This is a genomic window from Agromyces agglutinans, assembly GCF_009647605.1.
GTDB classification, from domain to species: Bacteria; Actinomycetota; Actinomycetes; order Actinomycetales; family Microbacteriaceae; genus Agromyces; species Agromyces agglutinans.
In genome coordinates, this window is the sequence record NZ_WJIF01000002.1 from 393,418 (window position 1) to 451,088 (window position 57,671).

A 57,671-nucleotide genomic window follows, 5' to 3' on the forward strand; every position below is an offset into this window, starting at 1 on the left:
GCCGGTCGGCCAGGTCGTGCCGCGGTGCTGCCTGCAGAGATCATCGCGTCCCCCGTCGGTCGGTCGAGCGACCCACCCGCTCGTCGATCGAGCGTAGGGCAGCGAGCGGGCCGAGCGGTACCGGCGCGCGTCGAACGGTGAAGGCGCGTCGAACCGGCGTTCGGTCAGACCCCCGTCGGCCGCGCGGCGCTCCGGTCGGCCGCGGTCCAGAACGATCGCAGTCGTTCGGCGAGCGGTTCGCGCACCTGCATCGGCAGCGAGTGCGTCGCCTCGGGCCAGATCTCCACCGTGGCATCCGGCAGGTGCGACCGGGCGCGGGCGGCTGCCCGAGGGCCGCCCGCGAGCGACCGCCGCCCGGCGATCGCGACATACGTCGTGACGCACAGCGATTCGAGTTGCGCCGTCGACAGCGGCCGCGGCGTGGGGAGCCGGCTCACGAACGTCTCGGATGCGACGGCGATGAGCCGCCCGATGGGGCCTGCGGTGCGCACCTCCTCCACGGGCACCCCGCCGATCGCCGCGAGGGCGCGTTCACGCCAGGACTGCGGTACCGGCAGGGTCGCGAGGGCGGCCCAACCGAACGTCGACGCGGGCGGCCACCCGAGCGTGAACGCCGGTTCGAGCAGTGCGAGCGAGGCGATGCGCCCCGGATGCCGCAGCGCGTGGTTCGCGGCGGTCGCCCCGCCGAAGGAGTGGCCGACCGAGTGCACGCGCTGGTGGCCGAGGGCGACGAGCGCCTCCTCGACCCAGCGCGCCTGGTCGTCGAGCGATCGCAGCGGCACGTGCTGCACCGACAGGCCCGCGTCGCCGAGCGCGTCGAAGGCGACGATCGTACGACCGGACGCGCGGAAGTCGGCCAGGTTCTCGGCCCACATCGGCGTGCCGGCGGTCTGGCCGGGCAGCAGCAGGATCGGCGGTGCGGTCGCCTGCTCGCCCTGCCAGCGGTACGCCCGGACGCTGCCGAACGAAGTGGCGACGTCGATCGCGGTGGTGGGCTGCTCGAGCTCGGCCATCGCCGCCTCGTAGGCGGCGAGGAACCTCGCTCGCCCATCCTCGCTGCGGAACCCTCCGATGCGCACGATCGCTCCTCCCGGTCATGGATACAATACAATCGTATTGCTTGCCGGCATGCCGAGAGTAGCAAGCCCGGCTTCGATCCGGAAGGGAAGTGCAGTGGACCGACGCGGTGACATCATCCGGGGCGTGTGGCGCACCATCCTCACGCGAGGCATCGCGGGCGTCTCCGTCCGTGCGGTCGCGGAGGCCGCCGGAGTCTCGGTCGGGCTCGTGCAGCACTATCACCGGAGCAAGGACGCGCTCATTCGGGCCAGCGCCGCCGCGATGATCGAGGGCTCCGCCGCCGCCTACCGGCTCGCCGGGTTCGCGCCGTCCGAGGCCGTCCGGCACCTCGTCACCCACGCCATCCCGACCTCCCCGGCCGCGCGCGACGGCGTGGTCATCTGGCACGCCTACCTCGCGGCATCCGTCGCCGACGAGGAGCTGGCCGCCCTGCTTCGAGCGGCGAAATCGGGCCAGGAGCGCGAACTCGCGACCCACCTCGCCGCCGTCGTGCCAGAGGACGAGGTCACCCACGTCGCTCGAAGCCTGATCGCGCTGGCCGACGGTCTGGCCGCCCGCGTCATCACCGGGGAGATCAGCGGCGCCGACGCCGTCCAGACCGCTGAGGCGGCGACGGACGCATTCGCCGGCATCGCGCGCGGACGCTCACAGGCCCCGTGAACCCGGCCCCCACAACTGGGGGTTCGCGAGCCCGTCGGCACCGCGTCGATCGGAGTTGGATGTGGCTATCGAACTGAGAGGAGTTCATCATGCCGGCACAACGACGCAGGATCACGGCGATCCTGGCCGCCGTCCCGTTCGTCGCGGTGAGCGTGCTCGGGGCCGCAGCGGCCGCGAACGCCACCCAGCCCGGGGCTGACGGCGAGCACAAGGTCGCGTTCTGCCACGCCACCCACAGCGAGACGAACCCGTACGTGTACATCGAGACCGACAACATCGCGGTCGTCCGGGCGCACTTCAAGCACCAGGACGAAGAGGACGTCTGGCCCGCGTTCAGCTACAGCTGGCACGGCGAGGTTCTCTCCTACGAGGGTTCCGGCAACGATGCGTTCATCGAGCGCGGTTGCCGGAGCGGGGGACTCGGCTGACGAAGGCGAAGCCCGAGGGCCTTCGACGCAGTGGGGCCCGTTCCGAACGGAACGGGCCCCACTCGCGTGTCGGGATCGGGATGCCGCGGCTCAGTCGGTGCCGAGGTCGAACGCCGCGGCCTCGAGCGCGGCATCCGTGGCCGCCTCGAGGTCGGTCTCGGCAGGGCCGGCGGTGATCTCGCCGGCCTCGCCCTCGGCGAGGTCGCCGACGAGGGCCGCCGTGGCGCCGCCGACGATGCCGAGGTGCGCGTACTGCTCGAGGCGGGCGCGCGAGTCGGCGATGTCGAGGTTGCGCATCGTGAGCTGGCCGATGCGGTCCTCGGGGCCGAAGGCCTGGTCGCCGACGCGCTCCATCGAGAGCTTGTCGGGGTGGTAGCTGAGCGCAGGGCCCGTGGTGTTCAGGATCGTGTAGTCGTCGCCGCGGCGCAGGCGCAGGGTGACCTCGCCGGTCACCGCCGAGCCGACCCAGCGCTGGATGGACTCGCGCAGCATGAGCGACTGCGGGTCGAGCCAGCGGCCCTCGTACATGAGGCGCCCGAGCCGGCGGCCCTCCTGGTGGTAGTTCGCGATCGTGTCCTCGTTGTGGATCGCGTTGAGCAGCCGCTCGTACGTGATGTGCAGCAGCGCCATGCCCGGGGCCTCGTAGATGCCGCGCGACTTCGCCTCGATGATGCGGTTCTCGATCTGGTCGCTCATGCCGAGCCCGTGACGGCCGCCGATGCGGTTCGCCTCGAGCACGAGTTCGACCGCGTCGGCGAACTCGACGCCGTTGATCGCGACCGGGCGACCCTGCTCGAACCGCACCGTCACGTCTTCGGCGGCGATCTCGACGTCGTCGCTCCAGAACGCGACGCCCATGATCGGCTCGACGGTCGTGATGCCGGCATCGAGCTCTTCGAGCTTCTTCGCCTCGTGCGTCGCGCCCCAGATGTTCGCGTCGGTCGAGTATGCCTTCTCGACGCTCGCGCGATAGGGCAGGTCGCGCGCCTGCAGCCACTCGCTCATCTCGGTGCGGCCGCCGAGCTCGGTGACGAAGTCCTGGTCGAGCCAGGGCTTGTAGATGCGCAGGCGCGGGTTGGCCATCAGGCCGTAGCGGTAGAACCGCTCGATGTCGTTGCCCTTGTAGGTCGAGCCGTCGCCCCAGATGTCGACGCCGTCCTGCATCATGGCCCGTACGAGCAGCGTGCCGGTCACCGCGCGGCCGAGCGGCGTCGTGTTGAAGTACGTCTTGCCGCCGGAGCGGATGTGGAACGCGCCGCACTGCAGGGCCACGAGGCCCTCCTCGACGAGCGCGGCGCGGCAGTCGACGAGCCGGGAGATCTCGGCGCCGTACTCGATCGCGCGGCCCGGAACCGCCTCGACGTCGGGCTCGTCGGGCTGGCCGAGGTCGGCCGTGTAGGTGCAGGGCACCGCGCCCTTCTCGCGCATCCAAGCGACGGCGACGGAGGTGTCGAGGCCCCCGGAGAACGCGATGCCGACGCGCTCGCCGATGGGCAGTGAGGTGAGGACCTTGGACATGGCCTCAAGCCTACTTGCGGGGCGGCCCGAGGGCTGACGAGGGTCCCCGCGCTAAGGTGGAGTGTGACTCCCGACGAAACAGCAGCCGAGAACGAGGCGTCACTCGCCGACGATCCCGCGGTGCGGCAGGCCATCGCCGAGTCCGTCCGAGGTGACGTCCGAGCCGTCGTGACCGCCCATCCCGCATCGCCCCTCGCATGGGCCGAGCTGGCCGACTCCGCGGACTCGTCCGGCCACGTGGTCGAGGCGTTCGCCTTCGCGACCGTCGCCGCCGACCTCGCGCGCGAGCAGCTCGCCGCGGCGGGCTGGCAGCCCGGCTCGCCCGTGCCCTGGTCCGACGAGCCCAACCGCGCGTATCTGCGCGCCCTCGACGCGCAGCGTCGCGCGGCCGAGGCGCTGGGCCTGCGCGACCGCGCGGCCGGCGCGGCCCGCGAGCTCGCCGACGCCGACGCCGAGGCGCCCGCCCGCATCGCGAGCGAGTACACGCCGACGCAGGTCATCTCCATCGTCGACCTCGAAGCGAGCGCAGGCCGCGGTACCGAGGCACCCGCCACCATCGGCGACCCGATCGCCGCACCCGAAGCGGCCGGCGCCGCCGGAGAGGACTGAAATGCCCGCTGTCGTACTCGTCGGAGCGCAATGGGGCGACGAGGGCAAGGGCAAGGCGACCGACCTGCTCGGCCCGCGCCTGGACTACGTCGTCAAGTTCAACGGCGGCAACAACGCCGGCCACACCGTCGTCATCGGCGACGAGAAGTACGCGCTGCACCTGCTGCCCTCCGGCATCCTGACGCCGGGCGTCACGCCCGTCATCGCGAACGGCGTCGTCGTCGACATCGAGGTGCTCTTCGAGGAGCTCGAGGCACTCGAGACCCGTGGCGTGGATGTCTCGAAGCTGCGGATCTCGGCGAACGCGCACGTGATCACCCAGTACCACCGCACGCTCGACAAGGTGACCGAGCGCTTCCTCGGCAAGCGGCAGATCGGCACCACGGGCCGGGGCATCGGCCCGACCTACGCCGACAAGATCAACCGCGTCGGCATCCGCATGCAGGACCTCTTCGACGAGAACATCCTGCGGCAGAAGGTCGAGGGCGCACTCGACCAGAAGAACCACCTCCTGGTGAAGGTGTACAACCGCCGCGCGATCGAGGCGGGCGAGATCGTCGACGAGCTGCTCGGCTTCGCCGACCGGCTGCGCCCGATGGTCGACGACACGTCGCTGCTGCTGCACCAGGCCCTCGAGCGCGGCGAGACCGTCCTCTTCGAAGGCGGCCAGGCGACCATGCTCGACGTCGACCACGGCACCTACCCCTTCGTGACGTCCTCGAACGCGACCTCGGGTGGTGCCGTGACCGGCTCGGGCATCGCGCCGAACCGCATCGACCGGGTCATCGCCGTCATCAAGGCGTACACGACCCGCGTCGGCGCGGGCCCGTTCCCGACCGAGCTGTTCGACGAGTGGGGCGACTTCCTCACCGAGCAGGGCCACGAGTTCGGCACGACGACCGGACGCAAGCGACGCACCGGCTGGTACGACGCGCCCATCGCCCGATATGCGAGCCGCATCAACGGCGTGACCGATTTCGTGCTCACGAAGCTCGACGTGCTGACCGGCATCGACCGCATCCCCGTCTGCGTCGCCTACGACGTCGACGGCACGATCGTCGACGAGGTGCCCGTGTCGCAGTCCGACTTCCACCACGCGAAGCCGGTCTACGAGGAGTTCCCCGGCTGGAAGGAAGACCTCTCGGGCGCGCGAGAGTTCTCCGACCTGCCCGCGAACGCGCAGAGCTACGTGCGCGAGCTCGAGGCGATGTCGGGGTCGCGGATCTCGGCAATCGGCGTCGGCCCCGAGCGCGACGCGATCGTGCAGCTGCACGACCTGATCGACTGACCGGTCGCCCCCGCGCCATTGTCGGCGCGCCGGACCCCCGATAGGGTGCCAAGCAGGTGCACCTGAGTCGCGTCGGTCCGTCATGGGCTGGCGCGGCCTGACCGGGGGGTTCAGTTTGCGCACGATCGGACGATGGACGGCGGCCGCACTCGCGGCGACACTGATCGGGGCGTCAGCCCTCGCTGGCTCGATGCCGGCGGCCGCGGCACCAGACGACGCGGAGTTCACGACCTTCACGAAGGTCGTCACACCGCCCGATACCTCTCCGTACGAAGCGGATGAGCAGTTCAGCTACACGATCACGATGACGTGCAACAGCCCGATCGTCGACATCTGCACCGATGCGATGGTCGACGACACGCTGCCCGCGCCGCTCGTGTTCGACCCATCGGTGCCGAATCCCGTCGTCGTGACGGGCGGCGGCACGGGTGCGACCGCGCCGACCGTTACGGTCGACCAGGGCGCGGGCTCGTTCAACGTCGCGTTCAACGAGGTGGGCACGGCCGGAACGGGCCTCGAGACCGGCCAGCAGGTGACGATCACCGTGTTCGTACAGGTGCCGGCCGACGCGAGCGCCGACTACGACGGCGAGATCACCAACACCGCGAACGCGTCCTCGACGAACGCGTTGCCGGTCGAGGCGCCCGCGACCGTGATCCTGGACATCCCCGAGCTGCTCGACTCCACCGTCGTGAAGTCCGTCGACGACCATGTCGCCGACGGCCAGACCGTGCCCGCCCTGCCCGACCAGCCCGTCGACTACGCGATCGGCGGCGGCAATGCCTCGAATCGGTCGGTCGACGCCATCGTCGTGCAGGACCCGGCCGACGGGGTCGCGAGTCCGTTCGACGGATACCTCGACTTCACCGGTATCACCTCGATCACCCCGCCGCCGGGTGCCGATCAGGTGCAGATCGAGTACCTCGACGACGACGGCAATTGGGTCGTCACCTACCCGACGGGCCCGATCCCGACCGACTTCACGAACATCCCCGATGTGCCGCCCGACGAGGTCCACGGCCTCCGCTTCACGTTCACGTCATCGACCGGGCAGATCCCGCCGACGCCGGCCGGCGAGGAGGGCACGATCGGCATCTCGTCGGTGACGAACGACACCGTGCTCGACATCCCGCTCGACGCGTCCGAGACCGTGCCCAACACGGCCTCCTCCAACGTCGTGGTCGAAGACCGGTCGAACATCCCCGAGACGGCCGACGGCGCCGTCGTCATCAGCAACACGGGCCCGACGGTCGACGTGGAGAAGACCTTCACCGACCCGGTGCTGCTCGCGGGCGAGTCGACGACGGCGACGATCGACTCGATGAACGGTCCCCGACCGGTCACCGAGATGGTCATCGAGGAGCCGACGCCCGGGTCGCCGGATCTCGCCGAGCAGGGCCTGACCTTCGACGGGTTCGGCCCGGTCGCGTGGCCGCAGAACGCGACGAGCGCGACCGTGACGTACACGTACGCCGACGGCGTTGGAGAGCCCGTCACGACGGGCGAGGAGAACACGATGCCCCCGCCGGAGGCAGACCGTGACGTCGTCGGCTTCACCGTGACCTTCACGGGCCCGATCCTGCCCAACTCCACGGCGGAGCTGCCGTTCGACGTGACCGCGGCCCCGGTCGAGGGCCAACTCGACATCGTCAGCACGAACTTCGTCACCTCGACGGTGACCGACGAGACCGACCAGACCGGTACCGATCAGGATGCCGCCGACCTGACGCGCCAGCCCGTTCGCGTGTCGACGCTCATCGAGAAGAACATCGTGCAGGACGAGGTCTGGGACATCCCGGGCAGCCCGACCGACGTGACGTTCCTCGCATCGGTCAATGACCAGGGCGAGAACGCGTCGACGGTCGGGGCCGACGAGCTCATCGTGAGCGACCCGGCCGATCCGCAGCCCGGCGACCCGCCGTCGGAGTTCTGGAACACGTTCGACGCCAACCAGCTCACGGCCGGGGTACCCGCCGATGCGAACCTCACCGTCGAGTACTGGAACGGCGAGGAGTGGGTGGTGCTGCCCGGCGCCGAACTCGTCGAAGGCCCGACGACCTTGAACTACACCGTGCCCGCCGACCTGCAGGACGACGTCCAGGGGATCCGCTTCGTCTACACGCCGAAGCCAGGCCAGACCCTTCCGCCCGGGTTCCAGGTCGCGCCGAGCGTCCAGGTCGTCACTCGCGACGAGTTCCGAGACGGCTCGGGCAGCGTCTCGGATGCCGCGGCCGCGGCCGATCCGCTCGTCGTCGCCAACGACGCGTCGTCGACGGTGACGAACCCCGACGACACGACGCCCGAGGACAACACGGCGACGGATGGCGACCAGATCGACGTGAACCCGTTCCCGGGCGGCGACGGTGTCGACCTCATCGAGAAGACATGGCTCGAAGAGAACGTGAACGCCTTCTCCGACGACCTGCGCACCGCCCGGGTGTCGTGGGCGACCGAGGGCGTGCCGTTCGACTCGGTCGCGGTCACCGACGACCCGACCGCCGGCGACGACTTCTCCGACCTCGCGGCATCGGTGTTCGACGCGTGGGACCTCGCCGCGATCGAGGCGATCGACGCGACCGTCGACCCGAGCATGCCGTACGACCGCATCTCGACCGTCGAGCTCTACAGCGACACCGCCGATGCGTGGGTCGACGTGACCGCCGATGCGTGCGGTGCCGCCGACACCACGGGTACGGCGTGCGACGGAGCCTTCCCCGGATACGAGCTGGACGACGCGCAGCGCGCGTCGACGCTCGCCGTGCGACTCACCTACGTCGAGGGGTCGAACCGCGGCGCCGGCACGGGGCCCGCGCCCGGCACCGGGGTCGCCGCCTCCTACGATTTCTCCCGCAACCTCGACCTGACCTTCCAGCTCCGCCAGGAGAAGCGCAGCGACGGCGGCCCGGTCGTCGGCAGCCTCCACGACGAGACCTACAACTCGGGTCTGAACGGCGTCGTCACCAACACCGTGAACGTCGCGGGCGAAGGCCCCGAGCCGATCTCGCAGAACGCGAGCGACGACATCACGATCCTCGACACCGTGATCAACACGTCGGTGACGAAGGCATGGGACCAGGACGGGCTGCCGATTCCGCCCGAGGCCGCCGACCAGGCCGACTATCCGCTCGTGCGCGCGACGCTGACCGCCCGGAACGAGACCGAGACGAACATCGAGACGTTGCGACTCGCCGACCCGGCCGCGACGCCGAACCCGCCGACGCCGCCTCCCGGCGAGACGACGACGTACGACTACCTGAACCTGTATGCGATCGAGTCGATCAGCGTGCCGGCCGAGGCCACGGTCTCCACGGTGGAGCTGACCCGTGCGGGGGGGACGACCACCGAGCACACCATCGAGGAGGCACTCGCGCTCACACCCGACGAGCTCGCCGACGTCGTCGGATTCGCCGTCACGCACACCGATCCCGACCGGGTCGCGATCCAGACGCAGGAGCAGACCAGCGTGCTCCTCGCCTACCAGCTGCGCGAGTTCCTGCGTGACGACCCGACGGTGCGACCCACGCTCGACGACACGGTGGAGAACTTCGCGTCGTCCGAGGCGTCACGCCCCGGCGGAGACCCCGATCTCGATGAAGCGTACGCCTCCGACGAGGACTCGTTCATCTTCGAGCCCGCCACGTATGGCGTGAACGCCGGCAAGTCGATCTCGCCCGCCTCCCGGTACGAGGACGAGCCGCGCGAGGGCTACACGGTGACGATCGGCGGCCAGCCGACCGGCAACGTCCGCACGACCGTCTTCACGATCACCGACGACGCGCCGACGTTCTGGAACGCCTTCCAGTTCGCGTCCTTCCCGGTGGCGACCCTGCCGGAGAACCTCGGTCAGGTCCGCGTGTCCGCACTCGTGGGCGTCGAGTACGCCGAGGACACCGGAAGCCTGTTCGCGTCGTGCAACGTCGCCGCCGACCTCGAACCGTGCTGGGTCGTCGGCGACTGGCAGGACGTCGCGGGCGACAACACCGTGACCCCCGTGCTCCCCGGCGGCGTCGCCGCGGCCGACGTGCGCGGACTCCGGTTCGAGGTGCGCCGTGACGAGGCCGGGTCGAACTGGGAGCAGCCGCGCAATCCGATCGTCTCGTTCTCGTTCCTGGCCGACCGGCTGGAGAACCTGCGCGTCGGGCCGAACGGCGAGATCGACTCGTATCCGGTCCCCTCGACGCTGCCCGGCCTGCAGACCGCGCCCGGTGAGACCGTGCAGGGCACGACCACCGACGTGGTCGACGTGCTCGGTGTCGGGTCGTGGGAGACGCCCGGGGGCGCCACGTGGCAGGCCACGGCGGACGCGACCGACACCACGCAGCTCCTCCATCGCCCCAACGCGATCCGCGTCACGAAGTCGCCCGGCAACGGATCGGGCGGCGCGACGGCGCAGCAGTTCCCGCCCGACTCGGAGATTCCGTACGTCATGACGGTGACCAACTCCGGGGAGTGGGCCATGACTGGGCTCGAGCTGACCGACCAGATCGCGACCGATGCAACCGGTTCGTATCTCGTACCGGTACCGGGCGCCGACCCGGTGTTCGAGTTCGCGCTCACCGATGCGGGCGGCAACGCCCTGCCGACGGATGGATTCACGGGTGAGCTCGACACGACCACCGGCGTGGTGACGATCACCGTGCCCGACGGCTTCGTGTTCAACCCGGGCGACGTGCTCGCGATCTCGGCGCACCTGCAGTTCCGCGCCGGCCTCGCGCCGGGCACGCCGGTGGCCAACACGATCGCCGCGACGAGCGACCGCGACTTCGAGACCTGCGAGCACACGTCGAACAACGTCGAGATCGCCGACACCGAGAACGTCGCCGAATGCGCGGCCGACACGACCGTGACGCCGGCCGCCGCAGCGCCGATCAGCATCGTCAAGTCCGTCAAGGGCACGGGAGCCGGCGTGCCGGGCGTCGATCCATCGGACCCGAACTACAACGACCTCGGTGTTCTCAACACGGCAGCGAATCCGACCGCTGCGGCGTGCTCCACGCCGAACGCCGGCGGCGGTTTTTACGTCAATCAATGCGTGCCCATCACCAGGCCGGGCGGAGTCGAGACCTGGCGCATCAGCTTCACCAACCGCGGCAACGTTCCCGCCGACCGGATCGCCGGCATCGACGTGCTCCCGGCGGTCGGCGACACCGGCGTCGTCGTCGGCTCGCAGCGGGGATCGGAATGGGCACCCGTCTTCATCGGAAACGTCGTGATCCCGCCCGCTGGTACGGCAACCGCGTACTACATGACGAGCGTGCCCAACCAGGCCTGCAACGCCACCGACATCCAGTACAGCACGCTCGGCCAGCCGGTCCCCGATTCCGACCCGTGCTTCGCCGACGTGTCGAGTCGTCAGTGGATCGAGTACGACGCGACGACCCCGCTGGAGGAGCTGGCGACGGCGCGCGCGCTGAAGCTCGTGTTCTCGTACCCGGCGGGCGGCGGCCTTCCGCCCGGCGCCACCGGTGCCGTCACGTTCGACACCCGCACCCCGGCGATCGTGCCCGACGCCTACGACGATGGACTGCCCATCGCCTGGAACACCGTCGCGGCCGGATCGCGGGCGACGTTCCAGGGCGAGGGCATCTACCAGGGCCCCGTCGAGCCGGTCCGCGCCGGCGTCGCCGTGCCGACGGGTGAGGTGCAGTTGCAGAAGCAGCAGGTCGCCCCCGATTCCTGGACCTTCCCGCTGCCGGACTCGTACGAGTTCGACGTGCAGTGCGAGTCGCTCGAGGAGCCGGTCGACCTCGTCGACACCGCCGGTGACGAGGTCTCCCCGATCGAGGTGCCCGCCGACGGATCGCTCGTCGCCGTGGGAACCGGTACGAACCTGCCGCTCTTCTCCGCCTGCACGGTTTCCGAGCTGTTCGCACAGGGCTCCACCGTCACGTACGACCCGGAGGGCACCGGTGACCGCTCGGGTGAGGTCATCGCGACCCGCGACCTCACCGGCCGCACCGACATCCACCACCCGTTCCCGCCGGACCCGGTGGAAGAGGTCACCCTGCAGGTGACGAACACCTACCAGATCGGTGGCTTCTCCATTTCGAAGGAGGTCGAGCGCAGCACCGCCGTCGATCAGGACGGCAACGCGATCGCGTTCGATCCCGAGTTCACGTTCGAGGCCAGCTGCATCTGGCTGGGCGAGGAGATCATCCCCGAGGCCGAACGCACGTTCACGCTGGGCGAGGGCGACTCGCAGGACTTCGCCCCGCTGCCGGTCGGCGCCGACTGCACCGTGACCGAGACGGATGCCGCGGGCGCCACGACGACCGAGGTCGTGGTCACCGAGGACGGTGTGGAAGGCGAGCCCATCGCGGGGCCGGCCGAGTTCACGATTCTGCCCGACGAGGAGGACGGCACGCATCTCACCGCGCTCGCCGTCACCAACACCTACACGGTCGGCGGCCACTCGATCACGAAGGACGTCACCGGCGCCGGCGCCGAGGACTGGGCGCCCGACGAGTTCACGGTCCGGCTCGTCTGCGAGTGGGACCAGGCGACGACGAACCCGGTGTACGACGACACGTTCACCATCACCGACGGTCAGACCATCACGGTCGAGAATCTGCCGACCGGGGCATCCTGCACGGTGACCGAGCCCGACGACGGCGGCGCGACCGGTGAACCGGTCATCACGCCGGCCCAGCCGGTGGTGATCGGCGTGGACGGTGCCGAGGGCGACCCGGTCGCCGTGACCGTGACGAACGACTTCCGCGTCGGCGGGTTCCAGGTCGAGAAGACGGTCGTCGGACCCGGCGTCGGATTCAGCGAGTCGGTCGACTTCGTGTTCACATACGTGTGCACGTACGAGGGCGTCACGGTCGGCGAGGGGACGCTCACGATCACGGGCGACGGCACGGCGGGGCCGCTCCTGTCGGAGACCGTGACCGGCCTTCCGGTCGACAGCGAGTGCGTCGTGACCGAGACCGACAGCGGTGGGGCGGATGCCACGCCCGAGCCCGTGACGGTGACCATCCCCGACGAGGTCGACGGTGTGGCGCAGGTCGAGGCCGCCGAGTTCGAGAATCGGTTCAGCGCCGGCACGATCGCGGTCACGAAGGAGCTCGACGGCACCGCCGCTGAGGTGCCCGAGATCGTCGAGGCGACCTACACCGTGCACGTGACGTGCACGCTCACGGCCGACGGCGAGCCGCTGTTCGAGGGCGACGTGCAGGTCACGGGCGGTCAGACGGTCACGGTGATCGACCCGGCGACGGGCGAGCCGCTGCTGCTGCCGCTGGGCACGCACTGCTGGGGGGACGAGACGGACGACGCGGGTGCGACGGAGTCGAGCGTCGACTTCGACTCGTTCGAGAACGCCGTCATCGTCATCGCGTCGGGTGGCGACGACCCCGAGGCGCTGGAGATCACGGCGACGAACACCTTCGACTTCAGCGAGATCTCCATCGCGAAGGCGCTCGACGGCAACCCCGCGCACGCCGAGGGCGTCACCTTCGAGATCCTCGTGACGTGCACCCTCGACCGCGGCGACGGCAACCCGCCGATCGTCATCTACGACCAGGAGCCGGTCGAGCTGCAGGGCGGCGAGACGGCGACGCTGGGTGATATCCCGATCGGCTCCGAGTGCTGGGCCGAGGAACCCGACGGGCAGGGGGCCTACGAGATCGAGATCGATGCGACCGAGGAGGAACCGATCGTCGTCGACGGCGGCGAGGCGCCGATCACCATCACGGTGACGAACGTGTTCCCCGACGCCGGCTTCACCGTCACGAAGGAGGTCGACGCCGGCGGTGCAGTGAACCAGGACGGCACGCCGATCGCGTACGACACGGTGTTCTCGTTCACCGCGACGTGCGAGTTCCAGGGCGAGACCGTGCTCGACGAGTCGTTCGAACTGACCGACGGCGGCACCCAGACGTTCGGCGGCCTGCCGGCGGGCGCCGACTGCACGGTGACCGAGACCGACCAGGGCGGGGCATCCACGTCGATGGTGATCACGCAGGACGGCACCGAGACCGATCTCGGCGAGACGACCGCGGCGGAGTTCACGCTGCTTCCCGACGCCGAGGCGACGATCGTCACGAGTCTCGCCGTGACGAACGCCTACACCGTCGGCGCGATCGCGATCACCAAGAACGTGACCGGCAGCGGGGCGGATGCCTGGGCACCCGACTCCTTCGAGGTGAACGTCGTCTGCACGCTGGAAGCCGCCGACCCTGACACGGTCTACGACGGCGTGCTCACCATCGCCGCCGGCGCGACCGTGACGGTCGAGAACCTGCCGACCGGCGCATCCTGCACGGTGACCGAGCCCGATGACGGCGGCGCGACCGGGGATCCGGTCATCACGCCGGAGCAGCCCGTCGTGATCGGGGTCGACGGCGAGGCGGGCGATCCGGTCGCGGTGACCGTGACGAACGACTTCCGCACCGGCGGATTCGAGGTCGAGAAGTCCTTCGTCGGACCGGGCGTGACCTTCACCGAGGGCGTCGACTTCGTGTTCACCTACGTCTGCACGTACGAGGGTGCGACGGTCGGCGAGGGCACGTTGACGGTCGTGGGCGACGGCACCACGGGGCCCCTGGAATCCGATCCGGTGACCGGCCTGCCCGTCGGCAGCGAGTGCGTCGTCACCGAGACCGACGACGGCGGGGCGGATGCCACGCCCGAGCCCGTGACCGTGCCGATCACCGACGAGGTGAACGGCGAGCCGCAGGTCGTCGTGGCGCCGTTCGAGAACCCGTTCAGCGCCGGCACGATCGCGGTCAGCAAGGTCGTGGACGGTGAGGCGGCCGAGGATCCCGAGATCTCCGGTGCGACGTTCACGGTGCACGTCACCTGTGCGCTGACCGCCGACGGTGAGCCGCTGTTCGAGGGCGACGTGCAGGTGACCGGCGGCGCGACGGTCACGGTGATCGACCCGGCGACGGGCGAGCCGCTGCTGCTGCCGCTCGGCACGCACTGCTGGGGCGTGGAGACCGACGACGCGGGTGCGACGGAGTCGAGCGTCGATTTCGACTCGTTCGAGAACGCGGTGATCGTGGTCGCGGCCGGCGGCGAAGAGCCGCAGGCGCTCGAGCTCACCGCGACGAACACCTTCGACTACGGCGATCTCGTCGTCGCGAAGGCGCTCGACGGCAACCCCGCGCACGCCGAGGGCGTCACGTTCGAGATCCTCGTGACGTGCACCTTCGATCGCGGCGACGGCAACCCGCCGATCGTGGTCTACGACCAGGAGCCGGTCGAGCTCGAGGGCGGTGAGACGGCGACGCTGGGTGACATCCCGATCGGCTCCGAATGCTGGGCCGAGGAGCCCGACGGGCAGGGCGCCTGGGAGATCACGATCAGCGCGACCGAGGAGGAGCCGATCGTCGTCGACGACGGCGAGACGCCCGTGCCGATCACCGTGACGAACGACTTCCCCGACGCCGGTTTCACGGTCGCCAAGTCCGTCGACAACGGCGGCGCGGTGAACCAGGACGGCACGCCGGTCGCCTACGACACGGTCTTCTCGTTCACCGCGGTCTGCACCTTCGAGGGTGAGACCGTGCTCGACGAGTCGTTCGAGCTGACCGACGGCGGCTCGCAATCGTACGACCAACTGCCCGCCGGCGCCGACTGCACGGTGACCGAGACCGACCAGGGCGGGGCATCCACCTCGATGGTGCTCACGCAGGACGGCACCGAAACGGATCTCGGCGAGGCGACGACCGCCGAATTCACCCTGCTGCCCGACGCGGAGGCGACGATCGTCACGAGCCTCGGCGTGACGAACGCCTTCACCGTGGGTTCCGTGGAGGTCACCAAGGAGGTCACGGGCACCGGCGCCGATGCGTGGGGCGGCACCTTCGGCGACTTCGAGGTGCGCATGGTCTGCACGCTCGAGGCCGCGGACCCCGACGTGGTCTTCGACGCCACGCACACGCTGACGAAGGATGCCCCGGGCGACGTGTGGCTCGTCGAGAACCTGCCGACCGGGGCATCCTGCACCGTCACGGAGGATGACGACGCCGACGGCGGCGCGACCGAGTCGACCGTGACGCCCGAGCAGGTCACGGTGGGCGACGACGCGACCGGCGAACCGGTCGCCGTCACCGTCGAGAACGAGTTCCGCACCGGCGCGCTGAACGTGCTGAAGGAGGTCACCGGGCCGGGCGTCCCGGAGTTCTCGAACGGGCCGTTCATCTTCCAGGTGACCTGCACGTACGAGGATCAGACGGTCGTCGACCAGGAGCTCGTCGTGATCGGGGATGGAACGGAGGGGCCGTTCACGAGCGAGACGATCACGGGTATCCCCGTGAACGCGGTGTGCGTCGTGACCGAGACGTTCGACGCGAATGCCGACACGACGCCACCGCCGGTGACGGTCACGATCCCCGACCAGCAGCCGGAGGGGGTCGAGACAGTCAGGACCGCCGGGTTCGTGAACGAGTTCTCACTGGGCACCATCGAATTGACGAAGGAGGTCGACGGTGCCGGCGCCGACCAGCCCTGGGTGCAGGAGGCCGTCTTCACGGTGCAGGTCACGTGCCAGCTCGACGTGCAGGGCACCATCGTCACGATCTACGACGCCCCTGTCGAGGTCGGCGCCGGTGAGACCGTGACCGTGCTGCGGGAGGACGGGGATCCGCTCAAGCTGCCCTACCGCACCCACTGCTTCGGCGCGGAGATCGATGCGGCCGGCGCGACGTCGACGGCGATCGACTTCGACTCCTACGAGAACGCGGCGATCATCACGGTCGAGGGCGAGCCGCAGCACCTCACGCTGACCGCGACGAACACGTTCGACGAGGGGGCGATCGAGGTCGCCAAGACGGTGAGCGGCGACACGGCACAGGCCGCGGGCAAGACCTTCACGATCGAGGTCACCTGCACGCTCGACCAGGGTGCGAACGGGGTCGGCGTCGTGCTCGACGGCGAGCCGGTCACGATCGCGGGCGGGCAGAGCGAGGTGATCGGGGAGCTGCCGCTCGGCGCCGAGTGCTGGGCGGCCGAACCGGACCTGAACGGTGCGGCGGCGGTCACGATCAGCGCGACGGAGGCGACGCCCGTCGTCGTGGGCCTCGATGAGGACGTGACGATCACGGTCGACAACCGCTTCGACCCGCTCCCGGCGGCGACCGGTGTCGACCCCTGGGTCCCGGCGGCGATCGCCGGCGGCATCCTGCTGCTCGGCGGGGCGATCGTCCTCTTCGCCGTCCTGCGTCGTCGGCGCCGCTCCTCCTAGCACGGCGGCCAGGGGTCCTTCGAACACGACGAGGGGCGGATGCCGAAGCATCCGCCCCTCGTCGTCTCGCAGGTGTGCGCCGGCGCTACTGGTTGCCGACCGACTTGTCGATGTTGGCCCGCACGTCGTCGACCTTGGCGTCGTGCTCGTCGGGCGTGATCTTCTTCACGGCCTCGCCGATGCCGTCGAGGAGCTTGTCGCTGATGTCCTCGGCCTGCTCGCTCTTCAGCACGTCCTGGATCTTGTCCTTGTTCTGCTCGATGAAATCGCCCGCCTGCTTGGCGAGATCGTCCATGCCAGCCATGCCCCCCAGCCTTTCCTCGGATGTCGGCGGCACGCGCCGCCCGTTGTCATCGTGGCAGACTCGATCGGTGACCGCCACCCGCCCTGAGACCACCGAACTCGCCGGCCGCCACGTCGTGCTGACCCCGCTCGCCGACGCAGACCTGCCCGAGCTGTACGACGCGATCTGCCGCCCCGAGGTGTTCGCCGGCGGCTACGGCGGCGGGCCGGCGGGCCTGCCCGAATCGCTCGCGGCGTTCGAGCGCTTCGCCGCCGGGTACTACCCCCGGGGCGAGCAGGCGCTGCCCTGGGTCATCCGTCTCGCGAGCGGTCCCGACGCCGGTCGATTGGTGGGCACCTCGACGCTCGGCGACCTCGACGTGGTCAACGAGGGCGCCCACATCGGCTGGACCGCGTACGATCCGCACGTGTGGGGCACGGTCGTGAACCCCGAGGTGAAACTGCTGTTGCTCGGGCTCGCGTTCGACCACGGGTTCGCGCGCGTCAAGATCCAGGCGGATGCCGCGAACTCGCGGTCGCGCGCGGCGATCCTGCGCCTCGGCGCGACCTTCGAGGGCGTGCTCAGGCACGCCATGCGCCGGGCCGACGGCAGTTGGCGCGACACGGCCGTCTACTCGGTGCTCGTCGAGGAGTGGCCCGAGGTGCGGGCGGGGCTCGAGGCGCGGATCGACGCGTGGGGCGACCGGGCCGTGCAGGTCGGGTAGAGCCGGCCGCGGTCAGCCCCAGAGTTCGAGGGCCCCGTCGAGGAGGGCCACGGCGCCGCCGAGGTAGGCGATCACGATCACGGCGATGCGAGCCGCGTGGTGCGGGATGCGTCGATGCAGGAGCTCGGCGAGGCCGAGGCCCGCGAGCAGCGCGACGAGGATCCACGGCCAGGCGCCCGGCCCGAGGTCGGGGATCACCCAGCCGGTCTGCCCGAGCTTGAGGCCCAGGGATGCCGCGCCGATCACGACGAAGTAGGGTTGCGCGGTCGCGGCGAAGCCGGCCTGCGACCATCTCGTCGCCACGGCGTAGACGCTGAGCGCGGGGCCGCCGACGCCCGCCGCGGCGTTCATGATCCCGGATGCCCCGCCGGCGATGACGGCCGGCGGCCAGCCGTGGGCGGTGTGCTCGGCGCGCGTCACGAGGAGCGTCGTGGTGAGCGCGGCGATCACGAGCGCGCCGATCACGACCTGCAGGGGCGCTCCGGGCACGGACGCGGCGATGAACGCCCCGACCGCGGTGCCTCCGACCGCCGGGACGACGAGCAGCGCGAATCGTCGCCACTCGACGTGCCGCCAGACCCTCGGCAGGATGATGATCGAGGAGACGACCGCGCACAGGTTGACGACGATCACGCCGTCGAACGGGCCGAGCAGCAGCACGAGCGCGGGGGAGGCGACCAGGGCGAAGCCCATGCCCGTGACCCGCTGCGCGAACGCGCCGACGAGCACGGAGACGGCGACGGCGAGGAGCACCCCGGGAGTCTACGCGTCGGTCGCGCGCCGGAGGTCCTCGGGCGCGTGCAGCCGCCGCAGGAACGCATCGGTGCTGCGGGGCACGCCGCGGCGGTCGCCCTTCGAGACGAGCACCGTGACCGCGACGGCGATCGGCACCGTCCAGGCGGCGGGCTGCTCGAGCGCCGCACGGATCGCCGGCAGTGCGGCGCCGAGGGCACCGCCGCCGAGGATCGCGGCCCCCGACAGCACGGCGCCGGTGGCCATGCCCGCGATCGCACCCCTGGCCGTGAGGCCGCGCCACCAGATGCCGAGCAGGAGCACGGGGCACAGCGTCGACGCGGTGAAGGCGAACACGAGCCCGACGCTCCCGGCGAGGCCCGCCGAGTCGGTCGCGAGCGCCACCGCGAGCGGCACCAACGACGAGACGAGCGCGGCCGCCCGGAACCCGCGGACGCTGCCGCCGAGCAGGTCCTGGCTGATCACGCCCGCGAGCGAGACCACGAGCCCCGACGACGTCGAGAGGAACGCCGCGAACGCGCCCGCGATGACCAGGGCCGTCAGCAGTTGGCCGATCGGGCCTGGCACCAGGCGATCGGGCAGCACGAGGATCAGCGCGTCGGCCTCGCCGGGCACCGCGAGGTCGGGTGCGAACGCGCGCCCCATGAGCCCGAACACGGTGGGGAACAGGTAGAACACCGAGAGCAGCCCGAGCACGATCACCGTCGTCCGGCGCGCGGCCGGACCGTCGGGATTCGTGTAGAAGCGCACGAGCACGTGCGGCAGTCCGAGCGTGCCGAGCAGGAGCGCGACCATGAGCGACACCGTGCGGTACCAGTCGAGTGCGCCGGGCCCGGCCGAGGCGGGGAACGCCTCGGCCGCGACCAGCTCGGGCGAGACGGAGCCGCCGCCGATCAAGAGCAGCAGCGCGACCGCGGGCACCGCCAGCGCCGTCAGCTTCAGCCAGAACTGGAACGCCTGCACGAAGGTGATCGAACGCATGCCACCGGCGGCCACGACGCCCGCGACGATGACGGCGACCGCGACGGACCCGACCCACGACGGGAGCCCGGTCGTGATGCGCACCGTGAGGGCGGCGCCCTGCAGCTGCGGCACGATGTAGAACCAGCCGATGACGATCACGAGCACGCTCGTGACGCGTCGCGCGGCGACCGAGTCGAGTCGCGCCTCGGTGAAGTCGGGGATCGTGTACGCCCCCGACCGGCGCAGCGGGGCGGCCACGAACAGGAGCAGCATGAGGTAGCCCGCGGCGTAGCCGATCGGGAACCAGACACCGCCGATGCCGGTGAGCAGGATGAGGCCCGCGACACCCAGGAACGAGGCCGCCGAGAGGTACTCGCCGCCGATCGCCGAGGCGTTCCACCAGGGCCGCACGGTGCGGCTCGCGACGTAGAAGTCGCCCGTCGTGCGCGAGACGCGCAGTCCGTAGAAGCCGATGAACACGGTCACCGCGGCGACCGCGAGGATCGCGGCATAGCCGATGGCCGCGTTCACGAGCCCTCCACGAGCGAGCGGTACCTGGCCTCGTTGCGGCTCGCCGCGCGCACGTAGAGCCCGCCGATCGTGAGCCCGAGCGGGTAGATGCCGAAGCCGATCAGCAGCCACGACACCGGCACCCCGGCGACGAACGCCTCGTCGAGCGCCGGCGTCAGCACGATGGCGGCCACGAACAACGTCGTGGCGAACACGAACCCGGCGGCGCAGACGAGGCCCAGCCGCAGCTGCGAGCGGATCAGCGAGCGCAGGTAGACCGCCTGCACGTCGCTCGACGCGGGCCTCGCGCCCGCTCGGGCGACGGATGCCGCACCCGGGCGCGGCGCCGTGACGCGCACGCGCGCGGGCGGGGCATCCGTGTCCGACGTCGGCACCGCGGCATCCGGGTCACCCGGGTTCGGGGCATCCGCGTCGGTCACGGCCGCGCTCGCAGCGTCGTCGACTCGAGCCGCTCGCGCAGGCCGGGAAGCAGTCGCCGGCTCACCGGCAGCTCGGCGCCGCCGACCGTGACGCTCGCGTGGTCGCCGCCGAGCCGGACCCGCGTCACGTGGCCGAGGGCGATCAGGTACGACCGGTGGATGCGCACGAAGCCGGCGTCGGCCCACTGCCGTTCGAGGTCGGCCATCGGCACGCGCACGAGGTAGCTCGCCTCCTCGGTGTGCAGCCGGGCGTAGTCGCCCTGCGCCTGCACGTAGCGCACGTCGTCACGGCGGATCATCCGCGTCGTGCCGCCGAGCGTGACGGCGATCACCTCGGGCTGACGAGGCGCCGCGGGTGCGGCCGTCGACGCGCTCTTCAGGCTCTCGACGATGCGGCCCACCGAGCGCTCGAGCCGAGCGGTGCGCACGGGCTTCAGCAGGTAGTCGACGGCGGCGAGGTCGAAGGCCTCGAGCGCGCCCTCCTCGTCGGCCGTCACGAACACGAGCGCCGGCGTGCGCTCGAACCGCTGCAACGCCCGAGCGAGGTCGAAGCCGCTGAGGCCCGGCATGTGGATGTCGAGGAACGCGGCGTCGACCGGCTCGCGCGTGAGCAGCCGGATCGCCTCCGAGCCCGAGTTCGCGACGTGGATGACGCCGACGCGCGGGTCCTGGCGCAGCAGGAACGCGAGCTCGTCGACCGCGGGCTGCTCGTCGTCGGCGATGAGCACGGAGATCACGGTTCGATCCTCCCATCGGGGTCGCGGCCGGGCTGCGACTTCGGCACCCGCATGCGTACGAGGGTGCCGGCGCCGAGGTTGGTCTCGACGACGAGGCCGTGCTCGTCGCCGTACACCTGGCGCAGGCGCGCGTCGACGTTGCGCAGGCCCACGTGCTCGCCCGCCGAACCGCCCGCGAGCACGCGCTCGAGCACCTCGGGGTCGATGCCGACGCCGTCGTCCTCGACGCTGATCTCGGCGAACGCCCCCAGATCGGATGCCTCGATCGTGATGCGCCCGCCCCCCTCCTTCGACTCGAGCCCGTGCCGCACGGCGTTCTCGACGAGCGGCTGGATCGAGAGGAACGGCACGACCGTCGAGAGCACCTCGGGCGCGATCTGCAGGGTGACCTTGAGGCGGTCGCCGAAGCGCGCGCGCTCGAGTCGCAGGTAGCTGTCGATCGAGCGCAGCTCTTCTGCGACGGTCGTGAAGTCGCCGTGCCGTCGGAACGAGTAGCGGGTGAAGTCGGCGAACTCGAGCACGAGCTCGCGCGCGGTCGCCGGGTCGGTGTTGATGAACGACGCGATCGCGTTCAGCGAGTTGTAGATGAAGTGGGGGCTGATCTGGGCGCGGAGCGCCCGCACCTCGGCCTCGGCGAGTGCGGCGCGCGACGCGTCGAGCTCGCCGAGCTCGACCTGGGCCGCGACCCAGTCGGCCACCTCGCCGGTCGCGCGCACGAGGCCCGATCGCACGGTCGGCTCGAACGCGACCACCGCGCCCACCGCACGGCGACCGACGAGCACGGGCGCGGCCGCGGCATCCGTCTCGGTGCTGCCGGTTCGGATGCCCCGCTGCACCTGGGGCCGGCCCGTCTCGGCGACCTGCGCGGCGAGGTTCGCCGCCGCCTGCCGCAGCGACTCGTCGCCGTCGATGGCGACGTCGCCGGCCGAGTCGGCGAGGGCGACGGTCTGCGACGCGAGCAGCGCCCGGAGGTGGCGTGCGGCGCGCGCGGCATCCTGCTCGCCGAGGCCGCCGCGCAGGTGGGCCGCCGCGCGCGAGGCGAGATGGAGGGTGCGATAGGTCGCGCGCTCCTCGTCGGTGCCGAGGTCGCGCGAGGCGAGCACGAGCCGGCGCAGCAGCACGACGATGCCGACCGCGAGTGCGCCCGCGACGACGCCGACGGCGGCGGCGAGCAGCATCGACTCGGGCATTCCTCCACGGTAGCCGTCGTTCATCGCCGGCCGCGCGCCGTTCGTCGCAGCATCGGCGCCGTTCACCGACGACGAGCGGCGGCTGCGCACCGCCCGTGCGGCGAATCGGCAGCATGGGCTCACTGCGTGCGGGCGAACCGCGGCAGCGGCGCGGCTCCCGCCTCGCCGGACCCCCCTCGAAGGAGAGACGCCATGGGCAACGACGCCCTGAGCGCGGAGCAGGCGACGCTGGAACGCGTCGACTACCCCGCGGTGCAAGCATCACCTGAATTCCAGAAGCTCCGGCGAAGCCACCGCAGCTTCGTGTTCCCCGTCCTCGGCGCGTGCCTGGTCTGGTACCTCGCGTACGTGCTCCTCGCGGTCTACGCGCACGACTTCATGTCGACCCGCGTGTTCGGCAGCGTGAACGTCGCGATGATCCTCGGCCTCGCCCAGGTCGTCACGACGTTCGCGGTGACCATGTGGTACGTGAGCTTCGCCAACCGCAAGCTCGACCCCGTGGCCGAGAACCTGCGCGAGGAGATCGAGCGCGGCGAGTTCGAGAAGGCCGGGGCGGCCGGTACGGCTGCCGTCGACGGCGCAGAGGAGACGACGCGATGACCCTCCACTTCGAAGCGGCCACCACCTCGCCCGGCGAGCCGTGGCTGAACATCGCCATCTTCGGCGCGTTCGTCGCGATCACGATGGTGATCGTGTTCCGCGCGAGCCGGAACAACAAGACCGCGGCCGACTACTACGCGGCCGGCCGGTCGTTCACCGGCGGCCAGAACGGCTCCGCGATCGCCGGCGACTACCTGTCGGCGGCATCCTTCCTCGGCATCGTCGGCGCGATCGCGATCACCGGCTACGACGGGTTCCTCTATTCGATCGGATTCCTCGTCGCCTGGCTCGTGGCGCTGCTGCTCGTGGCCGAACTGCTGCGCAACACCGGCCGCTACACGATGGCCGACGTGCTCTCGTTCCGCCTCAAGCAGCGGCCCGTGCGCATCGCCGCGGCCATCACGACGCTCGTGGTCTGCTTCTTCTACCTGCTCGCGCAGATGGCGGGAGCCGGCGGACTCGTCTCGCTGCTCCTCGGCGTGAGCGACCTGCTCGGCCAGTCGCTGGTGATCACGGTGGTCGGCGCCCTGATGATCCTCTACGTGCTCATCGGCGGCATGAAGGGCACCACCTGGGTGCAGATCATCAAGGCCGTGCTGCTCATCGCGGGCGCCGGCGTGATGACCGTCTGGGTCCTCGCGATGTACGGGTTCAACTTCTCGAGCCTGCTCGACAGCGCGGTCGAGGTGGCCGGCAACCCGGCGATCCTCGACCCCGGACTCAAGTACGGCGTCTCGGACATCTCGAAGATCGACTTCGTCTCGCTGGGCCTGGCCCTCGTGCTCGGCACCGCGGCCCTGCCCCACGTGCTCATGCGCTTCTACACGGTGCCCACCGCGAAGGAGGCCCGCAAGTCGGTCGTCTGGGCGATCTGGCTGATCGGCATCTTCTACGTGTTCACGCTGGTGCTCGGCTACGGCGCCGCGGCCCTCGTCGGCCCCGAGGTCATCGCGGCCGCTCCCGGCGCCGCGAACTCCGCGGCTCCGCTGCTCGCGTTCGAGCTCGGCGGCCCGCTGCTGCTCGGCCTCATCTCGGCGATCGCGTTCGCGACGATCCTCGCGGTGGTCGCCGGCCTCACCATCACGGCGGCCGCGTCCTTCGCGCACGACATCTACGCGAGCGTCATCAAGAAGGGCAAGACCGAGCCGGGCGCTGAGGTCAAGGTCGCCCGTCGCACGGTGCTCGTCATCGGCGTCGTCGCGATCCTCGGCGGCATCGGCGCGAACGGGCAGAACGTGGCGTTCCTCGTCGCCCTGGCCTTCGCGATCGCGGCATCGGCGAACCTGCCGACGATCGTCTACTCGCTCTTCTGGAAGCGCTTCACCACGAAGGGCGCCATCTGGAGCATGTACGGCGGCCTGATCTCGGCGATCGTGCTGATCATCTTCTCGCCGGTCGTCTCGGGCTCCGTGACGTCGATGCTGAAGACGGAGGAGATCGACTTCGCGATCTTCCCGCTGTCGAACCCGGGCATCGTCTCGATCCCGCTCGCCTTCTTCCTCGGCTGGCTCGGCACCGTCCTCGACAAGGGCAAGGAGGACCCGCTCAAGCAGTCGGAGATGGAGGTGCGTTCGCTCACCGGGGTGGGAGCCGAGAAGGCGACGCAGCACTAGACGGGGGAGCCGGCCGGTCGGAGGGGGACCGGCCGGCACACGACCCCGGCGGCGGGCGGGGAGAGCTCGCTGCCGGACACGATCGATACGGACTGGCGCCATCGCCCGGCCGTGTCGGTTCGCCGATCGATGCGGCCAGGATCGCCTGCCCGGCCGGCATCGACGCAACGAGGAGGGGGCGGATGCCGCGGCATCCGCCCCCTTCCCGCGCGTGGCGCCTCCAAGGCCTCACATGTTGATCATGTGCCCCGCGAGGCCGTGGATCGCGTCCTGCAGCGCCTCCGACAGCGTCGGGTGGGTGTGCACGTTGCGGCCCAGCTCGAGGGCACCGAGGTCCCATTTCTGCGCGAGCGTCAGCTCGGGCAGCAGCTCCGAGACATCCGGGCCGATGAGGTGACCGCCGAGCAGCTCGAGGTACTTCGCGTCGGCGATGAGCTTCACGAACCCGACCGGATCGCCGAGGCCGTTCGCCTTGCCGTTCGCCGTGAACGGGAACTTCGAGACGACCACGTCGTAGCCCTCGTCGCGCGCCTGCTGCTCGGTCAGGCCGAAGCTCGCGACCTGCGGCTGGCAGAACGTGGCGCGCGGCATCATGCGGTAGTCGCCGAGCGGCATCGTCTCGGCGCCGCCGATGGTCTCGGCCGCCACGATGCCCTGCGCCTCCGCGACGTGCGCCAGCATGAGCTTCGCCGTGACGTCGCCGATGGCGAAGATGTGCGGCACGTTCGTGCGCATGAGCTCGTCGATGCCGATCGCGCCGCGCTCGGTGAGCGCCACGCCCGTGTTCTCGAGCCCGAAGCCCTCGACATTCGGCGCGAAGCCGACGGCCATGAGCACGCGGTCGACGACGAGCGAGCCCGGCTGGCCGTCGGCGCCCGTGTACGAGACGGTGACGGATGCCCCCTGGTCGACGACCTGCTCGACCCGGGTCGACGTGAGGATCGGCACGCCGAGCTTGCGGTACTGCTTCGCGATCTCCTTCGAGACCTCGACGTCTTCATTGGGCAGCGCACGATCGAGGAACTCGATGACCGTGACCTCGACGCCGTAGTTCTTCAGCACGTACGCGAACTCCATGCCGATCGCACCCGCGCCGACGATCGCGATCGAGCGCGGCAGCTCGCGCTCGAGGATCTGCGACTCGTACGTCACGACGTTCGGCGACAGCTCGACGCCGGGCAGGAGGCGCACCCGCGACCCGGTCGCGATGATCGCGTTCTGGAACGTCAGCGTCTCGACGGTGCCGTCGGCCTTCTGCACGTCGATCGTGTTCGCGTCGCGGAAGACGCCGCGCCCGTCGAACTCGGTGATGCCGTTCTTCTTCATGAGGAAGTGCACGCCCTTGACGTGCTTGTCGGACACCTGCCGGCTGCGGTCGAACGCGGCACCGAAGTCGAAGCTCGCGTCGCCCGAAATGCCGAAGGTCGCGGCATCCTCGCGGAAGAGGTGCGCGAGCTCGGCGTTGCGCAGCAGCGCCTTCGAGGGGATGCAGCCCACGTTCAGGCACACGCCGCCCCAGTAGCGCTCCTCGATCACGGCGACCTTGAGGCCGAGCTGGGCGGCGCGGACGGCGGAGACGTACCCGCCGGGCCCGGCGCCGAGGATGATGACGTCGAAGTGGTTGGTCATGGCGCCAGCCTAGGCTTCGGTCGGTGTCTCCGGGGGCCTCGATACCCTCCTTCGTCGCTACTTGACCACCGGGTCCCCGAGCGCGTCGTCTTCGTCGGCGTGGGCGTCGGCGTGCGGACGGGAGTCGATGCCGAGCGCCATGAGCACGACGAGCATGACGGCGCCGGCGAACAGGGCGATGTCGGCGACGTTGCCGATGAACCAGTTCGCGTACGCGATGAAGTCGACCACGTGACCCTGCCCGAACGACGGTTCGCGCAGCAGCCGGTCGAGGAAGTGCGTCGTGGCACCGCCGAGCAGCAGGCCGAGGCACACGGCCCACACGCGCGAGCGCGTACGCCACGCGAACCACGCCGCCACGACCACGCCGACGCCCGCGAGGATCGTGAAGATCCACGTCGCGCCCTCGCCGATCGAGAACGCGGCGCCCGGGTTGTACGCGAGCTGCAGGCCCAGCAGGTCGCCCAGCACCTCGATGCGCTCACCGGTCGAGAGGGATGCCTCGGCCAGGAACTTGGTGAGCTGGTCGACGACGAGCACCGCCACGGCGATCGCCGCGGCGATCCAGGGGGCGGCGGTGGTCCAGGTGGGGGTGCGCTCGCGCATCCACCCATCTTCGCAGGCGGCGCCGCGGCTGCCGACCTTCGGCGGATTCCGGACAACGTGTTCCCGGGCGCTGAACCGCGGCGGGACGCGGACGTAGGCTCATCCGGTGGCAGATCGCACCATCGAACGAGCAGCGCCGGCCGAGGCATCCGTGGGTCGTACCGGAACCCTCTCGGCGGTGCTGCAGTTCGTCGCGATGGGCATCGTGTGGGGCTCGAGCTTCCTGTTCATGAAGGTCGCGCTCGAGGGCGTCTCGTTCGGGCAGATCGCGTGGTCGCGCACGCTGCTCGGCGGCGTCGCGCTCGCCGTGATCGTCGCCGTGATGCGGCCGCGCGTCACGGGCTCCGACGGCCGGCCGGGCCCGGTGCTGCCGCGTGAGCCGATCGTGTGGCTGCACTTCCTGGTGGTCTCCGTCACGACGTGCGTGATCCCCTACCTGTGCTTCGCGTGGGCCGAGCAGTACGTGTCGTCGAGCCTCGCCTCGATCTACAACGCGACCACGCCGATCATGACCGCCCTCATGGCGACCCTCGTGTTCCGCGTCGAGCGGCTCGGCGCCAGCCGCTGGTTCGGTGTCGGCCTCGGCATCCTGGGCGTCGTCGTGGTGATCGCGCCGTGGCAGGTGGCCGGGCTCACCGGCAGCCTCGCCGGGCAGCTCGCGTGCCTCGTCGCGACGCTCTGCTACGGGTTCACGTTCGGGTACCAGCGGAAGTTCCTCAGCCAGCGCCCCATCGCGCCCGCGACGTTCGCGTTCCTGTCGATCGGCGTCTCCGCGGTCGTCATGCTCGCGCTCACGCCGGTGCTCGCACTCCAGCCGGTCGAGCTCGACTTCTCGGCCGACGGATGGGCGATCGTCGGGTCGCTGCTGGCCCTCGGCATCCTCGGCACGGGGCTCGCCTACATCTGGAACATCAACGTGCTGCGGGCGTGGGGCCCGACCGGCACGTCGACCGTGACGTACATCACGCCCGTGGTCGGCGTGGCGCTCGGCATCCTGCTGCTCGGCGAGCGGCTCAGCTGGCACGAGCCGGCGGGTGCCGCGCTCGTGCTCGTCGGCATCCTCTTCGCCCAAGGCCGCCTGCGGCTGGGCCGGCGCAGCGCCGAGGCATCCGTTCGCTGACGCGCGCCGCCCGCCTCCCACCCAGCCACCGCCCGCCCGCCCGGCCGCCCGCCCGGCCCGCCGTCGCCACGGCGCGAGTTCCTCGCATGCGTGCGAGGAACTCGTCGCACCGGTGCGAGGAAGTCGCACCGCGGCGAGAGGATCAGGGCACTCAGGGCGCGCACCGAGATCCGGGCGAAGGGTTGACACGTCCCTGCGTACATGGTTGGTTAGTTAGTGAAGTAACGAACCAATAAGGTTCGACCAACGACAGATAGGCCGATATGGACGAATCGCGACCGATCTTCCTCCAGATCGCCGAACAGGTCGAGAACGACATCATCGACGGCTCGCTGCCCGAGGGTGGCCAGATCCCGTCGACGAACGAGTTCGCGGCGTTCTACCGCATCAATCCCGCCACCGCACTGAAAGGGGTGACCCGCCTTGTCGACGACGGCATCGTGGTCAAGCGAAGGGGCATCGGCATGTTCGTGACCGAGGGCGCCAGGGCCCGCCTCGTCGAACGCCGGCGGGCCGACTTCTCCACCGAATACCTCCGACCGCTCATCGTCGAGGCCGAGAAACTCGGCATCGGCATCGATGAGCTCGTGGGCCTGCTGCAGGCCGAAAGGATCCACTCATGACCGCCACCGTGGTCCGCGCGAGCGGACTGACCAAGCGATACGGCAGCTTCACCGCCGTCGACGGCGTCGACTTCGCGCTCGAGGAGAACCGTATCTACGGCCTCCTCGGCCGCAACGGCGCCGGCAAGACGACGATCATGCAACTGCTCACGGGCCAGCTCTTCCCGAACGCGGGCGAGCTCGAGGTCTTCGGCCGCACGCCCGCCGAGCACGCCGACGTGCTGCGCCGGCTCTGCTTCATCGCGGAGTCGCAGCGCTACCCCGAGGACTTCCACGCGCAGCACGTCTTCAAGGCGGCGCCGTGGTTCTTCGAGAACTGGGATGCCTCGTTCGCCGAGCGGCTCATCGCGGACTTCCGGTTGCCGTTGAAGCGGCCGATCAAGAAGCTCTCGCGCGGGCAGCTCTCGGCCGTCGGCGTCATCGTCGGCCTGGCGTCGCGCGCACCGCTGACCTTCTTCGACGAGCCGTACCTCGGCCTCGACGCGGTCGCCCGGCACATCTTCTACGACCGCCTGCTCGAGGACTACGCCGAGTACCCCCGCACGATCGTGCTCTCCACGCACCTGATCGACGAGGTCGCCAATCTGCTCGAGCACATCATCCTGATCGACCAGGGCCGCATCCTGCTCGATCGCGACGCCGAAGAGGTGCGCGGCAGCGCGACCACGGTCGCCGGCGCCCGCGCGGTCGTCGAGGAGTTCATCGGCACCCGCCCCGTCATCGGCCGCGAATCGCTCGGCGGCCTCGCCTCGGTGACGATCGACGGCCGGCTCGACCAGGCCGAACGCGTCCGCGCCGCCCAGCTCGGCCTCGAGCTGGCGCCCGTGTCGCTCCAGCAGCTCATCGTCCACCTCACCGGCACCGATCTCGCCGGTACCGCCGAACAGGAGGCCGCAGCATGACCGCCGTCGCCACCGCCACCGCCGAACCGGAGGCACAGATGACCAGCACGCGGTTCCGTCCGCACGAGATCCTGCGCATCGCGCGCCTGCACACCGTCAACCCCAGCATCTTCTTCGGGGTGCCGTGGATGATCCTCGGCTTCGCCTGGCTGATCTCGGTCGTCATCGCCGCCATCATCACGGGCGCCGGCGCACCGTCCGACCAGGTTCAGGAGGGCATGCGCTACAGCTGGGCGGTGCTCTCGCCGCAGTGGTACCTCGTCGCCGTCGGCGTGCAGGCCATCGCGTTCACCTTCTCGTTCGCGCTCGGCTTCGGCGCGACCCGCCGCGACTACTGGCTCGGCACGTCGGCCATGTTCGTGCTCGTCGCCGTCGAGATGGCGGTCGCGATCGCGACGCTCGTGCAGCTCGAGAAGTTGACGGACGGCTGGTGGATCGGCGCGGGCATGTTCGACACGCTCTGGTACGGGCAGCAGGGGTGGTGGTTCGACTTCTACTCGACCTTCGCGCTCGAGCTCGCCGTGCTGTTCATCGGCGCCGGCGCCACGACCGTCTACATGCGCTGGCGCATGCGGGGCATGCTGACCCTGCTCATCGGCGCGATCGTGCTGATCGTCGGATGCGTCGCGATCACGACGTTCGCCGGCTGGTGGCCGCAGGTCGTGAGCTGGTTCGCGGCGATCGGCCTGGTGGGCGTGTTCTCGCTCCTGCTCGCCTTCGCGGTGGTCGCCGCCGTCGCGGGGTACCTCGTGATCCGCCGGGCGACGCCCCGCTGATCCTCGGCCGGCAAGGCCGGCGAACGAAGCCGCGGCGCGGCATCCGTCGGGGGACCGGATGCCGCGCCGCATCGTCGTGCGCGATTTGCAGGATACCCCCATGGGGTATAACGTGACGGATGCCTCGGTACCCACGGTGGGTATCCTGAAGGGGCGCCCGGACGGAGGACTGCATGCAGACGCTCGAACTCGAGATCGAGGGCATGACGTGTGCGTCGTGCGCGGCGCGCATCGAGCAGCGCCTGAATCGGCTCGACGGCGTCGCCGCGACCGTGAACTACGCGACCGAGAAGGCCCGCGTGACGGTGCCCGAGGGCGTCGGCGCGCACGAGCTCATCGCCGCGGTCGAGTCCGCGGGCTACCGAGCGGAGCTGCCCGAGCCGCGGCATCCCGCACCCGCCGAACGGCGTCCGTTGCGCACGCGCCTCCTCGTCTCGATCGTGCTGTCGGTGCCCGTGGTCGTGCTGGCCATGGTGCCGCTGCTGCAGTTCCCCGGCTGGCAGTGGGTGTCGTTCGCCCTGACCCTGCCGGTCGTCACGTGGGCGGCGTGGCCGTTCCACCGTGCCGCTGCCGTCAACCTCCGCCATGGGGCGGCGACGATGGACACCCTCGTCTCGCTCGGCGTGACGGCCGCGTTCCTGTGGTCGACGTTCGCCCTGCTCTTCGGCGGCGCCGGCGAGATCGGCATGCGGCACGCGGTGTCGCTCGCGATCGTCCCCTTCGGCGCGCGCGATGCGAGCGGCGACCTCTACCTCGAGGTGGCCGCGGGCGTCACGACGTTCGTCCTCCTCGGCCGGTACCTCGAGCAGCGGTCGAAGCGCGCGGCCGGAGCCGCGCTGCGCGCCCTGCTCGAGCTCGGCGCGAAGGACGTCGCCGTGCTCCGCGACGGCCGCGAGCAGCGCGTGCCGGTCGACCGCCTCGCGGTCGGCGACGAGTTCGTCGTGCGCCCGGGCGAGCAGATCGCGACCGACGGCGTCGTGGTCGACGGCCGCAGCGCCGTCGACGTGTCGCTGCTGACGGGTGAGTCGGTGCCGGTCGAGGTGGAAGCGGGCGATGCGGTCGTCGGTGCCAGCGTGAACGTCGGGGGCCGCCTCGTCGTGCGCGCCACGCGCGTGGGCGCCGACACCCGGCTCGCGCAGATGGCGCGCCTCGTCGAGGACGCGCAGGCCGGAAAGGCCGCGGTGCAGCGCCTCGCCGACCGGATCTCGGGCGTCTTCGTGCCGATCGTCATCGTGATCGCGCTCGCGACCCTGGCCGCCTGGCTCCTCGTCGGGGGCACCGTGGCCGCGGCGTTCACGGCTGCCGTCGCGGTGCTCATCATCGCGTGCCCGTGCGCCCTCGGGCTCGCAACCCCGACGGCTCTGCTCGTCGGCACGGGTCGCGGCGCGCAGGTCGGCGTGCTGATCAAGGGGCCCGAGGTGCTCGAGTCGACGCGGCGGGTCGACACCATCGTGCTCGACAAGACGGGCACGGTCACCACGGGGCGGATGTCGCTCGCCGCGGTGCACCCGGCCGCCGGGGTCGACGAGGGCGAGCTGCTGCGGCTCGCGGGTGCGCTCGAGCACGCGTCGGAGCATCCGGTCGCCCGCGCCATCGCCGAGGCCGCGGCCTCGCGCTTCGGCGACCTGCCGGTGCCCGAGGCATTCGAGAACCGCGCGGGCCTCGGCGTGCACGGCGTGGTCGAGGGGCACCTCGTGCTGGTCGGCCGCCCGGCCATGCTCGCCGAGTGGGCGATCGAGCCCGAGCCGGCAGCCGAGCCCGGCACCGAGGCATCCGTCGCCGATGCGCTCGCCGCCGAGGCGGAGGCGGGCCGCACCGCGGTCGTCGTCGCGTGGGACGGCCGCGTGCGCGGCGTCATCGCCGTCGCCGACGCCGTGAAGCCCACGAGTGCGGCCGCCGTGTCGCGCTTGCGCGCGCTCGGCCTCGAGCCGATCCTGCTGACGGGCGACCACGAGCAGGTCGCGCGGCGGGTGGCGGCCGAGGTGGGCATCGACCGGGTGATCGCCGGCGTGCTGCCCGAGGGCAAGGCCGAGGTGATCGCCGACCTGCGGGCCCAGGGGCGCAGCGTCGCGATGGTCGGCGACGGCGTGAACGACGCCGTGGCCCTCGCGCGCGCCGACCTCGGCATCGCCATGGGCGCGGGCAGCGACGTGGCGATCGAGGCATCCGATCTCACGCTCGTGCGCGACGACCTGCTCGCCGCCGTCGACGCGATCCGGCTCTCCCGGCGCACGATGGGCACCATCCGCGGCAACCTGTTCTGGGCGTTCGCGTACAACGTCGCGGCGATCCCGCTCGCGGCGCTGGGCCTGCTGAACCCCATGCTCGCGGGTGCGGCGATGGCGTTCTCGAGCCTGTTCGTCGTTGGCAACAGCCTGCGGCTGCGCACGTTCAGGTCGGTGTCGCGCGACGTGCGGCAGGGCTGAGGCACGGCCCGCGGCGGCCAGTGCGGCCGGCGGCGGCCCGCGGCGGCCCGCGGATCATCCGCGAGGATGACGCGAGCCGCCGAGAGTCCCTCGCCGGTCCGACGCGGCGGATGCCCCGGCCGGGCACCCTCGAAGCATGGGTACCTTCGTGCTCGAGGCCACCGGCCTCGTCAAGTCCTTCGGCCAGACGCACGCCCTCGCCGGCGTGGACCTCGCGGTCCGCACCGGCGAGGCCGTGGCGATCATGGGCGCGTCCGGCTCCGGCAAGACGACGCTGCTGCACTGCCTGGCGGGAATCATCCGCCCCGACGCCGGGCAGGTGACGTTCCGTTCCGGAGCGGGCGGCGTCGACGTGACCGGGCTCGGCGAACGCGAGCGGTCCCGGCTGCGCCGCGAGGCGTTCGGCTTCGTGTTCCAGGCGGGCCTGCTCATCCCCGAGCTCACCGCCTCCGAGAACGTCGCGCTCGCGCTGATGCTCAACGGGATGCCCCGGCCCCGCGCCGAGGAGTACGCGCGAGGCTGGCTCGCCGCCCTCGGGCTCGCCGGCATGGAGGACCGCCGCATCGGCCAGCTCTCGGGCGGGCAGGCGCAGCGCGTCGCGATTGCGCGGGCGCAGGTCACCGGGGCATCCGTCGTCTTCGCCGACGAGCCGACCGGCGCGCTCGACTCGGCCACCTCGGCCGAGGTGATGTCGGCGCTCCTGCACTCGACCGTCGGACAGGGCCGCACGCTCGTGCTGGTGACGCACGACGCGCAGGTCGCCGAGCGCTGCGGGCGGATCGTCGACGTGCGCGACGGCCGCATCGTCGGCGAGCGGGCGGGCGCCGGCGCCGCGCCCGCTGCCGGCCCCGCGGCCGGACCCGCTGCCGGCCCTTCCGCCGGACCTTCCGCCGGACCCGAGGTAGCGGCATGATCGCGCGGGTCGCGTGGCTGCTGGCGCGCCCCGGCCGTGCGGGCGCCGCGGCACTCGCGCTGCCCGTGACGGCGTTCGCGATCGTGACGACGCTGCTGCTCGGCGTCCTGGGCGGCGCGCAGTCGTTCTGGACCTGGACCGACGACATCGGCATCACGTACCAGGCGCTCGCGGTGATCGCGCTGGTGCTGCTCGTCGTGCCGCTCCTCTCGCTCGGCGGTGCGGCCGCGCGCCTCTCGGCCCGTCGACGCGACGACCGGCTCGCGACCCTGCGCCTGCTCGGCGCGACGCCCGCTGCCGTCGGCACCCTCGCCGTGCTCGAGGCGGCCGTGCTCGCGCTCGCCGGAGCGCTCGTCGGCGTCGTGGGGTACTTCGCCCTCGTGCCGGCGCTCGGGCTCATCGTGTTCCGCGGCGAGCCGCTCGGCGCCGCGGGAGTGCTGCTCGGCTGGGAGGCGCTCGTCGCGGTGCCCGTCGGCGTCGTCCTGCTCGCGGTCGTGAGCGCGGTCGTGGGCCTGCGGCGGGTCGTGATCTCGCCGCTCGGCGTGCGCACGAAGGACGAGGCGCCGCGGATGCACTGGCTGCGGTTCGCCATCGGGGCGGCCGTGGTCGCCCTCGGGTTCCTGCTCATGAGCGCGCTCCAGGTCGCCGGTTCGATGCTCGTCGTGTTCGCCTTCCTCGCCGCCGCCTTCGGCGGCAGCCTCGCCGTGCTGAACCTGGTCGGTCCGTGGGTGCTCCGGCTCGTGGCATCCGGCCAGGCGAAGCGCGCGAAGACCCCGGCGAGGCTCATCGCCGCGCGACTGGTGCTCGAGTCGCCGAAGGCGGCCTGGCGGCAGGTGTCGGGCGTCGCGATGACGAGCTTCATGGCGGTGTTCGCGGGCACGGGCGTGGCCGTGCTCGGCGCGATCGGTGCGTCGCCCGATGCCGAGATGGCCGATCTCGTCGTCGATCTCCGAACGGGCATCATCATCACGGTCGTGGGCTCGTTCCTCATGGTCGCGTGTTCGGTCGGCGTGAACCAGGCGGCCGGGGTGCTCGACCGGGCCGACCTCTACCGCTCGCTCGGCATGCTGGGCATGCCCGTCGAGACGATGGATGCCGCGCGCCGGCGCGCGGTGCTCTCGCCGCTGCGGATCACCGCGATCGGCTCGGCCGTGATCGCCGCCGTCGTGATGCTGCCGATCACGGGCATCGCCCTGATCGTCGACCCGCTCTCGCTGCTCGTGATCGCCGCGGTGCTGGCGGCCGGCATCGGCGTCGTGTGGCTCGGACTCGTCGCCACGCGTCCGGTGTTGGAGCGTGCCGCGGTCGCCTAGGGTCGAAGCATGAGTGCCATCGACGACCGCGACGCCGCAATGACGGAGTTGCTCGGCATCCGCTCGAGCATCGACAACATCGACGCCGCGCTCATCCACCTGCTCGCCGAGCGCTTCAAGTTCACGCAGCAGGTCGGCCGGCTGAAGGCCGCGCACGGCCTGCCGCCGAGCGATCCCGACCGTGAGAAGCGGCAGATCGCGAGGCTCCGCTCGCTCGCCGAAGACGCGCACCTCGACCCGGCGTTCGCCGAGAAGTGGTTCAACTTCGTCGTCGCCGAGGTGATCCAGCACCACGAGGAACTGGCCGGTAACGGCACCGGCGGCAACGTCGGGGCATCCGGCGCGGCCGAGACCGGCGTGACCGGCCCGACCGGCGCCCGGTGAGCTGGTACCCGGCGCCGCTGCCCGACCTCACCGGCCGCGCGTACCTCGTCACCGGCGCGAACGCGGGCCTCGGGTTCTTCACCGCGGCGCGCCTGGTCGGCGCCGGCGCGCGGGTGGTCATGACGGGCCGCAGCAGCGAGCGACTGGATGCCGCGGCCGGCGTCATCCGCGAGCGCGTGGCCGCGGGTGCCGGGTCGGGGGAGGTCGGCGGTTCCGTCGAGACGCTCGTCATGGACCAGGCGTCGCTCGGATCGGTCGCGGCCGGCGCGGCGACCGTGCTCGGCCGCGAGCTCACGGGCGGCGCACCGCTCGACGGCATCGTGCTCAACGCGGGCATCGTGCACACCCCGTTCCGTCGGCAGGTGAGCGTCGACGGCCGCGAACTCGTGCTCGCGACGAACGTGCTCGGCCACTTCGCACTGCTCGCGCGACTGCTGGAGCCGGCCGCTGCGCCGGCCGCGCCGGCGCCGGCCGCCGCCTCGCCCGCCCCGGCCGCCGCCTCGCCCGCCGCGCAACCGGCGCCGGCCTTCACCGCCGGCGCCCGCATCGTCACGCTCGGCTCGCTCTCGACGCTGCTGACGACGTTCCGCGTCGACGACCTCCAGCTCGAGCGCGGCTACGACCCGTGGCGCGCGTACGCGCAGTCCAAGATCGCGGCGGCCTCGATCGCGTTCGAACTCGACCGGCGGCTGCGCGCCGCGGATGCCCCGCTCGTCAGCCTCGTCGCACACCCGGGCTACTCGATCTCGGGCCGGACGCCGTTCGTGCCAGGCGTGAACGAGCCCTCGCGCGGCTCGCGCTTCGCCGATGCGCTGCAGGCGGCGTGGGCGCAGGGCAAGCACCGCGGTGCCGAGCCGATCCTGCACGCGATCACCGCCGACGGCGTCGCGGGCGGGCAGTTCTGGGGGCCGCGCGGGCTCGTGAAGGGGCCGCCGTCGCCGCAGCGTCCGGTCGGGGTCACGACCGACCCGCTGGTCGCGGCTCGCGTGTGGGACGTCGCCGAACGCGCGACGGGCGTGCGCCTCGACCTCGAGCGAGGCCCGGCGCTCGAGCCCGGGCACTGACGATGGGCCTGCTGCGCACCTGGTGGGCGACCCCGCGCGTGCGCCGGGCCGTCGCCCGCTGGCTCGTCGCGATCGGCGCGATCCTCGCGCTGATCGGCCTGCTCACGGCGCGCTGGGGCCTGCTCGTCGTCGGCGTCGTGGTCGTCGGACTGGGTGCGAGCGCCGGTCCGGCGCGCATCCGCCGCGACCGGTGACCGCTCGCGGTTAGCCCATCTCGGCCGGCTCCGCAAGCATTGACCCCCGTTCGAGGGCCATGGGAGGATCGCGCCCATCATCCGTCCGAGAGATGGGAACACGATTCCATGAAGACACGCACCATGAGGCGAGCGGGCGGCATGGCCGCAGCATCCGCCGCCGCGCTGGTCCTGACGACGCTGGTGGCGACACCGGTGAGCGCGACGACCGGTGAGGAGACCGGCGAACGCGAGTTCGTCGTGCTGTTCGCCGAGGGCACCTCCGAGGCCGACGCGAAGGCCGCCGTCGAGGCGGCCGGCGGCACGGTCGTCAGCCAGAACACCGACGTCGGCGTCGCCACCGTCACGACCGCCGACGCGGGCTTCGCCGAGGCCGCCGCCCAGCAGGGCGCGATCGAGGGCACCGCGCAGAACCGCGTGATCGCCGACATCCCCGAGGGGCAGAAGGCGAACGGCGAGGCGCAGAAGCAGGACGCCGCCGAGCAGGACGTGCGCGTCGAGGCGGGCTCCGCGGCGGACGCCGCCGGCCAGGCCGTCGCGGGCGGCAACGGCCGCGGCAAGGGTCACTCGCCGGCCGCCGATCCGCTCGCGCCGCTGCAGTGGGACATGCAGGCCATCGGCGCCACCGCCGACGGCTCCTACCGGTACGAGCAGGGCAAGGGCGTCGTCGTGGGCATCCTCGACACCGGCGTCGACGGGTCGCACCCCGACATCGCGCCGAACTTCGACGCCGAGCGCAGCCGCAATTTCACGGTTGACATCCCGTTCGACGCGAACGGCGTCGTGGTCGACGGCGCGTGCGAGGAGGACCCCGACGGTTCCTGCGAGGACGCGGCCGACGTCGACGAGAACGGCCACGGCACGCACGTCGCCTCGACGATCGCGTCGCCGCTGAACGGCGTGGGCATCGGCGGCATCGCCCCCGAGGCCACGATCGTGAACCTGCGCGCCGGCCAGGACTCGGGCTACTTCTTCCTCCAGCCGTCGCTCGACGCGCTGACCTACGCCGGCAAGACCGGCGTCGACGTCGTCAACATGAGCTACTACGTCGACCCGTGGCTGTTCAACTGCACGAACCACCCGGCCGACTCGCCGGCCGACCAGCAGGAGCAGCAGACGGTCATCACCGCGATGCAGCGTGCGCTCGACTTCGCGCGCGTGCGCGGCGTCACGCTCGTCGCCGCGGCCGGCAACGGTGCGACCGACTACACGAAGGTGATCTCGGATGCCTCGAGCCCCGACTTCGCGGACGTGCCGGGCGAGGTGGCGTACACGCGCGACCTGCTCGACCCCGCGTCGTGCACGTCGATGCCCTCCGAGGGCGAGGGCGTGATCACGGTCTCGAGCACGGGCCCGTCGGCGCGCAAGGCGTACTACTCCGACTACGGCAACGGCTACGTCGACGTCGCGGCGCCCGGCGGCGACGTCTACGACACGTCCGCCGGCACGCGCGACTACGGCGCCGGCATCCTCGCGGCCTACCCCGCGGTGGTCGCCGAGGCCGAGGGCGCGATCGACGAGAACGGCGAGGTGGTCGTGCCGTGGGCGGTCCGCAGCTGCGACGCGAACGGCGAGAACTGCGCGTACTACCAGTACCTGCAGGGCACGTCGATGGCCTCGCCGCACGCGGCCGGCGTCTCGGCGCTGATCGTCGGGAAGTACGGCGTGAAGGACTTCCTGCGCGGCGGCACCTACCTGCCGCCGGTGCTCACGAAGGCCCGCCTCGAGCAGAGCGCGGTCGACACCGCCTGCCCGACGCCGGCGGACTTCACGTACACGCGCACCCTGCCGAACGGCCAGGTCGTCACGGCGACGCACACGTGCGAGGGGTCGACGGGCTCGAACGGCTTCTACGGCAAGGGCATCGTGAACGCGCTGAAGGCGGTCGGGCGCTGATCGGGGCATCCGTTTCGGCCTGACGGGCGCTGCCGCGCACGTCGCACCGGGGCCGGACTCCTCCGGGAGTCCGGCCCCGGTGGTGCGCGCTGGCCCATCTGCGGCTCGCAGGGGATGATGGACCGATGATCAGCCGCGAACTCGCCGTCGAGCTGAAGCGAGCGGGACTCGTGTGGCATCCGGCCTCGGGCGATCGGTTCCAGCTCGACCTCGCCGACGATGTCGAGGCCGAGGTCGAGGCCGACGTCTTCACGGTCAGCGAGATGACGATCGAGTCGCACCGCACGCCGTCGGGCACGATCCTCGGCTTCAACGGCACGACCGAGTGGGCGCTCGACTCGGTGACCATCGGCGACGCGGTGTGGCTCCCGCGCGAAGACCAGCTGCGCGAGCTGCTGCGCAGCACGTTCCGCACGCTGCGACGGCTCGACGACGCGTTCGAGGTCGAGATCGAGATCGGCGGCGCGCGCATGCGATTCGAGCATCCGGATGCCTCGGAGGCGTACGGAACCGCCCTGCTCGAGCTCATCGGCAGGTCGCGATGACGGATGCCTCGGGCGGGACGGGTGCCTCGGACGGGACGGATGCCTCGGACCCCGGAGATGCCGCCGCAGCGGTCGCCCGTGCGCGCGAGCGCTTCGCCGACGCCGCCGCGGCCCTGCTCGCCGCGGGCGCCCGCCGGGAGTTGCGCGCCGAGTTCGTGCCCGAGCGGCGCGTGCTCGGCATCCCGCGCGCCGCGCGCATGGCGGCGCTCGGCGAGGTGTGGCGGCTCGGCGCCCTCCTGCTCGATGCTGGCGGCACGGCGTATGCGACCGGCCGGGTCGTGCGCGCCGAGCGGCCGGCGCGCCGGAGCATCACCGCGGCGTCCGTCGCCGAGCAGCGCGCGCTGCAGGCGGCCGCGGTGAAGGGCGGCATCGCCGCGGGCACCACCGTCGTCTTCGACGCGCCGGCGCTCGACCTCGACGAGCTCGGCCGCAGCGGTGCCGTCGGTCCGCTCGTGCTGGCCGCCGGCGAGGTGCTCGTGCGATGGAGCCCGACGCAGCCCGGAGCGCTGACCCCGCTCTACGCCTACCTGCGCGACCGCGTCGACCTGCTCGTGCATCCGCCGCAGGGCGCGTAGCCGAGGCATCCCGTCGCGGTCGGATCGCCTCGCGGCGTCTCGCCGCCTCGCATCGCCGGTAGGCTGCCCCGGTGACGTCGAAGACCTCCTGGCCCCCGCTGCTGTCCGCCCGCGCCATGTTCTGGTCGGGTCTCGTGCTGATCGGCGTCTGGCTGCTGATCCAGGTGATCATGTCGGCCGTCTCGTTCGCGATCGCGAACCTGCCGTGGGCGATGCACGGCGGCGGCCCCGCAGGCCTGCCGTTCGCGGGCACGATCGCCGAGCTCGCCCTCGTGCTCGGCGCCGTGCTCGTGGGCGCCGGCCTCGTCACCCGCCACCTGGAGCGCCCGGGCGCCTGAGCGCCGACCGCGCTCGTGTCGACCGCGCGTCGCGTCGATCGCGCGTCGCGTCGATCGCGCGTCGCTTCGGCCTCGTGGCGGCGGCGTGCGCGAAGGTGGCCTCGTGGCGTGGGTTCGATCCGAGGGGTTCCGGTCGTTCGTGGTGTCGTCGACCGACGGCATCATCGGAACGGCCGGCGTGCTGCTCGGCTTCGCGGGCGCCGGCGCATCGAGCGGCACCCTGTTGATCGCGTCCATCTCCGCGCTCGTGGCGGGCTCGGTCGCCGGGTTCTGCTCGAAGTACGCCGAGCTCGCGGCCGAACGCGACGCGGAGCGGGCCGTGATCGCCGACGAGATCGAGGATCTGCGGGATCCGGCCGACGACCTCGCCGCGCTCGCCGCGAGGTTCGAGGCGCGCGGGGTGCAGCCCACCGTCGCGCGCGAGGTCGCCGAACAGTTGTTCGCACACGACGCGCTCGACGCCGAGCTGGAGTTCACGCACGGCATCGACGAGCCGACCCGAGCCGTGGAGCCGTTGCTCGGGGCCGCCGCCGGGGCGGCCGCGATCGCGCTCGGCTCCGCCCTGCCGCTCGCGATCCTGGTCGTGTACCCCGCCGCGTGGGAGGAGTGGGCGGTCGCGCTCGCCGTCATCCTCTCGCTCACGGTCGCGGGCGTGCTGACCTCGGTCACGGCGCGCACGTCGGTCTGGCGCGGGCTCGCCCGCACCGTCGGCGTCGGCGTGCTCACGATGCTCGCGACCTACCTCGCGGGTGTGCTCATCTTCTGATCACGGCTCGACGCAGCCCGGGCGATCGGGTATCGTCGTCGACCGTGTCTTGCTGCACCTTCTCCGCGCTGATCATCCGGCCCCGCACCGCCTGAGGCGGAGCGCCCGGCCCTTCTACCGCGTCCCTCCGCCTCGGCCCCTGACCATGGCCGGGTGCATTCGGCGTGCCCGGCCGCAGGTTCCTCGACCAGCGGAGCAGCAGTGCGCACCCCACGATCCTCGTCTTCACGATCCTCATCGGCACGATCCTCATCGGCACGATCCTCATCGGCAGAGTCCCATCGCCGATCCTCCGGCCCGCCGATCGGCGGCCGCCAGGAGCTCGGCCAGAACTTCCTCGTCGACCGACGCGTGATCGACCGCATGGTCGCGCTCGTCGACGCCGCTCCCGGCCCCGTGGTCGAGCTCGGCGCGGGCGGCGGGGCGCTCACGCGTCCCCTCGCTGCGCTCGGTCGCCCGCTGACGGCGGTCGAGCTCGACCCGCAGCGAGCTGATGCGCTTCGGCGCGACCTGGCCGGCTCGGCACGCATCGTGCGGGCCGACGCGGTGACGTGGCGGCATCCGTCGCAGCCGCACGTCGTCGTCGGCAACGTGCCCTTCCATCTGACGACCGCCATCCTGCGCAAGCTCCTCGCCGAACCCTCGTGGAGCGTCGCGGTGCTGCTGACCCAGTGGGAGGCGGCGAGGCGCCGCTGCGGCGTCGGCGGCACGAGCCAGCTCACCGTGCAGTGGATGCCGTGGTTCGAGTTCCGCCTCGACCGACGCGTGCCGGCACGGGCGTTCCGGCCCATGCCGTCGGTCGACGGCGGGCTCTTCACCATCACGCGGCGCGAATGCGCGCTCGTGCCGGACGCCGACCGGAGGGCCTACCAGTCGTGGGTCGGCGAGGTCTTCGGCGGACGCGGGCGCGGGCTCGCGCAGGTGCTCGCGCGCACGGGGCATCCGCTGCCGGTCGCGCGCGCCCGGGCGTGGCTCGTCTCGCGCGGGCTGCCCGCCGACGTGCTGCCGGGCCGGCTCACCGCCGACGACTGGGGCGCGCTGTGGGCGGAGGTGCGGCGGCGTCGGTGAGCCGTACGCTCAGTGGGGATCGTCGGTTCGCTCGAACCCGAACGTGGTGATCGCGGCGAGGTCGCCGGTGGCGACGCGCTCGAGCACGAACCGCTCGTGGTGCACGACCCGTTCGGGCAGGTCGTCGAGGTCGAACCAGCGCAGCTCGTCGGCCTTCGGCTCGAGCAGGACCGGAGCATCCGCCCAGGCGTGGCATACGAAGAAGAAGTCAGCGCGCTGCTCGACGGCGGCCGACGTCGGACCGGTGCGGTGCATCGTGGTCAACGGATCGAGGTCGGCCGGCTCGATCGTGACGCCGATCTCTTCAGCAGCCTCGCGCACGGCCGCGTGGACGACGGACTCGCCGGCCTCGACGTGGCCCGCCGCCGACGCGCCCCACCAGCCGTCGTAGTAGCCCGTGCCGGCGCGCAACTGCAGGAGCACGCGGCGACCGTCGAACAGGAACACGTACGCGGCTGGGACCACGCTGAACCGCCCGTGGGCGGCGGCGTACTCCTCGGAGTAGGGCTGCGGGGCGCTCATCGGGTCTCGATACGCTTCGCTACTCGACCGACGGGTTCGTGGCGGCCCGCCTCAGTGCCCGAGCACCGGGCCGAACGCGTCGGCGAGCGGCGCGCGGTTGACCCGGCGCAGTTCGTCGATCGAGACGGTGAACGCGTCCTGCACCTCGAGGGCGCCCGACGCGGCATCCGTCACGCCGATGCGGCGCACCGGGTAGCCCCGGCCCTCGCAGAGGCCGCGGAACTTCACGTCGTCTTCGCGGGGCACGCTGACGATGACCCGACCGGCCGACTCCGAGAACAGCGCCGTCGCGAGGTCGATGCCCGAATCCTCCACGACCTCGCCGAGGAAGACGCGCGCGCCGATGCCGAAGCGGGAGACCGCCTCGGCGAGCGCGATCGCGAGGCCGCCGTCGCTGAGGTCGTGCGCCGAGTCGATGAGTCCCTCGACCGCTGCCGCGCGCAGCAGCTCGGCGAGCCGCTGCTCGCCCGCGAGGTCGACGGCCGGCGGACGACCGCCGAGGTGCCCGTGCACGACGCCGGCCCAGGCCGATCCGTCGAGCTCGAGCGCGGTGTCGCCGAGCAGGTAGATGTTGTGGCCGTCGTCCTGCCAGCCGCTCGGCACGCGCCGGGCGACGTCGTCGATCACGCCGAGCACGGCGATGACGGGCGTCGGGTGGATCGGCACGTCACCGGTCTGGTTGTAGAACGAGACGTTGCCGCCGGTCACGGGGATGCCCAGCTCGAGGCATCCGTCGCTCAGCCCCTCGATCGTCTCGGAGAACTGCCACATGACCTCGGGGTTCTCGGGCGAGCCGAAGTTGAGGCAGTCGCTGACGCCCATCGGCACGGCGCCCGTGACGGCGACGTTGCGGTACGCCTCGGCGAGCGCGAGCTTCGCGCCCTGGCGAGGGTCGAGCTGCGAGTAGCGTCCGTTCGCGTCGGTCGCGACCGAGACGCCGAGACCGGATGCCTCGTCGACGCGCACCATGCCGGCATCGTCGGGCGCGCCGAGCGCGGTGTTGCCGAGCACGTAGGAGTCGTACTGGTTCGTGACCCACGCGGCGTCGGCCTGGTTCGCGGAGCCGGCGAGCGCGAGGAACTGCTCGCGCAGCGCGTCGCGGTCGCCGTCGGCCGGGCGCTCGAGCGTCGCCGCGGTGTCGGCCTGCAGCGCGTCCTGGTACGACGGGTAGGCGACCGGGCGCTCGTAGACCGGGCCGTCGATCGCGACCGTGCGCGGGTCGACGTTCACGATCTCCTGGCCGTGCCACATGATGCTGAGGCGGCCGGTGTCGGTGACCTCGCCGAGCACGCTGGTCTCGACGTCCCACTTCTTCACGACCTCGAGGAAGCCGTCGAGCTTCTCGGGGCGCACGATCGCCATCATGCGCTCCTGGCTCTCGCTCATCAGGATCTCTTCGGGAGTGAGGGTCGGGTCGCGCAGCAGCACGTCGTCGAGCACGATCGACATTCCGCCGTCGCCGTTGGAGGCCAGCTCGCTGGTCGCACACGAGATGCCGGCCGCACCGAGGTCTTGGATGCCCTCGACGAGGTCGCCCGCGAACAGCTCGAGGCAGCACTCGATGAGCACCTTCTCGGCGAAGGGGTCGCCGACCTGCACCGCGGGGCGCTTGGTCGGGCCGCCCTCGGCGAACGTGTCGGACGCGAGGATGGACGCCCCGCCGATGCCGTCACCGCCCGTGCGGGCGCCGAACAGCACGACCTTGTTGCCCTGGCCCTTGGCGTTCGCGAGGTGCAGGTCTTCGTGGCGCAGCACGCCCACCGCGAGCGCGTTGACCAGCGGGTTCGCCTGGTACACCGGGTCGAACCAGGTCTCGCCGCCGATGTTCGGCAGGCCGAGGCAGTTGCCGTAGAAGCTGATGCCGCTGACGACGCCGTGGACGACGCGCGCCGTGTCGGGGTGGTCGATGGCGCCGAAGCGCAGCGCGTCCATGACGGCCACGGGGCGGGCGCCCATCGAGATGATGTCGCGGACGATGCCGCCGACGCCGGTCGCGGCGCCCTGGAACGGCTCGATGTAGCTCGGGTGGTTGTGCGACTCGATCTTGAAGGTGACGGCCCAGCCCTCGCCGATGTCGAGCACGCCGGCGTTCTCGCCCATGCCCACCATCAGGTGCTGCTTCATCTCGGGCGTGACCTTCTTGCCGAACTGGCGCAGGTAGGTCTTGCTCGACTTGTAGGAGCAGTGCTCGCTCCACATGACCGAGTACATCGCGAGCTCGGCGCTCGTCGGGCGGCGGCCGAGGATGTTGCGGATGCGCTCGTACTCGTCGGGCTTCAGGCCCAGCGCCGCGTACGGCTGCTCCTTCTCGGGAGTGGCGGCGGCGACCTCGACGGTGTCGAGCACCGGAACGGGCTTCGACGAGTCGGTGGCAGCGGTCGTGGCGGGGGATTCTGTGGTCACGAGTGGCGAGCTCCAGGATGGGCGGCGAACGATGCCGAGAACGGATGCCGCGGGCGGATGCCTGACCCGACCAGTCTACGTGCCCCGGTGCGGGCGCTCCGGGTCGCCGAGGCACGCGGCCCCACCCGCCGCGCTCAGGGGGCGGTCGACATCGCGGGGCTCTCGTTGACGGACAACCCATCGCGCTCGATACGAGCCCGTCCCCACTCGCCGAGCGGCAGCAGTGCTTCGAGCAGCGACGCACCGGTCTCGGTGAGCGAGTACTCGACCCTGGGCGGGACCTCGGCGTGCACCTCGCGATGGACCAGGCCGTCCTCCTCCATCTGGCGCAGGTGCTGGGTGAGCATCTTCTCGCTCACGCCGGGCAGCGCGCGACGCAGCTCGCCGAACCGCCGCGTGCCGTGCTCGTGCAGCTCCCAGAGCACGAGGCCCTTCCATTTGCCGCTGACGACGTCGAGCGCCGCGTCGATGCCGCAGAGGTAGGGCCCGGTCCGTGATCCGCCTGACATGCTCGGCTCCTCGCTCACCATTCGGTCGGTACCGCAGTCTATTGCGGGGTCGATCGAGGGGGGCCGCTACGCCTCGTGCACCGTGCGTCCGCCGACCACGGTGCGGATGACTCGCGCCTCGAGCAGCTCGTCGGGCGCGGCGCCGAACACATCGCGGTCGAGCACGATGAAGTCGGCGTGGAGGCCCGCGGCGATGCGGCCGTACGACGCCTCGGCGCCGCACGCCCACGCCGCGTCGCGCGTCGCGTGCTCGATCGCGGTCATGAGCGGCAGCGCGTAGGCCGGGAGGTTCGCGGGCAGCGAGGGGTCGAGCGCCGAGCGCCTCGTCGCGGCGATGAACATGTTGGGCAGCGGCGCGTACGGCGACGTCGGCGAATCCGTGCCGAACACCAGCGGGGCGCCGGCGCCGGTCATCTCGGGCCACGGGAAGCCGCGATCGACACGCTCATCGCCGAGCATCGCGCGCCAGTTGGCCTGGATCGCGGGGTCGGCGTGCACGGGCTGCATGCTCGCGGTGATGCCGAGCGCGGCCAGCCGGTCGATGTCGGCACGCTCGACCACCTCGAGGTGCTCGATGCGGTGGCGGCGGTGCCGCGGGCCGTTCACGGCGATCGCGTGCTCGACGGCCGAGATCGCGATGCGCGCGGCCTCGTCGCCGATCGCGTGCATGGCGACCTGCAGGCCGGCCGCATCGGCCGCCGCGACGACCGGCGCGAGCTCGTCGAGGCTCCAGACCGGGTCGGGATCGCTGCCGTCTGCGTACGGGTGGCCGACGGCCGCCGTGCAGCCGTCGACCGTGCCGTCGATCATGACCTTGATGCCCACGACCCGCAGCCACTCCGATGCGTGGGTGGCGGCGAGCTCGACGGCACGCGCGACCTGAGTCAGGTTCTGCGCCTCGTCGCCGGTGGGCTGCACGCGCCAGTGACCGGCGATGCGGGCGGTGAGCGTGCCGGCCTGCTCGGCGCGCACCATCGTGGCGAGGTCGTCTTCGTCGAGACCCATGTCGGTCGTCGCGGTGACGCCGGTCGCCGCGTACCCGCGCAGGGCTGCGGCGAGCGCCGCGTCGCGGTCGTCGTCGGTCGTGAATCCGGCGAGCACGGGCGCCACCAGCAGGTGCATGGCGGTCTCGTCGACGAGGCCGGTGGCGTGCCCTTCGGCGTCGCGGTGGATCATGCCGCCCGCAGGGTCGGCGGTGTCGTCGCCGATGCCGGTCTCGACGAGGGCCGCGGTGTTCAGCCAGATCGAGTGGAAATCGTAGGCATCGGCGTACACCGGCCGGTCGGCGACGGCCGCGTCGAGCAGCTCCCGGGTCGGGCGACCGCCGACGGCGGCGTGCTGCCAGCCCTGGGCGCGGATGCGCGGGGCATCCGGATGCTCGTCGGCGAAGTCTCGGATGCGGCGCTGGATCTCCTCGGCGGTGTCGGCGCCCCACAGGTCGACCTGGCCGGCCGTCTCGCCGGTGCCGACGACGTGCGCGTGCCCGTCGACGAACCCGGGCAGCACGGTGGCGCCGCCGAGGTCGACCCGGTTCACGGTCTCCCCGGTGCCGGCGATCCGCCGTGCGGTGTCGTCGTCGCCGACGTAGGCGACGCGGCCGTCGCGCACCACGATCGCGGTCGCCCAGCGGCGCGCGTCGGCGGTGAAGATGCGGCCGTGGGTGTAGACGGTGTTCATGGGCGTCCATCCTTCGCGAGCGGGGTGCGCAACAGCAGAGCATAGAGGCCCGCCGCCAAGAGCATGCCGACCGGCACCGACAGGTCGATGAAGCCGAGCGCCTGCGAGATCGGGCCGGTCCAGGCGGTGGTCGACAAGCACAGCGCGGTCGCGATGCCGCCGGTGAGCACGGCCGCCACGCCTGGGATGCTCCACCCGCCGGTGTACCAGAAGCGTCCGCCGCGCTCGGCGTCGAAGAGGTCGGCGCCGTCGTAGCGGTTGCGGCGCAGCACGACGTCGGTGACGAACACCGCCATCGTCGGGGCCGACACGATCACGAGGAACTGGAGCATCAGGTTGACGGCGTCGAGGAGGCTGGTCGAGAGCACGAGGTAGATCGTCAGCGCCGTGCCGATCAGGCCCACCACGATCGCGGCGGGGATGCGCCGGAGGGGGATGCCGATCGCCTGCAGCGCCATGCTCGACGTGTACGTCGTCATGCCGTTGAGGGCGACGGTGTTGACGATGACGCCGATGACGAACACCGGCACGAGCCACGACGGCAGCAGCCCGAGGAGCGCCGATTCGATGCCGGCGTCCATCCGGTCCATCACCGCGGTCCCGAGCAGCACGCCGACGACGGTGAACACCATGCCCGGCAGTGCGCCGCCGAGCGCGGTGGCGGCGATGATGTGCGACGGCTTGGTCGAGCGCGGCAGGTACCGGGCGATGTCGGGGCTGTTGATGTACGAGATCGGGGCCGAGGCGACGAGCGTGAACCCGATCGTGACGGCCGACCAGAGCGGCACGCCGGACAACGGCTCGGCCGCCCGGTAGCTCCAGTCCACCTGGGGCAGGATGAACGCCGTCACCGTGGCGAAGATCACGGCGAGCACGATCGCGAGCCACGAGTAGACCCGCACGATGAGCGCATGGCCGTAGACGGCGACGAGCACCGTGACCGCCGAGATGACGAGGGTCACGACGATGGGTACGACGACCGGGTCGGAGAGCCCGATGCCGGCGAGGAGATCGGCGCCGAGGAACGACGAGGCCAGCCAGTTGAGGGCGAGGAACACCGCGCCGATCAGCCAGCCGGTGAAGGTCACGACGGGCTTGTTGCCGATGATGCCGTAGACGGCCCGCGTGATGACCGACCCGGACGTGCCGGCGGCGGGCCCGCTGATCGCGATGATGCCGGGGAACACCCAGAGCGCCGAGCCCGCGATGACGACGAGCACGGCCTGCCAGAGCTCGAGGCCCAGCAGCACGAGGGTCGCGCCGACGGTGAAGTTCAGGATGCTGACGCTCGGCGCCGCCCAGACGAAGAAGAGATCGCGGGCGCGGCCGCGGCGCTCAGCGGCCCCGATCAGCTCGATGCCGCGCGTCTCGGGGCGGGTCGCGGCGTCGGCGCGCCCCTCGGCCGAGGACGGCCCCTCGGCCGAGGACGATGGAGCGTTCGTGGTCTGCGCTTCGTGTGACACGGGGTTCCTCTCGGGGCGGCACGACCTCGTCGTCGCGGTCGGGCGGCTTCGGCGGCTCCGTCGCCTGTGGTGCCGAGACGGGGATGCGCCCGCTATTGGTCAAGAGGTCAATAGACTATTGGTCACACATCCAATAGCATGGCCGGCATGGTGTCAAGCCCCGATGCGCGACGGGTGCGCAAGCACCCCGACGAGCGCCGAGCCGAGATCCTCGCCGCGGCCGCCGAGATCGCGCTCGCCGAGGGGCTGGAGGGCATCACGCTGCGCGCCGTCGCCGAGCGCATCGGCGTGCGCCCAGGTCTCATCACGCATTACTTCCCGTCGGCGGAAGACCTCGTGATCGCGGCGTTCGTGCGCGCTGCCGAGGGCGAGCGCGAAACGACCCACCCCGCGAACGGCGCCCCGCTCGAGCGCATCGCGACGTTCGTGCGAGACATGCAGGCGCCATCGTCCGACCCGCTCTCGAAGCTCTGGCTCAACGCCCGGCACCTGTCACGGTTCACCCCGGCGCTCGCCGAGGCGGTGCACGAGCAGGAGCAGCTCAACGTCTCGAGCCTCCTGGCGATCATCGAGGCGGCCGTGGCCGACGGCAGCGTGCACTGCAACGACCCGCTCGCCGCGTGCGTGCGCATCCTCATCGCGATCGACGGGCACGGCGCGTACGTCAACGACACCGGCGGGTTCGCACACGAGGCGTACGAGCGGTTCGTCGCCGACGCCGCCGAGTGGGCGCTCGGGCTGGCGCCGGGCACGCTCACGTCGTAACCGCCGACGACACCGGCCGTGGCAGGATGGGCGCCAGCCGGTGGCATCCCCTGTGATCGGCGACGCCCTGGGAGGAGTGCGATGACGCGCGAACGCGACCCGATGCCGACGACCGTGCTGTGGTGGGGCATCGGCCTGCTCGTCGGCGGTGCATTGCTGCTCGTGTTCGCCGCCGACGTGCTGAATGCGGTCATGACGCCGAACACCGAGGCGTGGTCGTTCGCCTACGCATTCCTCGCGAAGGTGCTGTCGGTCCTGGAGGTGACGCTCCCGCCGCTCGGAGCCGCACTCATCGCCGCGTCGCTCGTGATGCGCTACCTGGACCGGCGACTCGCGGCCGGTGAGCCCGGCAACGGGGCCCTGCGCTGGGTGTTCCCGCGCGACCGCGCCCGTTCGTAGGGTCGGATCGGGTCGCTCGCGGGGCCGTCTACGCCTTCTCGCCGCCGGGCGGGCCGACGACGAGCAGCGCCATGAAGACCGCGGCGACGCCGAGCACGGCGACGATCGTCAGCAGCACGGGCCGCGCGAGGAACCAGCGCAGCATCCGGTTCACGAGCGAACCGTCGGCCGGGTGATCGGATGCCTCGCGCCGCCAGTCGCCCTCGAGCCGGCCCCGGCGGGCCATCGCGATCTCGAACGGGATCGTGGCGTACGGCACCACCGCGGTGACGACGCCGAGCGCGATCAGCCCGAGGCCCCAGCGCTGGTTGACGCCGACGAGGACGACGTTCACGGCGTAGGCGAGGAACACGAAGCCGTGGATCGCCCCGCCGATCGTGACGGCGAGGTCGAGGCCCGCGCCGTACTTGAGGATCATCGCGACGATCAGGATCGTCCAGGTCACGGCCTCGGCGACGGCGAGGGCGCGGAACAGGCGCTTCGGGGACACGGGTGGACTACTCGGGGGGAAGGGGCGGGCGGCGCCCCCACGATAACCTTGGCCGGTGAACGCGCCCGAATCCGATGACCGCGCCGCCGGCGAATCCGCGAGCGAATCCCCGACGGAGTCCGCGATCGCGTCGACCCGCGAGTCCGCGAGCGAGTCGACCCGCGAGTCCGCGATGGTGCTCGTCGAGTCCCGCCTCGCGGTGATCCCCGACTTCCCGACCCCGGGCATCCTGTTCCGCGACCTGACGCCGGTCTTCGCCGACGGGCCGGCGTTCCACGCGCTCGCCGAGGCGATCACCGAGCCGTTCGCCGGTCGTTTCGAACACCTCGGCGGTGTCGAGGCTCGCGGATTCCTGCTGGCCGGCGCCGCCTCGGTGCTCTGCGGTGCCGGCGTGCTGCCGGTGCGCAAGGCGGGCAAGCTGCCGCGTGCGGTGCTGAGCGAGGAGTACGCGCTCGAGTACGGCACCGCCGCGCTCGAGGTGCACGAGGGTGAACTGCCGCCGGGCTCGCGCGTGCTGATCGTCGACGACGTGCTCGCGACCGGCGGCACCGTCGGCGCCGCCGCACGCCTGGTCGAGCGGGCCGGCTGGGTCGTCGCCGGCATCTCGGTCGCGATCGAGCTCGAGGGCCTCGGCGGCCGTGAAGCACTGGATCGGGCTTCCGGCGGCGCGTACGAGGTGCGCAGCCTGCTGCAGTACTGACTCGGGGGCGGGCGCTCCGAGCGTGGCGGTCGCGTGACATCCCCTCAGTTGTTTTGAGTGATTCAAAACAACTGCTACGGTGCTGACATGACCACGACGGATGCCGCGCCAGAGGCCGGCGCGAGGCTGCGAGCCGTCGGGCTCAAGGTGACCGCGCCGCGACTCGCGGTGCTGCAGGCCGTCGCCGGCGCCGGTCACCTCGACGCCGACGCCGTGCACGCCCGCATCACCGGGGAGCTGCCGGGCACCTCGCTGCAGTCGGTCTACAACGTGCTCGGCGCGCTCACCGACGCGGGACTCCTGCGTCGCATCGAGCCCGCCGGTTCGCCGGCGCTCTATGAAAGCCGCATCGGCGACAACCACCACCATGTCGTCTGCACGCGCTGCCGGGCCGTCGCCGACGTCGAGTGCGTGGTCGGCGAGCCGCCCTGCCTCGTTCCCGGCGAGTCGACCGGTGCCGCGAGCGGGTTCGCGATCCACACCGCCGAGGTCACCTTCTGGGGGCTCTGCGCCGACTGCCGCGTCGCGCTCGAGGCATCCGCGCTCGAGGCATCCGCCCCCGAGGCATCCGCCGCCGAGGCATCCGCCCTCGAAACACCCGCACCCGTGGCATCCGCCTGACCTGACCGGTCGCGACCCGTCGCGACGCCCGTGAACGATCGCCTGTGAACGACCGCCTCGCCGAGGCGGTGATCGGCGTGCCCGCGCGCCGCCCGGCACGCACCCGACCCACCCGACCCACCCGACCCACCGAGATCCCACCGAGAAAGAAGGACGACATGTCGGAGCACTCCACCCCGCCCGCCACGACGACGCAGACCGGCACCCCGGTCGCGAGCGACGCCCACTCCCTCACGGCCGGCGCCGACGGCGCCACCGTGCTGCACGATCGCTACCTGGTCGAGAAGCTCGCGCAGTTCAACCGCGAGCGCATCCCCGAGCGCATCGTGCACGCGAAGGGCGGCGGCGCCTTCGGCGAGCTCGTCATCACGTCGGATGTCTCGCAGTACACCCGCGCGGCCGTGTTCCAGCCCGGCGCGACCACGGAGACGCTCCTGCGCTTCTCCTCGGTCGCCGGCGAGATGGGCTCGCCCGACACGTGGCGCGACGTGCGCGGGTTCGCGCTGAAGTTCTACACGACGGAGGGCAACCTCGACATCGTCGGCAACAACACCCCGGTGTTCTTCATCCGCGACGCGATCAAGTTCCCCGACTTCATCCACTCGCAGAAGCGCCTGCCGGGCTCGGGCCTGCGCAACGCCGACATGCAGTGGGACTTCTGGACCCTCTCGCCCGAGTCGGCCCACCAGGTCACCTACCTCATGGGCGACCGCGGCTTGCCGAAGTCGTGGCGTCACGTCAACGGCTACGGCTCGCACACCTACCAGTGGATCAACGCCGAGGGGGAGCGCTTCTGGGTGAAGTACCACTTCATCGCGCGCCAGGGCGTCGAGACGATCGAGGCCGCCGAGGCCGAGGCGATCGCCGGTGCCGACGCCGACTTCTACCGCCGGGACCTGTACGAGGCGATCGAGCGCGGCGACCACCCGACGTGGGACGTCGAGGTGCAGGTCATGCCCTACGACGACGCGAAGACCTACCGCTTCAACCCGTTCGACCTCACCAAGGTGTGGCCGCACGCCGACTACCCGCGCATCCCGGTCGGGCACTTCACGCTCAACCGCAACCCGCAGAACCACTTCGCCGAGATCGAGCAGGCCGCCTTCTCCCCGGCGAACCAGGTTCCGGGCACCGACATCAGCCCCGACAAGATGCTGATGGCGCGCGTGTTCAGCTACCCCGACGCGCAGCGCTACCGCGTCGGCACGAACTACAACCAGATCCCGGTGAACGCTCCGCACGCGGCCCCCGTGCACAACTACTCGCAGGACGGCGCGCAGCGCCACGGCTTCAACGCGCCGAGCACCCCGGTGTACGCGCCGAACAGCTTCGGCGGCCCGCACGCCGACCCGTCGCGTGCGGCCGAGGGCTCGTGGGCGAACGACGGCGAGCTCGTGCGCACGGCGGCGACCCTGCACGCCGAGGACAGCGACTTCGGCCAGGCGGGCACGCTGTACCGCGAGGTCTTCACCGACGAGGCGAGGGCGCGGTTCCTCGTGACCCTCTCGGGCCAGGCGCACGCGATCACGATCGACGAGATCCGCGACCGGTTCTTCCAGTACTGGACGAACGTCGACCCCGCGCTGGGCGCGGCGCTGCACGCCGCGTACCAGGCCCACGTGAATTCGGATGCCCCGCAGCAGCCCGAGGCCGACGGTTCGGCCGATGGCTCGGCCGACGACGAGGTCGCCGCGTAGCGACCCTCCGGGCGGATGCCTCGCGCACGGCGCGTGCGCGAGGCATCCGCCCGCCCGGCCCGGTGAGCGATCGTCTCTCTTGACCCCCCGACCGGGGGTGCCTACGCTCGGGTGCACGTCCTCGGGAAACCGCTTCCGGGCGGGGCCCCGAGGGCGGAGCGCCGCGTCTGCGGCGCGCCGAACTCAACGGGGAGCCTCACATGCACATCGGCGTCACGCCACACCACCGCCGTCGTACCACCCTGATCACCGCCGCTGCGGTCGTCGCGCTCGCGGCGCCGCTCACCGCCGCGGCCCCGGCCATCGCCGACGCGAACTTCCCGTCGCCGAACGGCAACACCAACATCTCCTCGATCGTCACCTACGACGACCTGATCGCCGAGCTCGAGAAGCTCGAGAAGACCTCGCGGTTCGGCGTCGACGTCTTCACGCTCGAGGAGGCGGGCACGGCCGTCACCGACTCCGAGCAGGGCCGCGACCTCTACGTCGCCACCGTCGGCGACGGGCCCGAGCACGTGTGGCTGCAGGGTCGCATCCACGGCAACGAGCCCTATGGCACCGAGTCGCTGCTCGCCGTGCTGAAGGACCTCGGCTCGAACGGGTCGCCCGAGTCGACGCTGCTGCGCGAGACGTACACGTTCCACGTCATCCCGATGTACAACCCCGACGGGTCCGAGCTCAACATCCGGCACACGATCCTGCAGGACGGCAGCGAGCAGCGGATCGACCTCAACCGCGACTGGGGCGTGGGCAAGTTCGCGGCCGACGAGTCGCTCGCGTTCTACGAGTACTGGACGATGGTCGACCCCGCATTCGCGGTCGACATCCACCACCAGGGCCTCAAGACCGAGTACGGCACGGGCGACGAGGTGACGCTCTCGCTCGGCATCTCGCTCGCGCCGGGCGGGCCGACGCTCCCGGGCATCCAGGGCGGCGCGTACGACGTGCTCACCCGCCAGATGCACGTGCACGTCTACGACGAGCTCCAGCGCGCCGGCTTCGTCAACATGGACCGGTACCAAGTGGGCGGCAGCCTCGAGATCGACATCAAGGGCGGCGTCGTGTCGGCCATGATGCTCGGCCTGAACCACGACGGCCTGAACCCCGAGGGCCACAGCAACCCGGCGATCTTCTTCGAGACGAGCGGCAACACGAGTGACGGCAGCCTCGGCCAGAAGGCCCGTGGCAAGTCGATCCAACAGAACGTGCGGGCGCTCAACGAGCTGCTCGTCGGCATGGCGACCGGCGAGGTGCAGCAGGAGGACCCGGCGCGGTGGGAGGAGATCCCGCACGCTCCGGTGACGGGCTACCAGACCGACGACGGGGTCATCCCGGCGTCGTACTGAGGCCCGGCGCTCCGCGGAGCGCGCGCGACGCACGCGACGGCAGGTCCCCGACTCGGGGGCCTGCCGTCGGCCTGTCAACCCGTGGCGCCCGCTTTGCACCGGGCGCCGATCAGCGGCGAGCCTGAGGTGATGACACCTGACGTGACGACACCGACCTGGCAGTCCTGGCTCTCGTTCGCCGTCGCGGTCCTCGTGGTCCTCGCGGCCGTGCTCCTCGTCTCGGCACTCGTGTCGGTGGTGGTGCGCGCCATCGCGCGGCGTCGGGAGTGGGGAGGGATCCTGGTGGCCCGCGCGAGGTGGCCGTTCCGGACGTTCCTGCTCGTGCTCGGACTGTGGGTCGCGGTCGCGGTCGCCTTCCCCGAGCAGGAGTGGCGACCGGCGATCGACCACCTCTTCCTGATCGCGGTCATCCTCGCCGGCTCGTGGCTGGTCGCGCAGGGATTTCTCTTCCTCACCGACCTCGGCATGCGCCGCTACCGCGTCGATGTCTCCGACAACCGGGTGGCACGACGCGCGCGCACCCAGCTGCAGATCGTGCGACGACTCGTCGTCGTGGTCATCGTGGTGCTCGCGGTCGGCATCATCCTGTTCACCTTCGAGTCGGTGCGTGCACTCGGGGCATCTGTGCTCGCCTCCGCCGGCATCGTCTCGATCGTTGCGGGCCTCGCCGCGCAATCGGTGCTGGCGAACATGTTCGCGGGCGTGCAGCTCGCCTTCAGCGACGCGATCCGCGTCGACGACGTCGTGATCGTCGAGGACGAGTGGGGTCGCATCGAGGAGATCACGCTCAACTACGTCGTCGTCGGGCTGTGGGACGACCGGCGTCTCGTGCTGCCGTGCACGTACTTCACGACCAAGCCCTTCGAGAACTGGACGCGGACCTCGAGCCAGCTGCTGGGTGCGGTCGAACTCGACCTGGACTGGCGCGTGTCACCGGCCTCGATGCGCGAGCACCTCGACCGCGTGCTCGAGCGCACCGACCTGTGGGACGGCCGCGCGAAGGTGCTGCAGGTGACCGACGCGGTCGGCGGCTACGTGCGCGTGCGCATCCTCGTGACGGCCGTCGACGCACCGACGCTGTTCGACCTGCGCTGCTATGTGCGCGAGGAGATGGTGCACTGGATCCAGCTCAGCCAGCCCGAGGCGCAGCCCGCCCAGCGCGTGCTGGTGCCGGCGGGCGCCGCCGAGGACGTGGCATCCGGATCGGAGCCGACTCGGCGGGTGATGGCGAGTTCGCCGGTGAAGGCCGACGCGTCGGCGACACGACCGGCGGAAGGCGACGTCGCCGACGAGCCCGTCGGCGACGGCGATCGCGCCGGCCTGTTCACGGGCACGCCCGAGGCACAGGAGCGGGCGCTCGCGTTCACGCAGGCGATCCCGGTGGTGCGGATCGCCGATGACGACGAGGCCGCGGACGACGTGGCATCCGATCGACGGATGCGGGGCGACGACGCGAGCCCCGATGGGCCGTGATCGCGGTGGGCGGGGTCGGCCCCGCGGGCTGCTACGCCTCGACGAGCGAGCGCCGGATGACGCTGGTGAAGAACCCGAGTCCGTCGACGCCCGAGCGCATCGCGGCGGGGGTGTCGGGGCCGAAGCCGGGCTCGACGGCGTGCTCGGGGTGCGGCATGAGGCCGACCACGTTGCCGCGCTCGTTCGTGATGCCGGCGATGTCGCGCAGCGACCCGTTGGGGTTCACGTCGACGTAGCGGAACACCACGCGGCCCTCGCCCTCGAGCCGGTCGAGCGTCTCGTCGGACGCGATGAACCCGCCCTCGCCGTTCTTCAGCGGGATGGTGATCTGCTGGCCGGCCTCGAATCCGCTCGTCCAGTCGGTCGTCGCGTTGTCGACGCGCAGCACCTGGTCGCGGCAGATGAAGGTGCCGTGGTCGTTGCGGATGAGGCCGCCCTCGAGCAGGTGCGCCTCGGTGAGCATCTGGAAGCCGTTGCAGATGCCGAGCACGGGCATGCCGCGGTTCGCCGCGTCGACGACCTCGGTCATGATCGGGCTGAGCGAGGCGATCGCGCCGCAGCGCAGGTAGTCGCCGTAGCTGAAGCCACCCGGCAGGATCAGGGCGTCGACGCCCTCGAGGTCGTGCGAGCCGTGCCAGAGGGCGACGGGCTCGCCGCCCGCGAGCCGCACCGCGCGCTGCGCGTCGCGGTCGTCGAGCGAGCCGGGGAAGGTGATGACGCCGATGCGCATGGTCGCCGCCTCAGTGGGTCTCGCCGGCGGGCGCGGGGAACCCGTCGGATGCCTCGCCGGCCGCGCTCTCGACGAGCTCGGCGTTCGAGACCTCGTAGTGGATGCCCACGACGTCCTCGATGACCTGGTTGGACAGGATCTCCTCGGCGATCTCGCGGACCTGCGCCTTCAGCGCGTCGTCGACGGGGCCGTCGACCGTGAGCTCGAAGCGCTTGCCGACGCGCACGGCGCTGATGCCGCTACGACCGGTGCGGGCCAGTGCGCCGGCGACCGCCTTTCCCTGGGGGTCGAGCAGTTCGGCCTTGGGCATCACGTCGACGACGATGGTGGGCACCGCGGTTCTCCGTCCGGTGTCGAGAGAGTGGGGATGCCTCGATTCTATCGGGCGCGCCGGGAGTGCGATGCCTCGCGCCCCCGCGAGCGTCGTTGTAGGAACCGCACAAGGATCGGCGACCTGCCGGCAGGGACGGTGAGGCGTTGTCACGGAAGTTCGCGGCGGACCTACTCCCGCCCCGGACTTCCTTGCTACGTTCGGCCCGCTCCCGACCGCGACGGAGGCCGGTGCATCGACGAAGACGCATCCGGCACGCCCCGCCCCTCGTACCCGAAGCACGGCGGCGGTCCGCGAGCATCCCCTCATCACGCCTGCCCGCAGGCGTCTCTCACTGGAGTGCTCAATGACGAGTTCAGACACCCACGCGCACGGCATCGGCATGCGCATCGCCGTGATCGTGCTCAGCACGCTGCTGGCCGCCATGGTCTTCCTGTACGTCGCGACGACCGCGAAGATCGCCGACGGCGCCGCCCAGGTCAGTGCCGGAACGGCGGAGGTCGACGACGGATCCCAGCAGCTCGCGGCGGGCGCCGGCGCCCTCGTCGACGGTGCCGAGGAGCTGGCCGACGGCGCCGCGCGCCTCGATGAGGGCGCGGGCACCGCGAACGACGGCGCGACGCGGCTCGTGACCGGTGCCGCCTCCGCGGCCGCGGGGGCCCAGTCGCTGCGCGACGGCACCGCGTCGCTCGCACTCGGGGCCTCATCCGCCGCCGATGGCGCGGCGAGCCTCAACACCGGAGCCGCCTCGGCGGCCGGCGGGGCGGCGAACCTCTCGGACGGCGCGACGCGGCTCGTCGTCGGCGCCGGCACCCTGCAC

At 71.5% G+C, this 57,671-nt stretch carries 50 protein-coding genes (1 of these 50 running past the window's edge); 32 read left to right on the forward strand and 18 right to left on the reverse strand.

Annotation, left to right across the window (positions count from 1 at the left end):
- Window positions 1–164: 164 nt before the first annotated feature.
- Window positions 165–1,079, reverse strand: a complete 915-nt coding sequence (locus GE115_RS05045; protein ID WP_153683679.1) for an alpha/beta fold hydrolase — start codon at window positions 1,077–1,079, stop codon at window positions 165–167.
- A gap of 94 nt (window positions 1,080–1,173) precedes the next feature.
- Here GE115_RS05045 and GE115_RS05050 point away from each other — a divergent pair, with 94 nt between their 5' ends.
- Both GE115_RS05050 and GE115_RS05055 read left to right on the forward strand, forming a co-directional pair.
- A complete protein-coding gene (locus GE115_RS05050; protein WP_172979710.1) occupies window positions 1,174–1,740 on the forward strand; it encodes a TetR/AcrR family transcriptional regulator in 567 nt (188 codons plus the stop codon).
- 89 nt (window positions 1,741–1,829) lie between these two features.
- The gene (locus GE115_RS05055; protein ID WP_153683681.1) at window positions 1,830–2,168 is read left to right on the forward strand and encodes a hypothetical protein; all 339 of its coding nucleotides are present in this window, start codon (window positions 1,830–1,832) and stop codon (window positions 2,166–2,168) included.
- A gap of 90 nt (window positions 2,169–2,258) precedes the next feature.
- On the opposite strand, the gene argG is transcribed toward GE115_RS05055, so the two are convergent.
- Entirely contained in the window at window positions 2,259–3,686 is a 1,428-nt protein-coding gene (gene argG, locus GE115_RS05060) for an argininosuccinate synthase (RefSeq protein ID WP_153683682.1), read from the reverse strand.
- A 63-nt stretch (window positions 3,687–3,749) separates the two neighbouring features.
- On the opposite strand from argG, the gene GE115_RS05065 reads away from it, so the two are divergent.
- The 3 genes from GE115_RS05065 (at window position 3,750) to GE115_RS05075 (ending at window position 16,774) form a co-directional block, all read left to right on the forward strand.
- Window positions 3,750–4,295: a DUF3151 family protein gene (locus GE115_RS05065; RefSeq protein WP_172979712.1), complete on the forward strand. Its 546-nt coding sequence runs from the start codon at window positions 3,750–3,752 to the stop codon at window positions 4,293–4,295.
- A gap of 1 nt (window position 4,296) precedes the next feature.
- Window positions 4,297–5,583, forward strand: a complete 1,287-nt coding sequence (locus GE115_RS05070) for an adenylosuccinate synthase (protein ID WP_153683684.1) — start codon at window positions 4,297–4,299, stop codon at window positions 5,581–5,583.
- Window positions 5,584–5,773: 190 nt separating this feature from the next.
- Window positions 5,774–16,774 carry a DUF5979 domain-containing protein gene (locus GE115_RS05075; protein WP_172979714.1) on the forward strand — a complete coding sequence of 3,667 codons (11,001 nt, stop codon included), beginning with the start codon at window positions 5,774–5,776 and terminating at the stop codon, window positions 16,772–16,774.
- An 85-nt stretch (window positions 16,775–16,859) separates the two neighbouring features.
- Here the strand turns inward: GE115_RS05075 and GE115_RS05080 are convergent, their stop codons facing one another.
- On the reverse strand, window positions 16,860–17,078 hold the full coding sequence (locus GE115_RS05080; protein ID WP_153683686.1) for an Rv0909 family putative TA system antitoxin: 219 nt from the start codon (window positions 17,076–17,078) through the stop codon (window positions 16,860–16,862).
- 67 nt (window positions 17,079–17,145) lie between these two features.
- Between GE115_RS05080 and GE115_RS05085 the strand changes: the two genes are divergently transcribed.
- The gene (locus GE115_RS05085) at window positions 17,146–17,781 is read left to right on the forward strand and encodes a GNAT family N-acetyltransferase (RefSeq protein ID WP_312854910.1); all 636 of its coding nucleotides are present in this window, start codon (window positions 17,146–17,148) and stop codon (window positions 17,779–17,781) included.
- 12 nt (window positions 17,782–17,793) lie between these two features.
- Here the strand turns inward: GE115_RS05085 and GE115_RS05090 are convergent, their stop codons facing one another.
- The 5 genes from GE115_RS05090 to GE115_RS05110 are packed head-to-tail and all read right to left on the reverse strand — an operon-like array spanning window position 17,794 to window position 22,374.
- Window positions 17,794–18,534, reverse strand: a complete 741-nt coding sequence (locus tag GE115_RS05090; protein ID WP_312854911.1) for a TSUP family transporter — start codon at window positions 18,532–18,534, stop codon at window positions 17,794–17,796.
- A 9-nt stretch (window positions 18,535–18,543) separates the two neighbouring features.
- The gene (locus tag GE115_RS05095) at window positions 18,544–20,028 is read right to left on the reverse strand and encodes a sodium/solute symporter (RefSeq protein WP_312854912.1); all 1,485 of its coding nucleotides are present in this window, start codon (window positions 20,026–20,028) and stop codon (window positions 18,544–18,546) included.
- The gene (locus GE115_RS05100; RefSeq protein WP_216648757.1) at window positions 20,025–20,447 is read right to left on the reverse strand and encodes a DUF485 domain-containing protein; all 423 of its coding nucleotides are present in this window, start codon (window positions 20,445–20,447) and stop codon (window positions 20,025–20,027) included. Before GE115_RS05100 ends, GE115_RS05095 begins: the two co-directional genes overlap by 4 nt.
- On the reverse strand, window positions 20,444–21,184 hold the full coding sequence (locus tag GE115_RS05105) for a LytR/AlgR family response regulator transcription factor (RefSeq protein ID WP_312854913.1): 741 nt from the start codon (window positions 21,182–21,184) through the stop codon (window positions 20,444–20,446). The genes GE115_RS05100 and GE115_RS05105 overlap by 4 nt, the downstream gene beginning before the upstream one ends.
- Window positions 21,181–22,374 carry a sensor histidine kinase gene (locus GE115_RS05110; RefSeq protein WP_153683688.1) on the reverse strand — a complete coding sequence of 398 codons (1,194 nt, stop codon included), beginning with the start codon at window positions 22,372–22,374 and terminating at the stop codon, window positions 21,181–21,183. Before GE115_RS05110 ends, GE115_RS05105 begins: the two co-directional genes overlap by 4 nt.
- Before the next feature lie 192 nt (window positions 22,375–22,566).
- Here GE115_RS05110 and GE115_RS05115 point away from each other — a divergent pair, with 192 nt between their 5' ends.
- Window positions 22,567–22,974, forward strand: coding sequence for a DUF485 domain-containing protein (locus tag GE115_RS05115; RefSeq protein WP_153683689.1), 408 nt, complete (start codon window positions 22,567–22,569; stop codon window positions 22,972–22,974).
- Complete coding sequence (locus GE115_RS05120; protein WP_153683690.1) at window positions 22,971–24,587, forward strand: monocarboxylic acid transporter; 1,617 nt, start codon at window positions 22,971–22,973, stop codon at window positions 24,585–24,587. The genes GE115_RS05115 and GE115_RS05120 overlap by 4 nt, the downstream gene beginning before the upstream one ends.
- A gap of 228 nt (window positions 24,588–24,815) precedes the next feature.
- On the opposite strand, the gene lpdA is transcribed toward GE115_RS05120, so the two are convergent.
- Window positions 24,816–26,216 carry a dihydrolipoyl dehydrogenase gene (lpdA, locus tag GE115_RS05125; protein ID WP_153683691.1) on the reverse strand — a complete coding sequence of 467 codons (1,401 nt, stop codon included), beginning with the start codon at window positions 26,214–26,216 and terminating at the stop codon, window positions 24,816–24,818.
- Between the two features lie 57 nt (window positions 26,217–26,273).
- Window positions 26,274–26,822 (reverse strand): signal peptidase II, encoded by a 549-nt coding sequence (locus GE115_RS05130; RefSeq protein WP_153683692.1) that lies wholly within the window; start codon window positions 26,820–26,822, stop codon window positions 26,274–26,276.
- 106 nt (window positions 26,823–26,928) lie between these two features.
- Between GE115_RS05130 and GE115_RS05135 the strand changes: the two genes are divergently transcribed.
- From GE115_RS05135 to erm, 16 genes are all read left to right on the forward strand, one after another.
- Window positions 26,929–27,942 (forward strand): DMT family transporter, encoded by a 1,014-nt coding sequence (locus GE115_RS05135; RefSeq protein WP_312854914.1) that lies wholly within the window; start codon window positions 26,929–26,931, stop codon window positions 27,940–27,942.
- Between the two features lie 263 nt (window positions 27,943–28,205).
- Window positions 28,206–28,565 carry a GntR family transcriptional regulator gene (locus tag GE115_RS05140; protein ID WP_153683693.1) on the forward strand — a complete coding sequence of 120 codons (360 nt, stop codon included), beginning with the start codon at window positions 28,206–28,208 and terminating at the stop codon, window positions 28,563–28,565.
- Window positions 28,562–29,467 (forward strand): ABC transporter ATP-binding protein, encoded by a 906-nt coding sequence (locus tag GE115_RS05145; protein ID WP_153683694.1) that lies wholly within the window; start codon window positions 28,562–28,564, stop codon window positions 29,465–29,467. Before GE115_RS05140 ends, GE115_RS05145 begins: the two co-directional genes overlap by 4 nt.
- Window positions 29,464–30,243 (forward strand): hypothetical protein, encoded by a 780-nt coding sequence (locus GE115_RS05150; protein ID WP_153683695.1) that lies wholly within the window; start codon window positions 29,464–29,466, stop codon window positions 30,241–30,243. The genes GE115_RS05145 and GE115_RS05150 overlap by 4 nt, the downstream gene beginning before the upstream one ends.
- A gap of 173 nt (window positions 30,244–30,416) precedes the next feature.
- Entirely contained in the window at window positions 30,417–32,669 is a 2,253-nt protein-coding gene (locus tag GE115_RS05155; protein WP_153683696.1) for a heavy metal translocating P-type ATPase, read from the forward strand.
- A gap of 136 nt (window positions 32,670–32,805) precedes the next feature.
- Window positions 32,806–33,582 carry an ABC transporter ATP-binding protein gene (locus tag GE115_RS05160; protein ID WP_153683697.1) on the forward strand — a complete coding sequence of 259 codons (777 nt, stop codon included), beginning with the start codon at window positions 32,806–32,808 and terminating at the stop codon, window positions 33,580–33,582.
- Window positions 33,579–34,895 (forward strand): FtsX-like permease family protein, encoded by a 1,317-nt coding sequence (locus GE115_RS05165; protein ID WP_153683698.1) that lies wholly within the window; start codon window positions 33,579–33,581, stop codon window positions 34,893–34,895. Before GE115_RS05160 ends, GE115_RS05165 begins: the two co-directional genes overlap by 4 nt.
- A gap of 9 nt (window positions 34,896–34,904) precedes the next feature.
- Window positions 34,905–35,279, forward strand: coding sequence for a chorismate mutase (locus GE115_RS05170; protein ID WP_153683699.1), 375 nt, complete (start codon window positions 34,905–34,907; stop codon window positions 35,277–35,279).
- Window positions 35,276–36,343, forward strand: a complete 1,068-nt coding sequence (locus GE115_RS05175; RefSeq protein ID WP_312854915.1) for an SDR family NAD(P)-dependent oxidoreductase — start codon at window positions 35,276–35,278, stop codon at window positions 36,341–36,343. Before GE115_RS05170 ends, GE115_RS05175 begins: the two co-directional genes overlap by 4 nt.
- Before the next feature lie 2 nt (window positions 36,344–36,345).
- Window positions 36,346–36,537, forward strand: coding sequence for a hypothetical protein (locus GE115_RS05180; RefSeq protein ID WP_153683700.1), 192 nt, complete (start codon window positions 36,346–36,348; stop codon window positions 36,535–36,537).
- A gap of 123 nt (window positions 36,538–36,660) precedes the next feature.
- A complete protein-coding gene (locus GE115_RS05185; protein ID WP_153683701.1) occupies window positions 36,661–38,433 on the forward strand; it encodes a S8 family serine peptidase in 1,773 nt (590 codons plus the stop codon).
- A 125-nt stretch (window positions 38,434–38,558) separates the two neighbouring features.
- Window positions 38,559–38,978 carry a pilus assembly protein CpaE gene (locus GE115_RS05190; protein ID WP_153683702.1) on the forward strand — a complete coding sequence of 140 codons (420 nt, stop codon included), beginning with the start codon at window positions 38,559–38,561 and terminating at the stop codon, window positions 38,976–38,978.
- Entirely contained in the window at window positions 38,975–39,553 is a 579-nt protein-coding gene (locus tag GE115_RS05195; RefSeq protein WP_153683703.1) for a hypothetical protein, read from the forward strand. Before GE115_RS05190 ends, GE115_RS05195 begins: the two co-directional genes overlap by 4 nt.
- Before the next feature lie 71 nt (window positions 39,554–39,624).
- A complete protein-coding gene (locus tag GE115_RS05200; protein ID WP_153683704.1) occupies window positions 39,625–39,891 on the forward strand; it encodes a hypothetical protein in 267 nt (88 codons plus the stop codon).
- Window positions 39,892–39,994: 103 nt separating this feature from the next.
- Entirely contained in the window at window positions 39,995–40,657 is a 663-nt protein-coding gene (locus GE115_RS05205; protein WP_153683705.1) for a VIT1/CCC1 transporter family protein, read from the forward strand.
- Between the two features lie 303 nt (window positions 40,658–40,960).
- A complete protein-coding gene (gene erm / locus GE115_RS05210; protein WP_312854949.1) occupies window positions 40,961–41,725 on the forward strand; it encodes a 23S ribosomal RNA methyltransferase Erm in 765 nt (254 codons plus the stop codon).
- A 9-nt stretch (window positions 41,726–41,734) separates the two neighbouring features.
- On the opposite strand, the gene GE115_RS05215 is transcribed toward erm, so the two are convergent.
- From GE115_RS05215 to GE115_RS05235, 5 genes are all read right to left on the reverse strand, one after another.
- Window positions 41,735–42,247 carry an NUDIX hydrolase gene (locus GE115_RS05215; protein WP_153683706.1) on the reverse strand — a complete coding sequence of 171 codons (513 nt, stop codon included), beginning with the start codon at window positions 42,245–42,247 and terminating at the stop codon, window positions 41,735–41,737.
- Window positions 42,248–42,298: 51 nt separating this feature from the next.
- The gene (gene purL / locus GE115_RS05220; RefSeq protein WP_312854916.1) at window positions 42,299–44,650 is read right to left on the reverse strand and encodes a phosphoribosylformylglycinamidine synthase subunit PurL; all 2,352 of its coding nucleotides are present in this window, start codon (window positions 44,648–44,650) and stop codon (window positions 42,299–42,301) included.
- Window positions 44,651–44,784: 134 nt separating this feature from the next.
- Entirely contained in the window at window positions 44,785–45,159 is a 375-nt protein-coding gene (locus GE115_RS05225; protein ID WP_153683707.1) for a winged helix-turn-helix transcriptional regulator, read from the reverse strand.
- Between the two features lie 66 nt (window positions 45,160–45,225).
- Window positions 45,226–46,836 carry an amidohydrolase gene (locus GE115_RS05230; RefSeq protein ID WP_153683708.1) on the reverse strand — a complete coding sequence of 537 codons (1,611 nt, stop codon included), beginning with the start codon at window positions 46,834–46,836 and terminating at the stop codon, window positions 45,226–45,228.
- Complete coding sequence (locus GE115_RS05235) at window positions 46,833–48,194, reverse strand: purine-cytosine permease family protein (RefSeq protein WP_312854950.1); 1,362 nt, start codon at window positions 48,192–48,194, stop codon at window positions 46,833–46,835. The genes GE115_RS05230 and GE115_RS05235 overlap by 4 nt, the downstream gene beginning before the upstream one ends.
- A gap of 252 nt (window positions 48,195–48,446) precedes the next feature.
- Here GE115_RS05235 and GE115_RS05240 point away from each other — a divergent pair, with 252 nt between their 5' ends.
- Complete coding sequence (locus tag GE115_RS05240; protein ID WP_153683709.1) at window positions 48,447–49,064, forward strand: TetR/AcrR family transcriptional regulator; 618 nt, start codon at window positions 48,447–48,449, stop codon at window positions 49,062–49,064.
- A gap of 81 nt (window positions 49,065–49,145) precedes the next feature.
- A complete protein-coding gene (locus GE115_RS05245; protein ID WP_153683710.1) occupies window positions 49,146–49,463 on the forward strand; it encodes a hypothetical protein in 318 nt (105 codons plus the stop codon).
- Between the two features lie 28 nt (window positions 49,464–49,491).
- Here the strand turns inward: GE115_RS05245 and GE115_RS18760 are convergent, their stop codons facing one another.
- A complete protein-coding gene (locus GE115_RS18760; protein ID WP_312854917.1) occupies window positions 49,492–49,953 on the reverse strand; it encodes a DUF3817 domain-containing protein in 462 nt (153 codons plus the stop codon).
- A gap of 172 nt (window positions 49,954–50,125) precedes the next feature.
- Here GE115_RS18760 and GE115_RS05255 point away from each other — a divergent pair, with 172 nt between their 5' ends.
- The 5 genes from GE115_RS05255 to GE115_RS05275 all read left to right on the forward strand — a co-directional run bounded on the left by GE115_RS05255 (window position 50,126) and on the right by GE115_RS05275 (window position 55,790).
- Window positions 50,126–50,653 carry an adenine phosphoribosyltransferase gene (locus GE115_RS05255; RefSeq protein ID WP_153683712.1) on the forward strand — a complete coding sequence of 176 codons (528 nt, stop codon included), beginning with the start codon at window positions 50,126–50,128 and terminating at the stop codon, window positions 50,651–50,653.
- 87 nt (window positions 50,654–50,740) lie between these two features.
- On the forward strand, window positions 50,741–51,274 hold the full coding sequence (locus GE115_RS05260; protein WP_153683713.1) for a Fur family transcriptional regulator: 534 nt from the start codon (window positions 50,741–50,743) through the stop codon (window positions 51,272–51,274).
- A 158-nt stretch (window positions 51,275–51,432) separates the two neighbouring features.
- Window positions 51,433–52,971, forward strand: coding sequence for a catalase (locus GE115_RS05265; RefSeq protein WP_153683714.1), 1,539 nt, complete (start codon window positions 51,433–51,435; stop codon window positions 52,969–52,971).
- 200 nt (window positions 52,972–53,171) lie between these two features.
- Complete coding sequence (locus GE115_RS05270; protein WP_153683715.1) at window positions 53,172–54,317, forward strand: M14 family zinc carboxypeptidase; 1,146 nt, start codon at window positions 53,172–53,174, stop codon at window positions 54,315–54,317.
- Between the two features lie 129 nt (window positions 54,318–54,446).
- The gene (locus GE115_RS05275) at window positions 54,447–55,790 is read left to right on the forward strand and encodes a mechanosensitive ion channel family protein (RefSeq protein ID WP_153683716.1); all 1,344 of its coding nucleotides are present in this window, start codon (window positions 54,447–54,449) and stop codon (window positions 55,788–55,790) included.
- 31 nt (window positions 55,791–55,821) lie between these two features.
- On the opposite strand, the gene purQ is transcribed toward GE115_RS05275, so the two are convergent.
- Together purQ and purS are read right to left on the reverse strand one after the other, a co-directional pair.
- On the reverse strand, window positions 55,822–56,520 hold the full coding sequence (purQ, locus tag GE115_RS05280) for a phosphoribosylformylglycinamidine synthase subunit PurQ (RefSeq protein ID WP_153683717.1): 699 nt from the start codon (window positions 56,518–56,520) through the stop codon (window positions 55,822–55,824).
- A 10-nt stretch (window positions 56,521–56,530) separates the two neighbouring features.
- The gene (purS, locus tag GE115_RS05285) at window positions 56,531–56,854 is read right to left on the reverse strand and encodes a phosphoribosylformylglycinamidine synthase subunit PurS (RefSeq protein ID WP_312854918.1); all 324 of its coding nucleotides are present in this window, start codon (window positions 56,852–56,854) and stop codon (window positions 56,531–56,533) included.
- A 343-nt stretch (window positions 56,855–57,197) separates the two neighbouring features.
- On the opposite strand from purS, the gene GE115_RS05290 reads away from it, so the two are divergent.
- Window positions 57,198–57,671, forward strand: the start of a protein-coding gene (locus GE115_RS05290; protein WP_153683718.1) for a YhgE/Pip domain-containing protein. The gene runs 1,035 nt beyond the window's last position; only the first 474 of its 1,509 coding nucleotides appear in the window; it begins with the start codon at window positions 57,198–57,200; its stop codon lies off the right edge, out of view.

Excerpts from the sequence above, each read along its gene's own strand:
- GE115_RS05080 (WP_153683686.1), bottom strand. The coding sequence starts at position 17,078 with ATGGCTGGCATGGACGATCTCGCCAAGCAGGCGGGCGATTTCATCGAG.
- GE115_RS05170 (WP_153683699.1), top strand. The coding sequence starts at position 34,905 with ATGAGTGCCATCGACGACCGCGACGCCGCAATGACGGAGTTGCTCGGC.
- GE115_RS05130 (WP_153683692.1), bottom strand. The coding sequence starts at position 26,822 with ATGCGCGAGCGCACCCCCACCTGGACCACCGCCGCCCCCTGGATCGCC.
- GE115_RS05165 (WP_153683698.1), top strand. The coding sequence starts at position 33,579 with ATGATCGCGCGGGTCGCGTGGCTGCTGGCGCGCCCCGGCCGTGCGGGC.
- GE115_RS05215 (WP_153683706.1), bottom strand. The coding sequence starts at position 42,247 with ATGAGCGCCCCGCAGCCCTACTCCGAGGAGTACGCCGCCGCCCACGGG.
- GE115_RS05225 (WP_153683707.1), bottom strand. The coding sequence starts at position 45,159 with ATGTCAGGCGGATCACGGACCGGGCCCTACCTCTGCGGCATCGACGCG.
- GE115_RS05195 (WP_153683703.1), top strand. The coding sequence starts at position 38,975 with ATGACGGATGCCTCGGGCGGGACGGGTGCCTCGGACGGGACGGATGCC.
- GE115_RS05245 (WP_153683710.1), top strand. The coding sequence starts at position 49,146 with ATGACGCGCGAACGCGACCCGATGCCGACGACCGTGCTGTGGTGGGGC.
- GE115_RS05265 (WP_153683714.1), top strand. The coding sequence starts at position 51,433 with ATGTCGGAGCACTCCACCCCGCCCGCCACGACGACGCAGACCGGCACC.
- GE115_RS05075 (WP_172979714.1), top strand. The coding sequence starts at position 5,774 with ATGCCGGCGGCCGCGGCACCAGACGACGCGGAGTTCACGACCTTCACG.
- GE115_RS05110 (WP_153683688.1), bottom strand. The coding sequence starts at position 22,374 with ATGCCCGAGTCGATGCTGCTCGCCGCCGCCGTCGGCGTCGTCGCGGGC.
- GE115_RS05275 (WP_153683716.1), top strand. The coding sequence starts at position 54,447 with ATGACACCTGACGTGACGACACCGACCTGGCAGTCCTGGCTCTCGTTC.
- argG (WP_153683682.1), bottom strand. The coding sequence starts at position 3,686 with ATGTCCAAGGTCCTCACCTCACTGCCCATCGGCGAGCGCGTCGGCATC.
- GE115_RS05070 (WP_153683684.1), top strand. The coding sequence starts at position 4,297 with ATGCCCGCTGTCGTACTCGTCGGAGCGCAATGGGGCGACGAGGGCAAG.
- lpdA (WP_153683691.1), bottom strand. The coding sequence starts at position 26,216 with ATGACCAACCACTTCGACGTCATCATCCTCGGCGCCGGGCCCGGCGGG.
- purQ (WP_153683717.1), bottom strand. The coding sequence starts at position 56,520 with ATGCGCATCGGCGTCATCACCTTCCCCGGCTCGCTCGACGACCGCGAC.
- GE115_RS05120 (WP_153683690.1), top strand. The coding sequence starts at position 22,971 with ATGACCCTCCACTTCGAAGCGGCCACCACCTCGCCCGGCGAGCCGTGG.
- GE115_RS05190 (WP_153683702.1), top strand. The coding sequence starts at position 38,559 with ATGATCAGCCGCGAACTCGCCGTCGAGCTGAAGCGAGCGGGACTCGTG.
- GE115_RS05240 (WP_153683709.1), top strand. The coding sequence starts at position 48,447 with ATGGTGTCAAGCCCCGATGCGCGACGGGTGCGCAAGCACCCCGACGAG.
- GE115_RS05150 (WP_153683695.1), top strand. The coding sequence starts at position 29,464 with ATGACCGCCGTCGCCACCGCCACCGCCGAACCGGAGGCACAGATGACC.
- GE115_RS05115 (WP_153683689.1), top strand. The coding sequence starts at position 22,567 with ATGGGCAACGACGCCCTGAGCGCGGAGCAGGCGACGCTGGAACGCGTC.
- GE115_RS05230 (WP_153683708.1), bottom strand. The coding sequence starts at position 46,836 with ATGAACACCGTCTACACCCACGGCCGCATCTTCACCGCCGACGCGCGC.
- GE115_RS05255 (WP_153683712.1), top strand. The coding sequence starts at position 50,126 with ATGGTGCTCGTCGAGTCCCGCCTCGCGGTGATCCCCGACTTCCCGACC.
- GE115_RS05155 (WP_153683696.1), top strand. The coding sequence starts at position 30,417 with ATGCAGACGCTCGAACTCGAGATCGAGGGCATGACGTGTGCGTCGTGC.
- GE115_RS05270 (WP_153683715.1), top strand. The coding sequence starts at position 53,172 with ATGCACATCGGCGTCACGCCACACCACCGCCGTCGTACCACCCTGATC.
- GE115_RS05180 (WP_153683700.1), top strand. The coding sequence starts at position 36,346 with ATGGGCCTGCTGCGCACCTGGTGGGCGACCCCGCGCGTGCGCCGGGCC.
- GE115_RS05260 (WP_153683713.1), top strand. The coding sequence starts at position 50,741 with ATGACCACGACGGATGCCGCGCCAGAGGCCGGCGCGAGGCTGCGAGCC.
- GE115_RS05185 (WP_153683701.1), top strand. The coding sequence starts at position 36,661 with ATGAGGCGAGCGGGCGGCATGGCCGCAGCATCCGCCGCCGCGCTGGTC.
- GE115_RS05160 (WP_153683697.1), top strand. The coding sequence starts at position 32,806 with ATGGGTACCTTCGTGCTCGAGGCCACCGGCCTCGTCAAGTCCTTCGGC.
- GE115_RS05145 (WP_153683694.1), top strand. The coding sequence starts at position 28,562 with ATGACCGCCACCGTGGTCCGCGCGAGCGGACTGACCAAGCGATACGGC.
- GE115_RS05140 (WP_153683693.1), top strand. The coding sequence starts at position 28,206 with ATGGACGAATCGCGACCGATCTTCCTCCAGATCGCCGAACAGGTCGAG.
- GE115_RS05055 (WP_153683681.1), top strand. The coding sequence starts at position 1,830 with ATGCCGGCACAACGACGCAGGATCACGGCGATCCTGGCCGCCGTCCCG.